This window comes from Glaciihabitans tibetensis, from assembly GCF_003003265.1.
In the GTDB taxonomy this organism is placed as follows: Bacteria; Actinomycetota; Actinomycetes; order Actinomycetales; family Microbacteriaceae; genus Glaciihabitans; species Glaciihabitans tibetensis.
The window spans coordinates 57,672-107,310 of sequence record NZ_PVTL01000010.1 but is presented as its reverse complement, the minus strand read 5'-3'; the positions used below and the strand labels follow the sequence as shown (position 1 = coordinate 107,310).

Sequence of the window (49,639 nt, the reverse complement as noted above, 5' to 3'; positions counted from 1 at the left end):
TCCGCCGCACGGGCCAGATCCGCCCTGACCCGGCCAAGCAACACCACCAACTCACCCGACGCCTGCAGCACTGACATTGCGGGCACCACCGGGGTTGGGGGAAGAGCCCACGATTCCACCCCCGGCTCCACCGTCACGCCGGGGACAGCCCAGTGCTCGACCGGGGCGGTGTGTTCGAATGTCGAGTCCATATATCAATCATCGTGCCGAACAGCATTCGAAGATAGGGCTTGACTATCGCCGCATTGTTCGAAACTATGTTCGAGTAAGGCAGGAAGAGCAGAGAGAGCAGCGAGAGCAGGGAATGACGCAAGCGAAGAAGATGAGCGCTAGGCATGGCGGAATGACACCGAGGGCGTCAAGCGCTGGGCGAGCTCAACTCACCCGCAGCTCACCACGCACCACCGAGTTACCCGAGTGGGCAGGGTCGCCGTCTGCGGACTCCACGGAAACGTCCACGAGCGGATATTGACCCAGGTCAATGCCGGTCGGGATCACGAACCGGCCGTCCGAGCCGTCAAGAAAACCGAGGCTGACCAGACCCGACGCGTCGGGGGTGAGGAGCCACACCTCGCGCAGCGAGCCATCGGCTGAACCGGACTCGGTCGCGTCCTCACCCAGGGTGACGACAACGTCGCGTCGGCCATCCGCGCGTTCCTCCACCTGTGCGCTGCCCGTGGCATCCCAGCCGGGGAGCGGGTCAAGCACAGCCCGAGCGACGACCGAAGCGCGCTCGGTGACGGTGGAAAGTTGCGCTCCCACCGCGAGCCCGCCGAATACTCCCGCGGCGACGGCGGCAACGAGAAGCGGCCACATCCGTCGCCGTCCGCCAGAGCGGGTCGGCACGGCGGTCGGCACGGCAGTCGGCACCGCGGTGGGCACAGCGGTCGGCACGGCAGTCGGCACCGCGGCGGGCACGGAATCGGGCACGGCGCTAAGCCCGCCTTCGGGAAGGTCGGCGAGCCCGGCGGCCGGAACCGCAGCCACAGGACGCGTTGCTGTCGAGTCCGTCACGACGGGAGGCGACTCGACCGAGTCCGTCACGACGGGAGGCGACTTGACCGAGTCCGCCGCCACGGGAGGCCACTCGACCGAGCCCGCCAACACCGGAGGCCTCGCGACCGATCCCGACAGCCCGAGTTCGTCGTGGATGCGGGTCCAGACTGCGGCCGGCGGGGCGGTCAGCGCCGCGTCATCCGCCGTCCTGCCCAGCGCAACGGTACGCGCCAACGCCTGTTCCTCGCGGGAGCATTCGCCGCAGACCTGGAGGTGGGCCTGCTGCCGGTTCGTCGCAGCCGCCGGGGTGAGAGCGATCAGGGCAAGATCTTCTGCGTCGATGTGGCTCATTGTTCCCCTCCGATCGTGGTATCTGACAGGCGCGATCTCAGGCGTCCGAGGCTTCGGCGAATGTGGCTTTTCACGGTTCCGAGGGGCAAGCCCAGGGTGTCCGCTATTTCGTGGTGTGTCAGGTCATCGTAGAACGCGAGGCGCATCACTTGCTGGGGCACCGCGGGTAGTCTCCGCAGTTCGTCGCCCAGCAGCATCCGATCCATCACCGCATCGGATTCTTCCGACGGCGTGGTCAGGGCGACGAGAGCGGTATCAGCGGCGACGGCCTCAGCGACCCGACGCCGCCGGGCCCGCGCCTCGTGGGCGTCGGCGAGAGTGTGCCGGCAAATGCCTACAATCCAGGCGGGCAGGCGGGCCCGCTCGGGATGGAACCCTTCGCGCCCGCGCCAGGCGGCAATGAAGACTTTCTGCGTCACGTCCTCGGCTTCGGTGGGATCCCCAAGCGAGCGCGCAGCCATCGTGTAGACCAGAGACGCCCACTGCGCGTAGGCCTCGGCGAGCGCCCGCTCGTCGCCACTGCGAAAGCGCTCGCCGAGCCGCGCGTGATCATCGTCGATTGCCATCACCTCAGAAGTCGTGCTCCGGATTGAGGCGGATGCCGGCGGCCACAGCTCTGGTTGCCGGCCGCTGTCTCCGGCCCTCGTTATGCTCAGCATAATAAAGACACGGCCTCATCCGACCGGGGTCGCCACGATGATGACGTTCGACAGATAATGGCGGGACGAGTAGTCGAACTCTCCCCCGCAGGTGACCAGTACGAGGCGGGCTGGACCGGTTCGATCGAAGACGCTCGCCCACGCGACATCCGACTTTCCCGTGGTCTCAATCGTCGAGACGGCGAACGTGCGCGCTGTGCCCGCGGCGTCAGTGACGACGATCTCTGTACCGGCCGTCGCGTCGGCGAGCGCAGCGAACGGACCCAGACCGTAGACAAGGGAGTCAACATGGGCGGCGATGACGGTGGCACCAGCCGTGCTGGCGGGTGCGGGACCGTGTTCGTACCACCCCGCGATGGCGGGGTCCGGCGGCAGCGCCATCGCCCCGGCGCCGTCGAGACCCACCGCAACCACGGGCACATCAACGCCCAAAGACCCGACACTCACCCGGGTCGGCGCGGGCACGGGAGGAGCGGGGCTCTGCATCGCGGCATCCACGACCGGCACCGTGGGCAGGGCCGGTGCGGGCGACGGGGCGTCCGTGGGCGACGGCCTGACCGACCGCGACTCCGCGGACGAGGGAGACGACCCGGCGGCGCTAGGAGGCGACCCGGACGGTCGGTCATCGATTGCCGGTGATTCTGTGGACGAGGGGGATGCCGCGAGCTCGGGTGTCGCGATGACCGCCCACCCGAGCGCGCCGCAGAAGACGGCAAGGAGAGCCACCACAAGAAGCCCGAATCTCCCCATGGTGACCCTCCTCGTCTTCATCGGCGGTTAGCGTTCCGTTGTGCCAACAGCACGCCGGGAGCGGCTCACCGTCATCACCGCGACCGCCGCAAGCAGCAGCACGGCGGAACCGGCCAGCCAGATCACGCTGGATCCGTCGTCTCCGGCGGAACCAACCGTGTTGCTGGCGACGAGTCCGGCGTCACCCGCGGGCACACCACCGGGCGCCGAGTGCAGTCCCGTGATGCTCTGCACACCGAGCGCGAGGGTCGACTCCGCGAGGCTGCCCCAGGCGTACACGATGGTGTTTGCGCCCTCCGCAACCTCGAGGTCGGCCGGGCCGATCACCGGTGCCGTGGTACCGGTCGCGGCGACCGCTGCGGAGATGGTGCCAGCGGGGAGCGTGAGCACCGACTCATTGGGATTCACCAGATTGGTGATCGCCGGTGATCCTCCCGCCAGGACATCCACCGCGGGCGCAGCAGCCACGTGGCGAACAGTCAGACGGCCTTCGCCGGCGGCAACCGTGCTGGTGTCGTTGGTGAACAGGGTTGCCGTGGGGCTGCCGGCCTCGTTGAGGTGCGCCACGGCGGTGTAGTTGACGCCAGCCTCGAGGGGCAGGTCGACCGGGCCGATTGCTGGTGCACTGGCATCTGCCGCGTCCGCCGCGGTGATAGCCACCGAATAGGTTCCGGGTGCCAGCTCGAGCGGTCCGGCGAGCGAGCCGGGAGCGAAGTTGTCGAGCGTGAGTGCGTTGTTCACGTACACGTCGACGGTGAGGCCGGGCACACCATGGAACACGGAGAGCTGGGCATCACCTTCCGCTGCCTGGGCGGGCGCTACGCCAGCGAGCGCAACCAGGACGCCGGCGCCGATGCCGACGGTTATCGTGCTGAGAGAACGGGTCTTTCGCATGAGTTCCTCCTATATGTGGATGGGTTACTCATTACTTCTGTGCGGAAGGGCGATGCGGATGCACCGTGCTCAAACTTTTTTGGCCAGAAAGTTTCAGCGGGCAAGAGTGCATTCGCGAGGAATTTACCGTCGCATACGCGGGGCCCGTGTGGGCTCGGGCGAACTCGGGCAGGCTCGCGCTCAAGCTCGGGCAGGCTCACTGCGGCGGCTGAGGCTGAGGCTGAGGCGCTGGCGGAGGCTGAGGCGCTGGCGGAGGCTGCCGCTTGGCGCGGCGACGTTGGCCCCAGGTCATGGCGCGCAGCGCCGCCGCCGCTTCGTGCTGCTCGGCGGCACGCGCTTCTGCGTGCGCCGCGCGGCGGTCGGTCCACCGCTGCACCTCGGCGTTGGCGTCGCGCAGCGCGGTGACCACCGGCGGCCCGCCCTGCAGCTGTCGGCGGGCGGCGATCACGCGGGTGTTGAAGTCCTCGAGCAGGTGGCGCACGGCGTGCTCGGTGTGGCAGGCGTCGATCCGATCGTCGAGCTCGGCGTCCTCCGTGCGCAGGGTCAGCGCGGGTGGGCCGAGGCCGGTGATGTTCTCGCGCTCGATCTTCCGGCGGATCCACCAGTCTGGGTCGTTGTGCTGCAGGTCGGCCAGGGGCTTGCCCGCCCCGGGAAGGTTGTCGAAGTCCCCGCGACGGATCGACTGCTGGATCGCGATCTCGACGAAGTGCGCGCGTTCCTCCATCATCGACTGCCCGGCATCCGTGGTCGGCTCGGGGTCGGGTTGCGGTCCTGGATCTGCGGGCTCCTCGGACCCGCGGTTCTGCGCGCCCGTGCGTTCGCCACGAGACATCCGCTCATCACGAGACATCCGCTCGTCACGAGAGATCCGCTCGATCTGATAGCGCGCGGCTCCAACTCGCCAGTCGCCGCGTTCCTGCTTGCCCGCCATGCGCTCCAGCTTAGATTTGTGAGCGCCTGGATGCACGGGCAGGGTCAGATGCGGAACTTCAGTCACTTTTCCGGCGGTGAGGAGGTATTCGTCGCGCCCGCGTGTGCCGCTATCGTCACGATGAGGGCAGGAACGAGAAGAACGAGTGCCGCCCAGGGCAAAGATGACGGGCCGATTCCGGCGAGGAGGAGTCCTCCCGTGATTGCACCGCCGGCGATGCCAATGTTCCAACACGTCACGACCAGAGACTGCGCTACGTCACCGGCGGCTCCAGCAGCCTCCGCGGACGCGGTCTGAAGAAGAGTTGCGGCTCCGCCGAATGCGAGGCCCCAGACGCCGACGCTGGCGAAAAGCAACCATGGGGCCTCGGCGAAAAGACCGAGAGCGAGAGCGGCGCTCGCGAACAGGGCGCAACTCGCGATTATCAGTGGTCGCAAGTGACGGTCGATGAGGGCGCCGGTGATCCAGATGCTCAGCAACGACACGGCACCAAAGACGAGCAGAACGATGTCGACACGATCAGCGAGGCCAAGCGGTGCGAGGTACGGGGCGATGTAGGTGTAGAGGATGTTGTGCGCGAGCACGAAAGCGAGTGTGACCACGAGCACGGCGGCCATGCCGGGGATCGCGAGGGTGCGACGAAGCGGTAGCCGGGCCGCTTTGGCCTGTCCGGGGAAGTTGGGAACGCTCGCGAGTACCCAACCGATCAAGATAAGCGCAAGCAGGGTCATGATGCCGAACGTGTATCGCCAGCCGATCACGTCCGAGAGGAAAGTACCTGCGGGCACACCGATCGAGAGCGCGACCGGGGTACCGGCCATCGCGATTGCCATTGCCTTTCCGCGCTGCTGAGGGGTGACCATGCGGCGGGCGTATCCCGCGAGCAGCGCCCACAGGAGCCCCGCGACCACACCCGCGAGAAATCGCGACGCCATCGTGAGGATGTAGTCGTGGGAGATGGCGGTGATCGTGTTTGCGACGGCGAATCCGGCGATCGCGATCACCAGGAGCCGTCGGCGAGGCCAGCCGATCGTCGCAGCGGTCAGAGGAACGGCGGCGAGGGCAGAACCGATCGCATACACCGTCACGGTCTGCCCGGCCGCAGCCTGCGTGACGCCGAGGTCGCCGCTCATGGCTGGCAAAATTCCCGCAGGGAGCGCCTCGGTCATGATCGTGACGAATCCCGCGGTGCCCAATGCCACGAGGCCTGCGAGAGGCAGACGATCTGGCCGGGACACGCGCCGCGAAGTGGGCTGTAGTTGAGTCATGACATCATCGTCAATGGTTGACGTTAGCGTTAAGGTCAAATCGAGGACACGAGGAGGGCGGGACGGATGAAGATCGGCGAACTTTCCAGCCTCACGGGCACATCGCCGAGGGCGCTGCGGTATTACGAGGACGAGCAACTGGTCATACCTCGGCGGATGCCGAACGGATACCGGGAGTATGACGACTATCTGGTCGATCGGGTCATCCAGATTCGTGGCCTCCTCGACACCGGTTTGCCGACGCGAATCATCAGGCAGATCCTGCCGTGCCTCGACAAGCCCCGGACGATTCATTTCGCCGACGCCACTCCCGAGATGCTCGCCACCCTGGAACACGAACGCGACCGCATGGACGAACGCATCGAGTTTCTCGCCCGCAACCGCGCCGCTATTACCGAGTATCTCGACGAGGTCAGAGCACTTGCCTGACGGGGCCGAACAAGCGATTGACGTGGTCAGTTGACCTTGACGTTAGCGTGAATGTTCTACGGTGCCGGGATGAGCAAAAACAGCATGCAGCACACCACTCGCGGCGACGGAGTACCGATCGTCATGATCCACGGCTACACGGTCGATCACCGTGTACTTCTGCCGCTCGAACCCGTCTTCGACAGCCACCCCGGCTACCGCCGGATCTATCTCGACCTTCCCGGGCACGGTAACAGCCCCCGACTACCCGGACCGACCTCGGCGCTCACGCTCACCGAGGCCGTCATCGACTTCATCGCGGACGTCGTGCACGATCAGCGCTTCGCCGTGATCGGCCAGTCGTTCGGCGGGCAAATCGCCCGAGCCGTCACCGCCCGATTCGGCACCCAGCTTCTCGGATCGGCCCTCCTCGTGCCCGTCGTGAGCTGGGGTGACGGCCGCACGCTGCCGCGCGAGACGATCCTGGAGCGAGACGACGTTTTCCTGGCCAGCCGGCAGCCGGACGAACGAGAGCTCTTCGCCCAGGTGGCGACCCGCCTCAACCGACCGGGATGGGAACGTTTCGAGGAGTACTTGCTACCAGGATGGCGCGCACACGATCGAATAGCTGCCGCCGAACTCGGGGCAGACTTCCTTCTCCCCCACTGGCCGGAGGCGGAAGCCGCGCCCCACCGGGGCCCACACTTGCTCGTCACGGGCCGCCAGGACGCAATCGTGGGATGGCAAGACCAACTCGCCCTGCTCCAGCACTACCCGCACATGTCCGCTGCAGTCATCGACGGGGCCGGCCATAATCCGCAGATCGAGACGCCAGAAATAGTCCATGACCTCGTCGGCCGATGGCTCGATGCCCTTTCACTCAAACACCTCTTCGAGTGAGACATCTACGTCTCGGACCACCACCGCTTTTCGAGCCGTCGAGTTGATGCTCCTGTCGCACCGTCTGGCTGAATCGCACCGGGAAGCGGCGCGCTTCCCCAAGGTAACCTCGTCACCCCGCCGCGTGCTGCCGACGTCGCAGGGGAGATTTAAGCATTCGTCGAGACGATAACGCTACAGCGAGGATTCAGCTCTGCGCGGTGCACAGCGATCGGGAGACCACTCTTCTGATCGTTTCACGTCGACGATCATGCTCAGTCTGTTCGTCGGACTTCGCGGCGGCATACGTCGTGCTCGCAGGTGACCAAGTCATAGAAATCGCAATGACCGTTGTCAGCACCTCGAACGGAGTGAACCACTCGTCAATGAATCCTCTTCTTTGAGCACTATCGATGTCGGAAAGCTTGGATGCATCTAGCTGGTAGGCGTCGGCTGTCAAGTGCCCAGTCGGGCGCCGTTCAAGTCGTGCCCACGTTGCGAGACGGACAAGCTCTGGTTGCTCGAGATACTCGTTATAGAGTCTCACCGCATACCCGGGCAGATCGGTCGCGTCTATCGGGACGGCGTTGACGATGCCATCAAGCGACGCAGTGAAAATGGTCTCGAAGAGGGCCTCCTTTCCGCCGAAGAATGTATACAGCTGGGCCTTGTTCGCGCGCGCGTTCGCCGCAATCCGATCTACCCGCGCGCCCGCGATGCCAAATTCCGCGAATTCGGCCTTCGCGGCGGCGAGTATGCGTTCACGGGTCGCGTCTCCAGACTTCATGACCCGAGGGTAACAAACTAGTTGGTTTGACTTTCCCGCGAAAGCACGTATCTTCGTAACTGCAAATCAAACTAACTAGTTTGTTCCCAGTTGACGCATGTTTCACCCCGTCACCTAGCCCCAGAAACTCGACCGACACCGACCTTTGTCTCTGGCGCTCCGAAGCGATCGCAGACCGGCGGCCTCTGGGTACCCGCCGGTTCCGACGCCACACTCAAAACGATCGACCCTCACCAACAAGAAACTCACCAAGAGAAAAGAGAATGACTCTATGCGAGAAACAACCGCATACGTCGCTGTCGCCTCCGACCGGCCCCTCACACGCCAGACGATCGAGAGACGCGACCTCCGGCCAAACGATGTCGCCATTGACGTGACCTTCTGCGGGGTATGCCACTCCGACCTTCACGAGATCCACCGCCCAGGCAACAAACCTCTCGTCGCCGGCCACGAATTCGTGGGCGTCGTTACCGCAATCGGCCCTGAGGTATCTCGGTTCCGGGCAGGAGACCCGGTCGCAGTCGGCAACATCATCGACTCGTGCGGCACATGCTCCATGTGCCTTGCCGGGCAGGAGAACTACTGCGAGGAGTTTCCGACGCTTACCTATGGCGGTACTGACCGTGTCGACGGCACCGTGACCCAAGGCGGTTTCGCGAACGAATACGTCGCCGACGAGAAATTCGTCTACCCGCTGCCGGACAAGCTCGACCCTGCTGGCGTCGCTCCTCTAATGTGTGCGGGAATCACCGTCTGGGAACCTCTGATGCGCTGGAACGCCGGACCCGGAAAGACCATTGGAGTGGTGGGGCTCGGCGGACTCGGGCACCTCGCCGTCAAATTCGCCCATGCCCTCGGTGCCCACGTCGTGCTGTTCACCACCTCCGAAGACAAGGCAGCGGGCGCGAAGAGTCTGGGTGCCGACGAGGTGGTCGTGTCGAAAGACCCCATCGCGATGAAAGCAACAGCCAACCGTTTCGACCTCATTATCGACACGGCATCCGTCCCCCACGACCTCACCCCGTACATTCGTGCTCTGGCGCTGGACGGGACGCTGTGCGCACTCGGCGCGCTCGGGTCTATGCAGTTTGATCCGATGGCACTTCTCATCGGTAGAAAAAGCCTCGCCTCGGCAGGCAGCGGTGGGACTACCGGAACGCAGGCCATGCTCGATTTCTGCAACGAACACGGCATCACCGCCGACGTCGAAGTCCTGCCCGCACGTGACATTAACGAAGCACTCGACCGGCTCGAACGCAACGATGTCCGGTTCCGCTTCGCTCTCGATATGAAGACAATCTAGAGAACCGGCTCTGCTTTGCTCTGCTCTGCTCTGTCTGGAGAACGAGCCGAGCACTCTCCCAAGCGACCGTCAGGAGGAATCAACACCGTCCACATCGATGCGCTGCAGGTGCAGCCCCTGCGGGCGTTTTGCCTGTCCGGAGTTGGAACGCGCGATGATGGGGCACGTGACTGTGAGACTAAAAGGGCGGCAGCGAGCTGCTCGCGCCGTGATCGACGACGTGAGGGCTTGGGCCACTGAGCGCGACGACATCCTGGCCGTACTACTTGTCGGTTCATACGCACGCCATGCCGAGCGCATGGGTAGCGACATCGATCTGACGATCCTGACAGACGACCCAGATCGGCTCGCCGACTATGGGTGGTTCGAAGTTCTGTGTCCGGGCGCTCGGCTGATTCGAGCAGTGAGCTGGGGGCCCGTTCAAGAGAGAAGGATGCGCTTGAGGTCCGGGCTCCACGTCGACCTGGGCATCGCACCAATCAGCTGGGCTGCTGTTCCCCTCGACGCGGGCACGCGGCGGGTCTTGAGCGACGGCCATCTCACTATTTATGACACCGGAGTGCTCGCATCGGCAGTTGCCGCGCTCTGAACCACCCACGGTGACCAATTTGCCGCTATTGCGGAGAACGTGCCAGATCTGCGGCAACCAAACGCAGCGTGTTCGGTATGGTCTGGGGCCCCACCACGGTCCCGACGATCGCGGGTCCGTAGCGGTCGTACTTCGCGTGATAGGCCGCGTCGATCGCAACATGAACGTCGCCGGCGGGTTCGGCGAAGGCGACATCCCGCTCGATCCCGTCCGCCTGAATACGCCCGGTGCCACTCGCGGTCGCCCGCACAAACCACGGGTTCGACGAGCCATACGCCGACCGCACGTAGAGCTCGTCGTCGACCCGGACGACCCAGATTATGACGTAGGGCCGGAGCGATCCGTCGAAGCGGTAGGACGAGATCTTCAGCTCCTCGGCGCCGCCGATTCGGGTGAGTTCGTTTTCGGTCCATGCGGTCATGTCGAGGGCTCCAGACTCGTGTGTACCAGGGTGTATGCACCAGCTACCTACGCGCATTCTGGCACACCCTGCGGGCGAGCGGACAGGTGCCACTGGCGGGTGCGGCGGCAGCCATCGCCACCGCGCCCGCCGGAACGACCCGGACCCTACTTCGCGATGAACGCCAGGATGTCCTGGCCGAGTTCGGCCCGGTAGTCGCCGTAGATGCCGTGCGGCGCTCCCGGGTAGACCTTCAGCGTGCCGTCCTTGACCAGCTCGGCAGTCTTCAACGATGCAGCGCCGATCGGCACGATCTGGTCGTCGTCACCGTGGGCGATGAAGATCGGAACGTCGAGCGCCTTGAGGTCCTCGGTGAAGTCGGTCTCCGAGAACGCCTTGACGCAGTCGTACGCCGCGGCGAGGTTCACCAGCATGCCCTGGCGCCAGAAGTCATCCTTCGCTCCCTGTGACACGGCGGAACCCTCACGGTTCGCCCCGAAGAACGCCTCGCTGAGGTCCTGGTAGAACTGCGAGGCATCCGCGAGCACGCCCGCGCGGATGCCGTCGAAGGCCTCGATCGGCAGGCCGTCAGGGTTGGCATCCGTCTTCACCATCAGCGGAGGAACGGCGCCGGCGGTGATGACCTTGACCACCCGGCCGACGCCGTGCTGCGCGGCATAACGCACGACCTCGCCACCCCCGGTGGAGTGTCCGACGACGACGAGATCGTGCAGGTCGAGTGCCTCGACGAGCTCGGCGACGTCCGCGGCGTAGGTGTCCATGTCGTTGCCCGTGTAGGTCTTCGACGAGCGGCCGTGACCACGGCGGTCGTGCGCGATCGCCCGGTACCCGGCATCCGCAAGCAGCTTCAGCTCCACCTGCCAGGCGTCTGAACTCAACGGCCAACCATGGCTCAGCAGCACGGGCTGGCCGGTGCCCTGCTCGGTGTAGTAAATCTCGGTTCCATCGGTGGTGGTGATGTACGGCATGTATCTTCCCTTTTCTCGAGTCGATTCAGACGGCGGATGTCGCGCCACAGTCGATCGCCGACGACGCGCGCGATCGCGGCATCACCAAGCACAGCCGAACCACTCAGCGTGCCGCAATGACGAAGGGGTGCCGAACGGGTGAACGTTCCCCATCTGTGCGGGACTCCGCACCCCGCGGGGTCAGCGGTGCACGAGGATTTCGAGGCCGATGACGGCAAGCCCGAGTACCGCCTCGGCCAGAAGGGCGACAGCGCGCTGCCACGCGGGCAGGCGTGCACGACGCACCGCAACGTAGCCGTTGACCGCGAGCGCGGCGACGAGGGCGAACGCGGAGGCCCGCAACGCAGCGTCGGTCGACCAGCCGCCAAGCGCGCTGATCAGTAGAAAGATCGCGGGAAGCGTGATGGCCCCGATGGCCCCGACGCTCACCCCAAGGATGTGCCGCATCTCGTCCCGCGACAGCAATCGCTCGTTGACCGTCATCCGTGCGAGCAACTCCGCGGTGAACACGGCGAGCAGGGTGGCGATGACCGCGACAACGAGAGTCGCAAGCGAACGGATCGCCGTCGGATGGCCATGGGACGCCAGCGCGAGCACCACCGCGAGCGCCGTGAACGTCACGTAGATGCGTTCCTTGAGTCGCTCCGCGACCTCGTGCTTTTCCAGCGGCTGGTGAACCATCGGGCCAGCATGCCAGCAGCCGCGGCAGAGCGGCAGCCTCTTGCGCCGCGGCACTGGCGTCGAGGCGCTGTCACCCGCCGATCCCGACGAGGAAGATTACGCGCCGCAGCGTGAGGACGGCACCGATCCGTCAGGCGTAGGTGCCGACCAGGATCCACTGACCACGCTGGTCGTCGTACATAACATCGAAGACCCGGGTCTGTCTGTCGTCGTCTGTACCCTGAAACCGCCATCCCAGCGGTGGCGAGGCCACCGGGTGCGTGATGCGCTCGTCGACAAAATCGGACAACCGTGTGGGCTGGTCACTTACCCGGTACCGGCGGCCATCCCAGACCAGGCGGCGCGGATGGCCGTCGTCGTCGAGCCAGAGCGCAATCGCTTCGCGTACGCGTGTCATGGTGCAACCTCCTCCTCGAACGTATATTCGAATGTGGTGATTGTAGGCACACTCTTGCGGACACGCCAAGAGGAAGTGGTCCGGAGGGGAGCAACGCGTGTGCTCCAGCCGGCTCAGAACAGCGAATAGACCGCGAAGAAAGTGACGGCAGCGAGCGCGGTGAGGACAAGAACGGAGACGGCATAACGGCGATGGGGGCGAACGCGCACGATCGCGAGCAGCAGAAATACGACGCCGAGAACAATCTCGACCCACCAATAGATGGGACTCGTCGAGTCAGCGACGGCGCCGAGAGCCCAGACACCTTCGCCAATCAGTACGCCGGAGAGGGGCGCAACCCCAAGAACTCGCGCTGCCCCGCGGCCGTGCAGGGTGAGAGCGGCCGATCCCCCGAGGATCGGTCCAGCGGCAACAGCCAGCAGCCAGAACACATCACTGAACGGCGGAGAGTATCCGAACCCGCGCCACGCGGTGACTAGGTCGTAACCCTCAAGCAGGGCCCAGAACGACAACAGTCCGAGTAACGACGCCAAGGGTGGACGTGCACCGCCGAGACGGACGAGCGCGAAGACGAGCATGGACCAACCACCGGACGAATTCGCGAACGAACTGAGGGACGCGGGCAGAGATGCTTGCAAAAAGCTTGTGAGACCTCCGAGGACAAGCCCGCCAACCAGCGCGATGCTGACGGCATGAAGCACAGACGTGCGAATGCGGGTGGGGGTGGGGGTGGCCGCAAGGGCGTAAGGCATCATGTTGAGACTTCACCACCGTTCACGCGTCACGCGCGTCGCCCGGGAGGATGACCAGGGTGTTCGTGAGGTGGACTTATGCCCCAGCCACCGCAGAGGAAGAACAAAGCGCCCGGCCAACGGGTGGCCGGGCGCTCAGGTTGTGGAGCAGTTGCGGGGAGTCGGAGTTACTTCACGGTCGCATCTTCATGGTGGCCGCTCTCGTCCGCGGAGGCGGCTGCGGTCGGCGCGGGTGCGCCGGCGCGCTGCGCTGCCTCCAGTGCTTCTGCTTCTTCGCCGCCCACTGCCTCGCCCCGGGCGACCAGGCCCGCGACATCCGACAAAGGAATCTGCTTGAGGAACAGCGAGAGAACGAACGCGATCCCGATGAACGGAACCAGGTACCAGAACACGGGTGCGAGCGCGTCGGCGTAGGCGGTCACCACGCCATCGCGCACCGCGTCGGGAAGCTGCGCGAGCGTCTGTGGGTCGAGGGTGGAGGTCGCGTTGTCCGCGTCGCCCGCGCTGGCTCCCGCACCCACGAACACGCTCGTGAGGTTTTCGGTGAGCCGATTGGTGAACATCGCACCGAACACCGCGACGCCGAGCGAGGCACCTACTTCACGGAAGTAGTTGTTCGTGCTGGTCGCGGTTCCCACCATCGACGGGTTCACCGAGTTCTGGGCGACCAGAACCACAACCTGCATGATGAAGCCGAGACCGGCGCCGAACACAAACAGGAAGACACAGATCAGCCAGATCGGGGTGTCCGCCGTGAGGGTGGTCATCGCGATCATCGCGGCGGCCGTGAGGAGCGTGCCAATCACGGGGAACATCTTGTAGCGCCCGGTGCGCGTGATCGCGATACCCGAGATGACCGAGGTTCCGATGAGGCCGACGATCATCGGCACCATCAGCAGCCCGGACGCCGCGGCCGAGGTACCCGACGACATCTGCAGGAACGTCGGCACGAACCCGATCGCCGAGAACATTCCGAGACCAAGCGTGAGCCCGATCAGGGTGGCGTTCACAAAGGTGCGATTTTTGAACAGGGAGAGCGGGATGATGGGGTCCTTAGCCCTCGCCTCCACCATTACAAACGCGATCGCAGCGACGAGCATGCCGGCGCCAAACATCCAGGTGGAGAGCGCACCCCAGCCGTGGTCGGCGCTTCCGCCGAAGTCGGTGAAGAAGATCAGGCAGGTGGTGAAGGCCGAGAGGAAGACCACACCGAGGATGTCGATCGGTTGCGTTGCCCGCTTGCTCGGCAGCTTCAGGGTGAACCAGGCGATGGCGAACGCGGCGATGCCGATCGGGATGTTGATGTAGAACGCCCACTGCCAGGTGAGGTGGTCGACGAAGAAGCCACCGAGGAGCGGGCCACCGACGGCGGACAGCCCGAAGACCGCGCCGAGGGGGCCGAGGTACTTGCCGCGCTCCGAGGCGGGCACGATGTCGGCGATGATCGCCTGCGAGAGGATCATGAGTCCACCACCGCCGAGTCCCTGCACGGCCCGGAAGAGGATGAGCTGGGTGAAGTCACCGGCGAACGCACAGCCGACGGAGGCGATCGTGAAGAGCGCGATCGCGACCAGGAACAGGCGACGGCGTCCGAGGACGTCACCGAACTTTCCGTACACGGGCATCACGATGGTTGTGGCAAGCAGGTAGGCGGTGGTGAGCCAGACCTGGTGCTCGACGCCGCCGAGCTGCCCGACGATCGTCGGCATCGCGGTGGACACGATCGTTTGGTCGAGGCTGGACAGGAGCATGCCGGCGATCAGCGCGCCGAAGATGATCCAGATCCTTCGTTGGGTGAGGAGGAGCGGGCCCTCGGTTGCGGTCGTCACTGGCGAGCCTTTCTGGGTGGGGAGGTATCGAGCACGGCGCGGATAGCGGCGAGCGAGTCGGAGAGCGCGAGGCCGAAGTCGTCGGGCGCGTCAGGGTCAAAAAGCCGCTCGCCCGCCGACCGCATGAGCGCGGAAATCACGGTCACGCAGGCTCGTACGCGCGGGTCGTCCGTCTGCACGGATTCGCGCTTCGCGATGAGGGCGGCGAGCGCGACGTCGCGTTCGCGCCCCATCCCGACAAAGCGGGCGAGCAGTCGGGGCTCGCGGCCGATCGCGCGGATGAGTTCGAGATGCGCCGCGGTGTCGAGTCCGGCAGAGTGCATATAGTCGGTCGCGAGCTCCACGATGTCGTCGATGACAACCGGCCATCCCCGCGACCCGCGCGCGAGGAAATGCTCGCCGAAGGCGTTCATCTCCTCGACTTCGTCCACGCCGAGCACGGCCTCTTCCTTGGACGGGAAGTAGTTGAAGAAGGTGCGGCGGGAGACCCCGACTTCGTCGCACACCTCTTCGATCGTGAAGCCGGCGAGTCCCCGGTCCGCGGTGAACCGACGGCTCAGAGCCGTGATCCGCGACGCGGTTTCGAGCCGACGCTGGACGGCTCTCGAGGTAGTTGCACTAATGGACACGAAGTGCAACCTTACACTTTTAGCGCCAAAGTGCAAACAGTCAGATTACGCTTCAGGCGAGCAGGTCGCCTCAGGCGAGCAGGTCGCCTCAGGCGAGCAGGTTGTAGTGGCGGAGGCGCGCGGTGCCCGCGGCCTCAACGTCGAGCACCGTGAGGCTGGGCGCACCCACCGGCTCCAGGCGGTCGGCGGTGAGCCCCACGAAGTTCGCCAGCACCGACCGGATGGTGCCGCCGTGGGTCACAATCAGCACCGGGCCCGGCTGAGTCGCCGCGGACAACACGGCGGCAGTCACCCGTTCTGTCACGGCAGCCGTCGCCTCCGCGCCCGGCGGAAGCAGCGTTCCTGCGCGCCACCGTACGTAGTCAGCGCCGATCTCGTCCGCGCGACGGCCCTCCCACTCCCCCAGCCCCGCCTCGGCCCACCGGTCGTCGACGATGACCTCGAGCCCCGTCAGCATCGCCGCCGTCGTGCGGGTGCGGGAGAGCGGGGAGACGATGAGGGTGAGCGGATGCCACGCGGCGATGATCGGAGCCAGCGCGACGGTGCTGACGCGTCCCGAATCCGACAGGTCGATGTCGGTGCGGCCCTGAAGTCGCTTCTCGCCGGTCCAGTCGGTCGGTCCATGCCGAACGAGAAGCAGGGTCGTCACGCGGTCACCCGCGTATCGTCCGCCCCGAAGAGCGCCGCGGGAGTCTCGGGCAGGATCAGCCGTGACGAGGTGCCCGCCGCAACCGGGGTTTCGGTGATGATCGACACCCGGTCGCCGTCGCTCAGGCCCGAGACAACGTAGCGCCCGGCAAGTGGAGTGCACTCGACAACATCGAATTGCAGGCATCCGCTCGGCCCGAGCCCCACGTCCTGGGGGCGGTACATCGCCTTCAACGGCCGCCCCTCACCGGACGCGACCGTCAGCTCCGCCCCCGAGCGTCGGAGCCAGCCGCCGCTCGCCTCGCCCGCGAGCAAAACCGCGGGCGGTGTGCCGAGGAACGACGCGACAAACGCGGTCGCGGGGTGCTCCAGCAGTTCGGCGGGCGGTCCAAACTGTTCCACCCGGCCGTCGCGCATCACGGCGATGTGGGTGGCCAGCGCGAGCGCTTCCACCTGGTCATGGGTGACGTAGACGCTCGTTCCGCCCGTGGCGCGGTGCACCTGCGCGAGCTCGGCGCGGGTGTCGACTCGCAGGCGAGCGTCGAGGTTGGACAGTGGCTCATCGAAGAGCAGCACCTGCGGGCGCGCGGCGATCGTGCGGGCGATGGCGACGCGTTGTTGCTGCCCGCCCGAAATTTCGGCCGGGTAGCGGTCGGCGAGCGCGGTGATGCCGAGCATCGCCAGCACCTCCGTCACCCGCGCCTGGCGGTCGGCCGCACTCCACCGGGCAACCCGAAGTGGCCAGTCGATGTTGGTGCGCACGCTCATGTGCGGCCACAGCGCGTAGCTCTGAAACACCATTCCGAGACCGCGTTTCTCCGCGGGCACAGACTCCCCGGTGTCGCCGTTGGCCACCACGCGGTCGCCGAAACGGATGCGGCCGCGCGTCGGTTCCTCGAGTCCGGCGAGCATCCGGAGCGTTGTGGTTTTGCCGCAGCCGGAGGGGCCGAGCAGCACCACGAAGGCGCCGGAGGGGAACTCGAGGCTTACTTCGTGCAGCGCGGTACTGCCGCCGAAGTCTTTGCCGAGTCGGTCGAGGGTGATGGCGGTCATGCGTTGCTCCAGGGCTGCCCGGCACCCTGGAGGCGTCGGGCGAGAAGGGTGGCCGCGACCGAAACGATCGCGATCACGAGGGTGATGGCATTGGCGGACTGTGTGAAGCCCTCCGACGCGTAGCGATAGGTCATCACCGACAGCAGCGGAGTAGCCGGGGTGACGAGCAGTACCACGAGCGACAGGTCGCGCACCATGGTGACGAAGACGAGGATGCCGCCGCTGACGATGCCGCGTGAGGCGAGCGGGAAGACGATGCGGCGCAGGCGCCGGGCGGTTCCCGCTCCGGCGATCACCGCGGCCTCTTCCAGATCCCCGGAGACCTGCCCGAGCGCCGAGCGCGAGGTCTGGAAGGCAAACGGCAGACTGGCGGCGATTCCGGCGATCACGAGGATCGCGAAGGTTCCGTAGAGCGAGGGAAGCGGACCGATCGGTGCCCCGAACTGGGCGATGAAGGCGGCGCCGAAGGCGATCCCCGGAATCAGGAACGGCACGTAGCTCAGCAGGCTGATCGATCCGCCGACCACGCGCGCCCGCTTCAACCGCCCCACGACGTATGCTCCCACCAGACCCACGAGCGTCGCCCCGAGCGCGACAGCGAACCCGAGCGCCACGGTCGAGACCAGCGCGTCGAGGGCGATGGGGTCGCGGAGAACCCCGCGCATGCCCTGCGCGATCGACGGGTCAGATTCGCCGATCCAATAGTGCAGCGTGAGCCCGGCCTCGAAGCTGTTGGTGCGGCGCAGAACGGTGCTCACCGCGAGGACGATGCCCGGCACGATCGTCGTCGCCGTCACGAGCGCGACGCTGAGAGCGAAGAGCACCCATTTCCAGGGCCCGGTGTTGGCCCGCCGCGGCCGCGAACTCTTACCCGTGATGGTCGCGAACGACTTGCCGGCGGTAAACCGATTGCCCACCCAGAGCACCAGGGCGGCGATGACGACCAGCAGGATCGAGAGCACGTAACCGCGTTCCGTGTCCCCCGTGGAGATCGACCCGTAGAGCCGCGTGCTCAGGGTCTGGAATCGCACGGGCAGGCCCAACAGCGCGGGCACGGCGAAGTTGCTCACTCCCTCGGCGAACGCGAGGAGAAACCCGGAGAGGATCGCCGGCGCCACCACGGGCAACGCGATGCGACCGGCGATGCGCATCCGGGAGGCGCCGGTGAGCTCCGCGGCGGCGAGGAGGTCGCCGCCCACGTTGGACAGCGCCGCGGCGACGACAACGAACGACAGCGAGTAGTAGTGGGCCACCAGCGTCAGTGTGATCGGAACCATTCCCCACGACAGGATGTCCGGTACGGCGATGCCGAGGCTCGCCAGCACCCCCGGGTTACCGCCGAGCCGCTCGTTGCGGAAGACGCTTTCCCAGGCCAGCGCGATGGCGAAGCTCGGGAGGGCGAACGGGATGGTCGCCAGCACACCGATCACGCGTCGCCCGGGGACGTCGCTCATCACCACCACCCAGGCGAGAAACGCACCGAGCAGGCTGGCGATCAGTCCGGTGGCGAGGCCCACCACCAGCGAGTTGCGCAGCGGCTCCCAGAACAGGTTGGCCGAGAGCGGGCTCGCCAGCACGTCTGTCCAGGAGCCGATGGCGTCGGGCCGGAGCGTTGCGGCGACGAGCCCTTGCAGGGGCAGCGCGACGAGCACCACGAGCACCGCCAGCACGGCCACGGCGAGCCAGGTAGTCGGGCGGCGGATACCCGCGGAAACTCGTCTCATTGCTCGGCCGGTCTACTGGATCGTCAACAGGAAGTCGGCCACGGCGTCACGACGCTCGGCGGATGCCTCGGCGTCGATGATCCAGGCGGCCAGTTCCTCGAGCGGCAGGGCGTCTTCCGGCGCGACAACATCGGTGCGGGTCGGGTAGTCGCCGGCCACGTAGAACGGTTCGAAGCCCGCGCCACCCGTCTCGGTATCGTCGCCCATCATGAAGTCGATGAGCAGTCGCGCCGCAGCGGGGTTCTCGGCGTTCGCGGTGAGACCGAGCATGGCCGGGAAGACGATCCCGGGCGACGGCGCGACGCCGGAGGCGACCTGCAGCGCCCAACCCTCATCTTCGTTGTCGCGGCGGTCGGAGTACGAGGTGAATCCCACGGGCGGGGCGGATTGCCCCAGAGCGCCAATCGCAGCGTTCACGGTGTCGGTGTCGTCGACGAGCACCGCGTCGTTCGCATACAGGTCGCTGACGAACTGCAGTCCGGCGTCCTCGACGCCATCGGCCAGTTCGATCGGCGTGCCGAAGTGCTCCTCGTAGGCGGCAGCCATGTCATCCGCGCGCAGGGACATTTCGGTGACCAGGTCAAGGTAGTCGCCGCGCACGTTCGGGTCGACGAGCACAACCTTGCCCGCCCACTCAGCCTCGGTGAGCTCCCACAGGTTGGAGACGGGCGAGCCGTCGGGGTACGCCTCCTCGTTGTACATGAGCACCTTCGTCGACAGGCGGTTGGCGACAAGCGGGGTCTGGTACTCGGCGGGGAGAACATCCTCCATGCGCGGCGGCAGGTACGCCTCCAGCACTCCGTCGGCGAGCAGCTCGGTCACCACGACCGGCGCATCGGACACATAGGCGACGTCGGCGGTGGCGCTGCCGGCGGCGTGCTCGCTGGCGAGGCGGGTGATCAGCTCGGTGGACGAGATGTCGGTGGCGACCACGTCGATGCCCGGGTACTCGGCTTCGAACGCTTCCTCGACGGTCGCGATCCGGCTGGTGAACGCATACACCGAGACCTCGCCCTCTTCGGTCGCAAGCTCAACCAGCTCATCGTGGCTGAGTGCGCTGTAATCCACGGCATCTTCCGCCTCTGCGGCGGGAGCGCACGCGGCGAGCCCAACGAGCAAGGGGAACGCTGCGGCGACCACAAGGGCGCTGCGCAGCCGGGTGGGCATGGGGCGTCTAAACATGGTGATTCTCCTTTTAGGGGGATGCAACGGGGTAATCAGGCGTCGAAGGTGTCAAGCACTGCGCCAAGACGGTCGAGCGACCGCACGGCGTGTTCTGGGGCGCCCTGCGCGATGGTCAGAACGAGGGCGTTACTGATGGCCATCGGCACCGTCAGTGAGAGAAAGGCGTCGGTGCCGCCGCGGGGTGCCGCGATGATCGCGGACGGGCTCGGCTGCAGGGAGAGAAGAGTGTCGGTGATGAGGACGCTGTGCACGCCTTCCGCGTTCGCCAGGTCGAGCACCGCCCCGAGCACGGAAGGCGCCCGGCGGAACGCAAACACCACGAGCAGGTCGTCGGGGCCGATCGAGGTGACGGCTTCGGCGATGTCGCGGCGCGAGCCCACGAGGGCGACCGGCCGCACCCCGAATCGTTGCAGGCGGCGCGTCAGCTGGTCGACGAGGACGGTCGCGTTTCCTTGCCCAAACAGGTAGACGGTGGATGCCGCGAGCACACGCCCGGCGAGATCATCGAGTTCGTCCTGCGAGACATGCTGGGGCAGGGCGCGCAGAGCCTCGACCTCGTCGTCGACAAACGAGCGCAGTACCTCGTCGAGTGGATGCTGGTCGAGTCGTCCCTTCAGGCGCTGCGACGGTCCGTTGCCGGCGAGGTAGTCCTGGCGGAGGGCGTCTCTCAGCTGCGGATACCCCGCGAAACCCAGCCGTTGGGCAAGCCGGGTGGCAGCAGACTGATGCAACCCGAGAGGCGCGGTCAGGTCGTTCGCGAACCAAAACGCCGCCTCGGCCGGGTGCGACCGCAGCACGCCAACGAGCTTGCGGTCGGTGGCGGTGAGCAGGTGGCCCCTGCTTTTCACGATCTCGGTGATGAACACCCTTGGACGCTAGATGCAAATGCACTTGCAAGAAGTGCAAGTGCTGCACGTTAACTTGGTGTTCATGGAACGTGCAGTGCGCCGTCACGAAATTGCCGCGCGAACCGTCGCTTCTCGTTACGAAATTGGAAACTGTACGGTACAGTACTTGAATGACGTCTGTTCCGACCACCGCGCGCGCCTCGCGCGTGCAGGCCGTGCTGGACGCGACATCCGCCGCCCTGATTGAGGGTGGTTACGCCTCGCTGACCGTGGATCGCATCGCCATGCAGGCCCACGCATCGAAGGCGACGATCTACAAGTCCTGGCCGACCAAGATCGACCTCGTCTGTGCCGTGGCGTCGAGCATCGAGCCCACGATGATTGCGGTGCCGGGGATCGAACTCGATCATGTCGCGGCGATCACCTCGATCGCGCAAGCCGTTCGGAGCATCACCACCGGGCAGACCGGCCGACTTCTTCTCGCCCTTCACGAGGCAAGCCGGGCGGAACAACGCATCAACGACGCCGTCGACGAGCACCTGGTGGTGCCGCACCAGGCGGCCATCGCCACTGCGCTCCGGTCTCTTCAGCTGCAGTCCCGCATCGCGGCGCACGTGGACCCCGTCATCGGCGGCCGCGTGATCGCATCTCTCATCGTCGATCGCGCGCTGGTGAGCGGAGAGCCGATCAGCGAAGACGAGCTCGACACCATCGTGACCCACTGGCTCGCCCCCGCGCTCGATCCCCGCGGCATCAACGGGCGCACGCTCGGCCCTCCCGCCGGACCCGGCTAGCGGCGAGCCGCCCCTCCCGTCCGCGGACTGCCCCGCCACACACCACCCCGCAAACGCTCCACCCCGCAACGCACTGTTCCCGCATGCGCACTATTCCCGCATGCGCACTGAGCCCGAAAACGCACCTCTTCGCGGGTTCCTCCCTCTGCGCCCTGATTCGCGCGACCCACCACTGAAACCGGAGACATCCCTTGTCTGAATCCCTGTCCGCGCGCCCGAAAACCGGTCGCACCTCGCTTCGCGGTAATCCCGCGCTCACCCTCGCCGCCGTGTGCTTTGGCCTCTTTATGGTCGGCCTCGACGGAACCGTCGTCTCCATCGCGAACCCCGCCATCGCACTGTCCCTCGGCACCAGCTTCACCGAGCTCCAGTGGATCACCAACGCCTACCTGCTCGGTCTCGCGGTGTTCCTCATTCTCGGCGGCAAGCTCGGCGACCGCTTCGGCCGCAAAAAGATGTACCTGATCGGTGTGGTTGCGTTTGCCGTCACATCCGTCGCCATTGGCCTGATCGGAACCACAGAGGGCGTGATCATCTTCCGCGCCCTCCAGGGACTCAGCGCGGCGCTGCTGATGCCGCAGACCCTCGCCCTGCTGCGAGCAACGTTCCCGCGGGAAAAGTTCGGAGTCGCGATCGGAATCTGGGGTGGCGCATCGTCCGTTGCCATCGCCGCCGGTCCCATTCTTGGCGGTCTGCTCGTCGGCACGCTCGGCTGGGAATCCGTGTTCTTCATCAACGCACCGATCGCCGTTGTGGGCGTCATCCTTGGTCTGATGGTGCTCAGGGAGAGCACCGCTCCCGGTAAGGCCCGCTTCGACTTCGTCGGAATCATCCTCCTCGCCCTCGGACTGTTCGGCGTTGTGCTCGCCGTCGTGCAGTCCGAGGCCTGGGGCTGGACCAGCCCACTGACGCTCGGTGTGCTCGCGCTGGGACTGGTGCTCATCGTCGCGTTCGTTCTTGTCGAGAACTGGGTCGACACTCCCCTGCTGCCCATGTCGTTGTTCCGCAATCCGACAGTGAGCATCGGCGCGCTGGCCGTGGCAGCCAACTTCTTTGCCCTGTTCGGCGTCACCTTCTTCCTCTCGCTGTTCCTGCTCAATCTGCGCGGTGAAGACGGTCTCGCCGCGGGTGTCATGCTGCTTCCGCTCAGCGCGGTCTCGATCATCGCGTCGCCGATCGGCGCCGCGCTCGTCAGCAAGTTCGGCATCCGATTCCCGATGGCACTGGGTCTCGCACTGGTCGGGCTCTCGCTGTTCGCCCTCACCTTCATTTCTCTTGACTCGCCCTACCTCGGCATGGCGGTGCCGTTTGTCGTGCTCGCGCTCGGCGTGGGCATGGTGATGACCGCGGGTGCTGAGGCGATCGTCGGGAGCGCCCCGGTGCACCTGGCCGGCGTTGCCGGAGGACTCCAGGCGACTGCGCTTCAGCTCGGCGGCGCACTCGGCACCGCGATTCTCGCGGCAGTTGTGTCGTCGAGCGTCTCCGCCCGTCTGGGTACCGTGACCTTCGATGGCTCGGAAGCGGTGGCACAGGGCATCGTTCCGGAGGGCCTTGACGCCGCTACCACCCTCCTTGCCCAGGACGCGTTCCTCGGCGGCCTGCACGCCGCGCTGGTCGTCGCGGGGGTTGTGGCGCTGGTTATTGCCGCCCTCGCCGCCGTATTTGTGCGGTCGCCCCGAGCACACGTTGACGTAGAAACCGTGCTCGTGGAGGCGGAGTCTGGCCTCGCCGGATCGGCGATGCCCATTCCCGCGCCCGAACCCGGCGCACTGACACGCGATAGCGTCAGGTAACACAGCAAAATTGTGGGTCGTCTCTGGGGCGTGGCTTACGCCCCAGGGACGACCGCGTTTGGAGCACCGCATGACCACCCCGCGCATCGCATTCCTCGACGTTGACGGCACCCTCATTGATTCCGGCGAGGTCATCGCGGACTCGACAATCGATGCGGTGCGTACTGCCCGCAAGAACGGGCATCTGGTCTACCTCAGCACCGGACGTGGTGCGAGTGAGATCTTTCCCGTGATCCGGGACATCGGCTTCGATGGCGCCATAACCGCCGGCGGCGGATTTGCCTCGATCGGTGATGAACTCGTCATTGAACGCACGATGCCCGCCGAGGCCGTGGCCCAGATGGTCGACTTTTACGAGCAATCGGGGTACGACTTCTACCTGCAGTCCTACGATGAGGTCTACCCCAGCGCGGGCGTGCGGGCGCACTTCGCGAAATACCTCGCAGACGATCTGGAGCGCCGGGGCGAGATCCGCCCCGACGTCGAATTGGTCACCACCGAAGACGAGCACCCCGCGCTGAAAGCATTCGCCGACGTGCGCCCGCTGAGCTTCGAGGGCATAGCCAAGTCGGTCTTCATCGCGGGCGATCTCCGCGCCTTCGACCGGGTCTTCGAGGCTCTCAGCGCGCGCTTTCACGTCATCACCGGCACGATCCCGCACATGGGTCGCGGGAGCGGAGAGGTGACGCTCGATGGGGTCAACAAGGGTTCCACAATTCTGCAACTTCTCGACCGACTTGGCCTGGACGCGGCATCCGCCCTGGGAATCGGCGACAGCAGCAACGACATCGAGATGCTGCAGGTGTGCGGAGTGGGCATCGCCATGGGCAACGCCACGGACGAGATCAAGGCGCACGCCAACGAGGTCACGACGTCCGTGCTCGACGACGGAGTCTGGAACGCGTTCCGCCGGCACGGCCTGGTCTGAGCCCAGACTTCGTCCTAGATTGCGGACTGGCCCCCGTCGGACGGCAGGATGACGCCATTGATGTTGGTGCCGTCCGCGCTCAAGAGGAAAGTGATGGACGCCGCGAGCTGGATGGCCTCGGCGACCGGCGGAAGGATGGCCATCGCGCCCTGGATGCGTTCCTTGCCGAGTTCCGAGTTGAACCGTGCCTGGATGTTGGTCGCCACCGGCCCGGGTGCAACCGCGTTTACCCGGATGCCGGACGGCGCGTACATAAACGACGCGCTGCGGGTCATTCCGACCACGGCGTGCTTGGACGCCGTGTAGGCGAATCCCGCAGAGGAGCCGCGGAGAGCAGCCTCCGAGGCGACGTTCACGATGGAACCCTGGCCGGCCGCGATCATAAACGGAAGGACCGCTCGCGTCAGGCGGAACATTCCGTCGACGTTCACCGCGAACACCCGCTCCCACACCTCGTCGGAGACCTCGTGCAGCGGAGTCATGTCGTCCATGATGCCGGCCACGTTGGCCAGGGCGTCAATGCGTCCGTCGGCGGCGGCGATGATCCCCGCGATGTCATCCTTGTTCGTGATGTCCCCCGCGACCGTGACGACCGAGTAGTCGCCGTGCGCCCCCGCGAATTCCCCGAGGCGTTCCGTCGAAATGTCGACGGCGATGACCTTTCCGCCCTCACGAGCAACCCGCGACGCGACCGCGCGACCAATGCCGGAGCCCGCACCCGTGACAATCACCGTCTGCCCCGCGAATCGGTCGGGAACGATGGATTCCTTCCAACCGAGTTCGGGGGTGCCATCGTCTTCGGGCATCACTCCGCCGTTTGCAGCAAGGACGAGCGCGTCGACCGCGGACTGCGGCAGCTTCCCCTGGCTCAGCTCGACCAGGCGCTGAAGCGCGAAGGTGCGGACCGGCCTCAGAGACTCCTCGTCCTGGCCCATCTGGGTAAGAAAGCCGCGCATGAGCGGGCCTCCCGACGGATCGTCGAGCCAGGTTCCGATAGATGACTTCGCGGTCAGGACGCTCACGGTGTTCTCCATTCGATGCGGTGGTGTTGCGGTGGGGTTCGTTGGTACCCAGCATGATGCCAATACTCGCAAGATGAACCATTCCCGTGTATGAGATTCGCCTACGCGAACTCGAGGTGTCGGTCGGCGCGCGCGATCGTGCCCAGCTCGTCACCCTGGTCTTTCGGGCGGGCCTCGCACCACAGCACAGCGCACCGCAGCACAGCTGACGATCCCCCAGCTGAGGTCGCGACGGCTGCGCGAATGAGCTGGTGCGCTCTGTTGCCAAGGAGGCCCTGATCCGCTCAACTGGGTGGTGACGAACTTTCTGTCGACACCGCAGAGTTTCGCCCGAAAGGAGACGCGCGATGACGGGTCGCATTCACATCGATCTCTTCACCACCCTCGACGGAGTGGCCCAGGCCCCCGGCGGGCCCGATGAAGACCCGGAGGGCGGCTTCGCGTTCGGAGGCTGGCAGGCGCCGCTGATCGATGCCGCGGTCGGAACGCAGGTCATCGAGGGCATCCGCGACATGGACGCGCTCCTGCTGGGTCGGCGCACCTACGACATCTTTGCGTCGTACTGGCCGCACCAGCTCGACGGGCCCGACAACGAAATCGCGCGCGTGTTCGACGCGATACCGAAGTACGTCGCGTCGCGAAGCGCGCTGAAGCTGGGGTGGCGGGACTCGCACCTGCTGGGCCCCGACCTCGGTGCGGAGCTTGCGGCCCTGCGAGAGCGCCACCGCAGCATCCACCTCATTGGCAGCGTCGAATTCGCCCGCTCGCTGGTCGCGGAGGGACTGTTCGACCAGCTGAACCTGTGGGTCTACCCCGTCGTGGTGGGGGCGGGCAAACGTCTGTTCCCCGACGCGGGACCGCCGACAACCCTTCGGCTGCTCGAACCCCCGGCGCCGTCGGAGAAGGGTGCCGTGCTGCTGCGCTACGGTCCGGCGGGCGGCGCGCCGGCGACGGGCGACATGACCACCGCCGAGTAAGCCGAACGCCCAGTCACCGAGCCGCAACGGACCATTAACTTAAGTTGACGGGCCGGCGGCGCACAAGCGTCTCTCCCCCTCGCGACGCGCGCCCCTCGACTAGAAAAGGACAACAGCATGGCGATCAGGAACGCACTGGCGGACATCCGAACGATGAATGCGCTCTTCACCGCAGCCGAGAACGCGGCCACCGAGCTGGGCGACGAGCAGCCGGGCGCGGAGCATCTGCTCCTCGCGGCGTTGGATCTCGACGACGCGTCGGCGCGGGCGGCATTTGACGCCGTAAACGTGACACCGGACGAGGTTCGCTCCGCCCTCGTCCAGGTGCATGCGGCAGCGCTCCGCGCCGTGGGCATCGAGGCGGCCACGGTCGACCAGCTTGGCTCACCCGGTTCATCGCGCCCCCTCACCGGCCCGTACCGGAGCACCGGTTCGGCGCAGGACCTGTTTCAGGGGGCGCGGCGCCTGTCTGCTTCGGACAAGCCTTCGCTGCTGAGGGCCGGCCACATCGTGATCGTCGCCGCGGAGGCCGAGTACGGCACGGTCGCGCGCCTCATTGACCTGCTCGAGATCGATCGGGCGCATCTGACGGAGGCGGCCCGCGCCGCGATCGCCTCGTAACCGCAAACGGCCGCCGAGTCATCCGGGTCAGTCGTTGATTGCGTGGATGCCGCGCCGCTTGAGCTCTGCCACGTGCGCAAGCATCGCCTCGAGAACCTCGGGCGGGTGACCCTGCCAGTCGCGAACCTCGTCCACCACGCGCAGCGTCTGCCGGGTTCGGTAGGACCTCGTGGGGTTTCCCGGGAACTTCTGGTCGGTCAGGTTGGGATCGTCCTCGATCGGGCCCGTCGGTTCCACCCGGTAGATCCTGCCGGGGCCCTCGCCCACGGCCAGTTCCGCTCCCCAGATCGCGGCATCCATGGTGGCCGTCAGGTAGATGAAGTTGGCCTTCTCACGCTCACCAAAGTTGGAGCGGTAGCCGGGCTGCAGCAGGTCGCCAGCTGACCTGTCGGCTTTGGTGCCGTGGTAGAACGGGCCGTTCGGTACGGAACCGTCCGGTGGATCAGTGGCCGAAGTATCCGCGGTGGTATTCATAAACCCAGCCAACCAGGGCAATCACACCGATGCCCACACCGATGAAGGCGATCCAGGCCCCGACTGCGACACCGAGAAAGAGGAGCGCGGCGCTGGCTGCGAGCACGATCGGCCACCAGCTCCACGGGCTGAAGAAGCCCTGCTCGGCCTCGCCGTCGTCGATGTTCGCGTCGGTCCGGTCTTCCGGAAGTTCCCCACCCTGGCTGCGGTGGGTGCGGGTCGCGTAGAAGGCGATAAACGCCGACGCCGCTGCGCAGAACGCGAGGCCGATGGTGCCGATCCATTCGACGACTCCACTCTGGCCGCCCGTCGGGTCGGTTGCGAGGCCCTGCTGGTTGTAGATGTACGTCCACACCGTGTACCCGACGGCAGCCACAAGAAAAAAAGCGGCCAGAAGCCAAAAAAGTTTGATGCTTGCGCGCATGACGCACCCCCTGGGAATTCGGCGGACTGACGACGGATCGTTCACGACGTAAACATCGACTCGCTCCGGCCCCCAAATCTAACAGGGAAATGCCCGTCTGAGATGCGGATGCCACGGCAGAAGCTGCGCGTCGACCGGCAGCCATGGCCGCCCCCTCCGAAAAATCGTCAACCCGTAAAAATGGCGAATTTCATTCATAGAGTGAGGACGCAACCGAAGTGCAGTTCAGCAGACCAGGACGCGTTTTTGAGCGCGAGCTCAAATCTGGTCACCGCACCATCCTGCGGCCTCCGCTCCATACTCAAACTATGTGGGCGGGGGCCGCAGTTTTATGGGGGTGCAAGTTGACTTTGTCGGAGTAGTGTCGTCGCTCGTGACCATGCCTGATGTGCCGAAAACGATCCCGGCAGAGATATCGCTGAGCAGCGCCTCTGATAACGTGCCGACGACAAAGCTGACCAGGTGGCTGCTGGCGAATCGTGTGGCCCCGGCGGGTCCAGGGTCGGGCGAGAACACCCAGACGCACTCCTGGTGGAAGGTGATGTCGCTCACCGGCGTGGACTACTTCTCCACCCTCTCCTACCTCCCTGCCATCGCCGTTCTCGCCGCCGGCGCCCTGTCCCCCGTGGCGACGCTGCTGATCGTTCTCCTCACCCTCTTCGGCATGCTTCCGATGTACCGGCGCGTGGCGAAGCAAAGCCCGCACGGCCAGGGATCGGTCGCGATGCTCGAGAAGCTCCTGCCGTTTTGGCGGGGCAAGCTCTTCGTTCTCGTTCTGTTGGGATTCGTTGCGACCTCGTGGATCATCACGATCACCCTCTCCAGCGCCGACGCCACGGTGCACCTGCTCGAGAACCCCCTCGTCCCCGAAAGTTTTCGATCCCACCAGGTGCTCGTCACCGTCATCCTGCTGCTGGTGCTCGGCGGCGTCTTTCTCCTCGGGTTCAATGAGGCGGTCAACGTCGCCATTCCCCTGGTGGTGTTGTTTCTCGGGCTGAACCTCGTGGTCATCGTCGTCGCGGTCGACAACATCGTGCTCGACCCGTCGACCTTCACAGACTGGACCGAGCGTCTCGCCGCCAGCAGCGGCGACTTCGGCGACCTGACCAGAACGGCAGTCTTTGCGTTCCCCCTGCTGGTTTTGGGGCTCTCCGGGTTTGAGACCGGCGTAAGCATGATGCCGCTCGTGAAGTCCGAGGGCTTCACCGAGTACCAGGTGCTGGCGTCCCGCGTGCGGAATACCCGCAAGTTGCTCACCACCGCGGCCGTCATCATGAGCGCGTACCTGCTCGCGACCAGCGTGGTCACCACCATTCTCATCCCCGAGGAGGAGTTCGCCCCGGGTGGCGAGGCCAATGGTCGCGCTCTTGCCTACCTCGCCCACCTCTATCTGGGTGAGGGGTTCGGCACCGTCTACGACATCAGCAGCGTGCTCATCCTCTGGTTCGCCGGCGCGTCCGCCATGGCTGGGTTGATCAACATTGTGCCGCGCTACTTGCCGTCGTACGGTATGGCGCCCGAGTGGAGCAAGGCGATTCGCCCGGTTGTCCTCGTCTACACCGGCATCAGCATCATCATCACGATCGCCTTCAACGCAGACGTGAACGCGCAGGCGGGCGCCTACGCCACGGGTATCCTCGCGATGATGGTCTCCGGGGCGGTCGCGGTCACCATCGCAGCATTCCGCATCCGCGACAGACGCGGTTCCATCGGTTTCACCATCCTCACGATCGTGTTGCTGTACGCACTCGTCGCCAACATCATTGAAAAGCCCGATGGGATAGCCATCTCGGGCGTCTTCATCGGCGGCATCATCGCCATTTCACTGATCTCGCGGGTCTATCGCGCCACCGAGCTGCGAGTCGAACGGGTCGAGTTCAACTCGACGGCGCAACGGCTCATCACTGCGGCGCTGGGCACGGACGGCCAATTGACTCTGATCGCGAACCGCCGAAAAACCGGCGACGTCGACGAGTACGCCGAAAAAGAGCTCGACCAGCGCGGCATGAATCTCGTCCCCACGAAGGCCCGGGTGCTTTTTCTTGAGGTGGATGTCGTGGACCCGTCGACGTTCAGCCGCACCCTCCGCGTCAAGGGAGTCGAGGTGGGCGGGTACAACGTCCTTCGCGTCGAAGGCTCCGTCGTGCCGAACAGCATCGCCGCCATCCTGCTCGCCCTGAGGGACGCGACGGGGGTGCGCCCGAACTGCTACTTCGAGTGGGCGGAGGGAAACCCGGTCGCCTACCTCTTCAAGTACCTCCTGTTCGGTCGCGGTGACACCGCGCCGCTCGTGAGGGAGATCCTCCGCGAAGCAGAGAAAGATCCCAAGCGCCGTCCGGGAATCCACGTCGGCTGACCGCCCGGTTGACCGCCCGGTGAGGTCGCCAGATGAGGTCGACAGGAAAAATACCCGCTCAGCTGGTAGTTTCCGGTGAGGATCCACCCCCCTCGCAACCCACGGAGAACATCATGGCGCTGATCGACAACGGCATCTACGTCGGCGGACGACGAACCGGCAACCCGCACACCCTGAGCGAGACCTACGAGTTGCTGCGCGAACGGGACGGCATGGCGTGGATCGGCCTGTATCGCCCAGACCGGGACGAACTCCGGTCGGTTGCGGACGAGTTCGCCCTCCACCCTCTCTCGGTTGAAGACGCCCTGAAGGGGCATCAGCGCGCCAAGCTCGAGCGCTTCGGAGACACCCTGTTCATCGTGTTGCGGCCCGCCTGGTACCTCGATGCGGAGGAGACCGTTGAGTTCGGCGAGGTGCATCTGTTCATCGGACCCGGATTTGTGGTGACCGTCAGGCACGCGGAAAACCCGGACCTTGCAAAGGTTCGCAAGCGGCTTGAGGACAATCCCGATCTGCTGGCGCTGGGGCCGGAGGCGGTGCTGTACACGATCCTCGACGAAGTGGTCGATGGCTACGGCCCCGTTGTCGCGGGGCTGGAGAACGACATCGACGAGATTCAGGACCAGCTGTTCGCCGGAGACCCGGCCGTCTCCCGACGGATCTACGAGCTGTTGCGCGAGGTGATCTCGTTCCAGCGCGCCACCCGGCCGCTCGAGGCGATGCTGGAATCGCTGCAGCGCGGAGCGGACAAGTACGGCGTCGACCTTGAGCTGCAGCGGTCTCTGCGCGACGTCCTCGACCACGTGCTGCGCGTCTCGGAGCGTGCCGACTCGTTCCGGATCCTGCTGGAGAACGCTCTCACCGTGCATTCCACCCTGGTCACGCAGCAACAGAATGACGAGATGCGGCGGCTGTCGGAGGCGAGTCTCGAGCAGAACGAGGAAACGCGCAAACTCTCTGAGACGGGTCTCGCGCAGAACGAGGAGATCAAAAAAATCTCCTCCTGGGCGGCGATCCTCTTCGCCCCCACCTTGATCGGCACGATCTACGGCATGAACTTCACCTACATGCCGGAGCTCGACTGGCCGCTCGGGTATCCCCTCGCGCTGGTCGCGATGGTCGTCGGCGGATTCGTCCTTTACCGAGTATTCAAAGCTCGACACTGGCTGTAGCAGCACAACACCAACTCGCCTCGGCCGCAGGCGGCCGCTGGACCAGACCCGCCGTGCGTTTGTATTCTTCGAGGATGACGAACTTCAGCAAAGGCGACCGTGTGAGCTGGGCGACATCCCAGGGGCGAACCCAGGGCGAGGTAGTGGAGAAAAAGACCAGCGACTTCGAGTTCGCTGGCCAGACCTTCCGCGCCTCGGAGGATGAGCCTGCGTTCATCGTGAAATCCGAGAAGACCGGTGCCGAGGCCGCGCACAAGGGAAGCGCCCTGCGCAAGCTGTCGCCCCGCACGGGCGACTAACCTCCTCGCCCAGAGGTCTTTAGTCGCCGCTCGTCCACCGCTCGTTCATCCCGCTGGGATTGACTGGGCGTACCCCATGGATTTCCGTCAGCTCGAAGTGTTCCGCGCGATCGCGGAAGAGCTCCATTTCGGGCGCGCTGCCCAGAAACTGTTCATGGCCCAGCCCTCCGTGACCCAGGCATTACAGAAGCTCGAAGCGGATGTCGGTGCCCGCCTCGTACACCGCACTTCGAGGAGCGTGCAGCTCACCCCGGCCGGCACCGTCTTTCTGTCGGAGATCGAGCGGGTGTTCGCCGCCGCAGATCGCGCCGTCACACTGGCGCGGCAGGCAGCTCACGGCCGGGTCGGCGCCCTGCGGATCGCCACAAACTACCCGGCCAGCCGGTTGTTGCTGCTGCCCCTGCTCGAAGACCTCCGCCGGCGCGATACCGGCATCACGACGATGTTGCGCGAGCTGGGATCGCCGGAGCAGCTGCGCGCGCTGCTCCGCGGAGACCTCGATCTCGGCCTCGTCTACGGGCCCGTCGACGAGCCGGGTCTCGGCAGCGCCTACCTGCTCAGCGTGCCCGTGGTCGCTATCGTGCGGGCCGGGCATCCACTCGCGGCAACCGAGGTGCTCTCGTTCAGCGACATCCCGCGATATCCCTATCTCACGGGTTTCGCGGCGGCGAGCTCGGTCATCGAAACCGCGATCGTCGCGGCGGCCGCAGAGCACGGTGTGCATCTCACCGCGGCCTCGGGCACCACCGACCTCGCCAGCTACCAGCTCGAACTGGAGACCACCGACAGCATCGGGTTCAGCTCCGAACAGCGCGGCGAGCAGAGCCGCGCCAACGGTATGCACCTGCTGCGGCTCGGGCCGGTCGAGCCACAGCTCGAGATCCACGTTGCGTGGAACCTGCAGCAGAGTGAACCCTCGGTGAACACCGTGATCGAGCGGCTCATCGAGCTTGCGGAGAGCAATCGCGTGCACGGATAGTGTCGCCTTTCAACGATTGTGCAGGGCAATCGGACTATCGCTTTCTGCTTCTTGATGCAATCTCAGTGGGGCACCGAACATGGTCTCTGAACGGCCGGGACTTTCGCGGCCAGAACGAAAGGGAGCCATGCTCCTCACCCCTCTCGGCGTGCTCGCCGGCATGCCCGCCTCCGGCCAGGGCAGCTCCGGCTACCTCGTGCACGCTGGCGACACAACGATCCTGCTCGACGCGGGCCCCGGCACAGCGCTCTCGGCCAGCCGCCACCTCGACGAGCGAGCACTCGACGCGGTCTTCATCAGCCACCAGCACAGCGACCACATCTACGATCTCCTGCCGCTCGGCAAGATGCTGCTCTCGAAGCGTCTCCGCCGCGACGAGCGCACGCTCGAACTCGAGATCGACGAGTCGGTCGCGGCCGTGCCGCTCTTTGTGCCTCGCGGCGCTCTTGCCGCGCTGCGCACGCTCGCCGCTCTGTTTCCCGTGACGACGCATCCCCTGCTCGACCGCGCCTTCGACCTCGCCTTCGACGTGCACGAGTACGAGCCGGGTGACACGCACACCGTCGGCGCTGCCTCGCTGCGCTTCGAACTGTTGGCGCACGTTTCGCCCAACTGCGGCGTGCGCGTCGAGGCCGGTACGGACAGCCTCGTCTACACCGGCGACACCGGCTTGACCGATGCGCTGCCCGCCCTGGCGGACGGTGCGGGAACCCTGCTCAGCGAGAGCACGCTGCGCGAGACCGATCGCAGCGGCCACGGCCACCTCACCGCCCAGGAGGCAGCCCAGGCAGCCCGCGCCGCCGGGGTAACCGACCTCGTGCTCACCCACTTCAGCAGCACCGACCCGATCGATCACGCCTGGCATCGCCGGAGCGCCGCAGAGATCTTCGCCGGCCCCATCCACATCGCCCAGCCCGGACTTCCCCTCTTCGTCTCCCCCACCCGAAAGGCATCAGCATGAGCACCACCCCGCGCTCCTTCCGCCGCATCACCACCGTTGCCACCACTTTTCTCGCGATCGGTTCCGTCATCGCCATGACCGGCTGCGCGACATCCGCCGATCCCGAATCCGCCGAGAACGTCACCATCACCTTCAGCTCGTACAACTACGGAACGGCGGGCGCCGCGGGCGACGGCACGCAGGCCCTCCTCGACCGTTTCGCGGAGCTTCACCCGGAGATCACCGTGGTTCCGGAGGCGGTGCCGGTGGCCGACGTGCTCACCAAGACCAAGACGGCCGTGGCCGCCGACATCGCGCCCGACGTGGTGCAGCTTGGCTACAGCAAGCTCGCCGAGGCGCTCGAGACGCTGCCGATCCAGTCGATCGAAGACGCCGCGGGAGACGAGTGGGCCGACCACGTCGAGGGCATCAACCCGGCTCTCGTGAAAACCGGCACGTCCGACGGCACCGTGAAGGCCCTGCCGTACACGGTGTCGATTCCGACGGTCTTCTACAACGCCGATCTCTTCCGTGCAGCCGGGCTCGACCCCGACGCGCCGCCCACAAGCATCGAGGAGGTCTCCGAGGCCGCCGCCGCCATCACCGCGACCGGTGCCTACGGCGCGTACTTCGGAATCGTCGACTCAGGCAAGTCGGACTACGTGACGCAGTCGGTCATCAACAGCTCCGGTGGGGCGATCGTGGATGCGGAAGGCGAGGTCACGCTCGACTCCCCCGAGGCGATCGCCGGCCTGCAGGCCGTGCAGGACCTCACCACCGAGGGCCTGCAGCCCGCGGTGAGCGTCGATGACGCGGTCGCCGCCTTCTCCTCCGGAACCCTCGGCATGCTCATCATGACCACCGCAGTCCTGGGCAGCATCAACACCGCGGCCGAGGGCAACTTCGAGCTGCGCACGGGCGCGTTCCCCAGCTTCAACGACGACGACGCCCGCCCCACCCATTCCGGCGCGAGCCTGGTGATCCTCAGTGACGACGAGGCGAAGCAGCACGCATCGTGGGAGCTCGTGAAGTTCCTCACCAGCAAGGAGGGCTACACGATGATCACCGAACAGATCGGTTACCTGCCGCTGCGTGCAGATCTCGCGACCGACCCGGAGTACCTCGCCGGCTACTTCGAAGAGAACCAGCTGCTGCTGCCCCCGCTCGAGCAGCTCGAGACACTCGCGCCGTACCTGTCCTTCCCCGGGCCGAAGGCCAACCAGGCCACGGTTCTGCTCCAGGACAACGCGGTCTCCCCGATCGTGCTGCGCGACGCAGACGTGAAGACCACCCTCACCGAGACGGCCGACCGTATCCGCGAGCTCGTCGGCTAACGGTGACCTCTCTTCTCACCCCCACTCCGACGCGGGGAGTCGCCACCAGCGGCTCCCCGCGTCGGGGCGCCCGCGCCTGGCCCTACCTCACGCCGGTGCTCGCCCTGCTGCTGGTCTGGGTGTACGGGCCGGCGCTGTTCACCGGCGTCCTTTCGTTCCTCGAGTGGAACCTCACGGGCGCACCCGGCGGCTTTGTCGGCCTCGACAACTACGCCAGGCTCTTCCGCGAGCCCGAATTCGGCCAGGCCGCCGGCCAGACCCTGCTGTACGCCGCCGCGCTGCTGCCCTTTTCGACTATCATCCCGATGTTTTTGGCCATCATGCTCTGGCAGAGACCGGGGCGGGCCAGCACCGTCTACCGCTCGCTGCTCTTCCTGCCCGTGATGGTGGCCCCCGTCGCGGTCGCCGTCTCCTGGCGTTTCATCCTCAATCCCCTGCAGGGCCTCGCCAACGAAACCATCGCGCTCGTCGGCCTGCCCCCGATGAACTGGCTGGGCGACCCGGCGAGCGCCCTCATCGTCATCGTGATCGTCACGTCCGCAAAGGTCACCGCATTCAACATGCTTCTCTATAGCGCAGCACTTTCCACCCTCGACCGGCGAACCCTGGAGGCCGCGCGGCTCGAACGCGCCAGCGCCTGGGAAACCACCCGGTTCGTGGTCATCCCCCAGCTCAACCGCACCACGGTTCTGCTCGGCCTGCTCAGCATCGTGCTCGCCGGCCAGTGGGTGTTCACCAATGTCTCCGTGCTCACGCAGGGCGGCCCCGACGGCGTCACCGACAACGTCTACTACCGCATCTACACGCTGGGATTCGAGTTCTTCGAAACCGGTATGGCGTCCGCCGCCGCAGCGATCGTGCTGCTCTTCTTCGGCATCGCCAGCCTCGGCTGGGTCTTCCTGAGGCGCTCGCGTGCCCGGGGCTGAGCGCGCGCTGCGGCGCCAAACCGCCGGCGTCGCCTGGCACCTCGTGCTCAGCGTCGTCACCCTCGCTATGATCGCGCCCGTGCTCTGGGGCATCCTCACGTCGTTCAAGCCCGCCAACGAGATCTATTCGCTGAGCCCGTTCTCGGCCCACCCCACGCTCGAGCACTACGCGCACGCGATCAGCGAATGGCCCGTGGCACAGCTCATCGGCAACACCTTTGTGATGGCGGCCGGGGTCGCCATCGGCCAGCTGCTCATCGCCGTGCTCGGTGCGTTCGCGCTGGCCTACTTCGCGCCGAGCGCGCGCGGACTGATCCTCACCCTTCTTACGATCTCGCTCGCCATCCCACCGCAGGCGCTGATCATTCCCCAGTTCTTGCTCACCGCGAAGCTCGGCTGGCTCAACTCCGACCTCGGGCTCATCGTGCCGCAGCTCGGCGCCTCCGCCCTCGCGGTGCTGCTGCTGCTGCAGCACGTCGATGCCCTGCCGCCCTCGCTACTGAACGCCGCCCGCCTCGACGGCGCTCGACCGCTCGAGGTGCTCTGGAGCATCGTTCTTCCGGCGCTGCGTCCGGCGATCGCCGCCGTGACGATCCTCGTGTTCATCACCACCTGGAACGACTACCTCTGGCCACTGCTCGTCGCCCCGCGCCAGATCGACACCACCGTGCAGATCGGCCTCCGCCAGTTCGAGACCGCGGAGGGCACCAACTTCGGCGGGCTGCTCGCGGCCGCCACCCTCACCAGCCTTCCCATCCTCGTCGTCTATCTCGTCGCCTCGCGGCGGATAACCGACGCCTTTCTTCAGTCGGGAATCAAATGACCACCAGCACTATCGCCGGAGACATCCAACTCGTCGGCCTCACCAAAAAATACGGCGCGAGCACCGCCCTCAACGCCCTCGACCTGCACATTCCCGCCGGATCGCTCACGGTCATCGTGGGTCCGTCGGGCTGCGGCAAGTCGACGCTGCTGCGGGTGCTCTCCGGGCTCGAGACCGCGACGGACGGCGAGCTGCTCATCGGCGGCCTTCCCGTTGCCGGCCAGGATGCGGGAGACCGCGATGTCGCGATGGTATTCCAGGACTACGCGCTCTACCCGCACATGACGGTGGCCGCCAACCTGTCGTTTGGGCTCCGGCTGCAGGCGCGGCACGACCGTCGCGGCGGCCCGTCCAAGGCGGAGATCGCCCAGCGGGTGGCCCAGGTCGGCGGCCTCCTCGGCCTCGACAAGCTGCTCCACCGGAGGCCCGCGGAGCTGAGCGGCGGCCAACGCCAGCGGGTCGCACTCGGCCGCGCCATCATCCGCCGGCCCGGCGTGCTCCTGCTCGACGAACCCCTGTCGGCCCTCGACTCCCAGCTGCGCGCGAGTGCCCGCGGCGAGATCCTGCGACTGCACCGCGAGATCGGTGCCACCCTCGTGCTCGTCACCCACGACCAGCACGAAGCGCTCTCAATGGCCACTCACCTCGTGGTCATGGACGCCGGCGCTGTCGCCCAGAGCGGCACCCCCGAGGAGCTGTTCCACGCTCCCGCGACCGAGTTCGTCGCCACCTTCGTGGGGTCGCCCGCGATGAACCTGCAGCCCGAGGGTGACGGACGTGTCGGCTGGCGGGCGAGCGATGCCCGAATTTCGATGGCGGATGCCGCGGGCGCGACCACCCCGGACGGCCTAGTCGTCGAAGGCACCACCGAAACCTGCGAATTCACGGGCGACGGCCAGCAGGTCACCGTCCGCACGGGCGAGCGCGTCGGCGAGCGCGGCGAGCGCGTGGACGACCGCAGTGGCGACCGCAGTGGCGACCGCACGTTCATCATCACTCAGCGCGAGGGCGAGCGCTGGCTTCGCGTCGGCGATCCCGTGCGCGCCGTCATCCCGCCCAGCCAACTCCACCACTTCGACCGGAACGGACTCCGCCGGAATGCCTGATACCACAGCTGTTCACCCCGGCTCAGCCGCGCCGCTCGACTCCGCTACACCGGTTGACTCAACCGCGCCCCTCGACTCCGCTAAACCGCTTGACGTTGTCTGGTGCGACTTCGGCGGCGTACTCACCCCGCATCTCGACGAGGCCATCGGTCACGTGGTCGAGGCCAGCGGGGTTCCGTGGCCCGTGCTGATGGCCGCCGCCGGCGAGGTCGCTCGCGAACTCGGAGTAACCGGACTCGGGCCGCTCGAACTCGGCCTGCTCAGCCAGCAGGAGTGGGGAGCCCGCGTCGCTCACGCTCTGCCGCCCGAGCAGAAGAGTCGCGTAGATCTGGGTCGCTGGGACGAGTACTGGTACCGCGACCGCCCCGTGAACGTCGAGCTGCTCGAGATGCTGGGCGAGCTCGCCGCGACCGGCGTGCGCATCGGCATGCTGACCAACAGCGTGGCCGAGTGGGAGCCGCACCGCGGTCGAATGCTCGCCGGCGTCACGGTCTTCGATGCGTACGTGCGGTCGCACGAGATCGGCATCGCCAAGCCCGATCCGCGAATCTACGCGCACGCCGATACCGTGCTCGCGCCATCCGGCGGACGGGTGGTGCTGATCGATGACCTCACAGCGAACTGCGAGGCGGCCGAGGCGAACGGGTGGTCCAGCGTCCACCATGTGTCGACCGTGGACACGGTAGCGCGGCTGCGGGCGTTCGCGGCACGCTAACTGCTTGCCGCTTGCCGCTTGCCGGGCGTCACGACAAGCGGCGCGCGACGACAAGCGGCGCGCGATGACAGGCCACGGGCTATGACAGGCCACGCGCTATGACAAGCCGGGGCGCAGCCTCAGACCGCGGCGGGGAGCAGTTCGGCGAGAAGCTTCTCGATGCGCGCCTTGATGTCGTCGCGGATCGGGCGCACCTCGTCGATGCTCTTGCCCTTCGGGTCGACGAGTTCCCAGTCCTCGTAGCGCTTGCCGGGGAAGATCGGGCAGACGTCGCCGCAGCCCATGGTGATCACGACATCGGAGTCACGAACTTGCTCGGTGGTCATCAGCTGCGGGATCCCCTGGCTGATGTCGATGCCCTCTTCGGCCATTGCGGCGATGGCCATCGGGTTGATCTGGTCGCCGGGCTCGGACCCGCCGGAGCGCACCTCGACGGCACCGCCGGACAGTTCACGCATGTACCCCGCGGCCATCTGCGAGCGGCCCGCGTTGTGGATGCAGACGAAAAGAACGGTGGGCTTGTCATTCATGGTGTTCCTCACGATTGGTTACCAAAAGCATAGACCGTGATCTATAGATTGGCCAGCGAGGTCGAAGGGCGTTTACGCAGCGTTCACGTCCAGCGTCGCGAGAAGCGCACGCACCCGCGCCTCGATGTCGTCGCGGATCGCCCGAACCTGAGCCATGGGCAGCCCTACGGGGTCTTCGAGGTCCCAGTCGAGGTAGACGCGACCAGGGTAGACGGGGCACGCATCGCCGCAACCCATGGTGACCACGACATCGGCCGCGCGAACGACATCGTCGGTGAGCGGCTTCGGGTACTCGCCGCCGATGGGCACGCCGATCTCATCGAGCGCGGTGACAATAACCGAACGAACGGCGTTCGCGGGCGCAGATCCTGCGGTACGCACGTGAACGCGGTCGCCGGCGAGGTGGCGAAGGATGCCGGCCGCCATTTGTGAGCGGCCAGCGTTCTGTACGCAGACGAACAGAACTTCCGGCACGCGGTTGCCGGTTGGCAAGGCGCTCGTAGCGAGGGCGGAAAGCCGGTCTGCTGCGAAGCGGGATGTCAGCGACGGAAGATAGCGGGAGACCTGCGCCCGGTCAGTGAGCAGGGCGTGACTCTCGCGCACATACCGGTCGACGGTCTCGACGGCGAAAATACCGGCGAACCGGGCGGCGAGGTCGGCTGAGATCCGGTCGAGCACGTCAGCGCCCGAGGTGGCGGGCGGGGCGGCCTGCAGCACGTCCGTGACCCGGTCGAGTTGCTCGGGGGCGATCGAATACCAGACGTTACGCCCCACGGGCTGACGTTCGAGTAAACCTTGGTCGAAGAGCGCCTTGATGTGGTGACTCACTGTGGGTTGGCGGAGCGCGAGTTTGACCGCGAGGTGACCGACGAGCATCCTGCCGTCGTCGCTGCCCAGAATGAGCGACATGATGCGAGCCCGCGTGGGGTCCGCCAGCAGCCGCAATTCGGTCGCCGATCCTGCAATTCCCATAGATACGAGTCTATGCGTATGCTGGGCCGGTGACCATCGCCCCGCCCGCACGCATTCGCCGGACCGCCGCAGAGTTCCTTGGGTCTGCCGCCCTCACCACGATCGTCGTCGGTTCCGGCATCGCCGCAACCAACCTCACAGACGATGTCGGACTTCAATTGATCATCAACGCGATCACCACGGCGTTCGGGCTGTTTGTCCTCATCACCGTGCTCGGCCCCCTGAGCGGCGCTCACTTCAATCCGCTGGTGTCGGCTGCCGACTACGCGTTCGGATTCCGCGGCCTACGGGACATTGCTCCGTACGTTCTCGCGCAGGTGACCGGGTGCATCGCGGGCAGCGTGCTCGCCAACGTGATGTTCGAGCTGCCGCCCGTCTCCTGGAGCACCACCGACCGCGCAACGCCCGCCCACCTGCTCGCGGAGCTCGTCGCGACCGCCGGCCTCATCTTCATCATCTTCATCCTTGCCAGAACCGGCCGCGCCCAGTTCGCCGCTGCGGTCGTTGCGACCTACATCGGCGCCGCCTACTTCTTCACGAGCTCGACCAGCTTCGCGAACCCCGCGATCACCGTCGGCCGCATGTTCTCCGACAGCTTCGCAGGTATCGCCCCGGGCTCCGCGCTGCCCTACATCGGCGCGCAGGCCATCGGCGCCGCCCTCGGCTTCGTTGCCGTCAACATCCTCGTCCCGTCGCGCCGGACATCGGCCGGTCAGTCGACGATTCTCGCCGGCTGACGCACGTCGGTCGGCTCCTCGACGGGCCAGGGCTCGTGGCGGTCGGCCAGGTACACGCACGCGGCACCGACGACGGCGAGGCCGGCGAACGCGGCCGCCGCCACGGCATACGAACCGAATCCGGTCGCCACGGCGACGCCGGCGACAGGCGCAAATGCGGTGAGCGCCGTGATCGGTGCGGCGAAGGCACCGTTGAGCACACCCAGGCGCTCGGTTCCCCACCGGCTCGGCACCGCAGTGGCCTGCACCAGGGTGAGCGCGCCCCGCGCAGCGCCGGCGAGTGTCGACACGACAGCGATCATCCAGACCGGGCCGGGCACGACCGCGAACAGCCCCACGGTGGCGGCGATGAACAGCCCGACAACGAGGGGCCGGTAGCGCGCGGAGACGGATCTCGTGAGGATCGTCAGCCCGATCCGGCCGACCACCTGCCCGACGCCGACGAGCGCGAAGGCGAGCGCGGCGACAGCAACGGAGTAGCCGCGCTCGGTCACGAGAGGCAGCAGGTTCAGGGTCACCGCGTACGAGCTGAAGGCGATCGCCGTGATTCCGCCGACGAGAAGCACGAAGCGTCGTGAGGTGATCACCCGACTGTGGGCGGTGCGATCCGCCGTCGCTGGCGTGCGGGCCAGACTGTGCCGCGCGCCGGGCAGCATCAGGTGCAGCGGGATCGTGACCGCGGCGAGGAGGCCGGCCAGCACGAGGTAGGTTGCCCGCCAGTCGAGCACGGCAAGCAGGGCGAGGGTGATGGGCACGAAAATGGTCGACGCGAGCCCGCCCGCGAGGGTGAGGATCAGCATCGGCTTGTCCCGGGCGGCGCCGTAGTGGCGGGTGATGACGGTGAACGCGGGCTGGTAGAGCACCGCAGCCTGGGCGACACCGATTACCAGCCACGCAGCGAGGAACGCGGGCACGGTGGTCGCGGCGGCGACCAGAACGAGCCCGACTACCGCGAGCGCCGATCCCGCCGTCATCACGTAGCGAGGCCCCCAGCGGTCCAGAAATCGGCCGACAAGAATGCCCGCCGCGGCGGAGAGAATGAGTCCCGCCGAGAAGCAACCGGTGACCGCCAAACCCGACCAGCCCGTGTCAGTCGTGATCTCCTCGACGGAAGCGGGCAGGGAGTAGTACAGGATCCCCCAGCTCGCGACCTCCGTGACACACAACAGCACCACGACTCGGTCGAGCCCTGCCCACCACCTCATTGCCCGGGTCGAACGGTCACAGGTTCGCGGGCGCGCGACCGATGTGGAGCAGAGGTCGCTCGGGCGGCGCGCAACAGGTGCTCCCGGCATCCGACCCACCCACATCAACCGTGGGCACGCCCAGAGCATCATCCGCTTCGGCCAGATCAAACAGGCCCGCTCCCCCGCACACACCCGTGTCGGGAAGGACCAGCTCGACCCGGGCCGCGGCCTCGTGGTCTCCCGCGAGCGCGGCGGCGACGGAACGTACCTGCTCGTACCCCGTCATGGCGAGGAAGGTGGGCGCCCGTCCGTACGACTTCGCACCCACGAGGTAGAAGTCGCGCTCCGGCTGGGCGAGGTCGCGCGCACCGGTCGCGACGACGGAGCCGCAGGAGTGGATGTTGGGATCGACCTCAGCCGCGATCCGCACCGGTGCCTGCAGGGTCGCGTCGAGTTCGAGCCGCAGCTCAGACAGGAAGGAGAGATCGGGCCGGAATCCGGTGAGAACCGCAACGTGATCCGCCGCGGGCAGCGTGCGCCCGTCCTCGCTGGTGAGCACCACGCGGTCGCCGTCGCGAGCGATCTGCTCGATGCGGAAGCCCGTCACGACCTGAATGAGTCCAGCCTCGACCAGCTGCTTCGCGGTGATCCCGAGCTGGCCGCGGGATGGCAGCGCGTCCGCCGTGCCGCCACCGAACGTGTTGCCGATCGCGCCCCGGCGGAGCACCCAGGTGACCGTCGTCGACGGGTCGCGGCGAGCGATCCTTCCGAGCGCGATCACGGCGGTGACCGCGGAGTGCCCCGAGCCGACGACGACACTGTGCGTGCCCGCGTATGCGCCCGATTCGCGGTAGTCGGGGATGCGATAGTCGAGCAGCTCCGCTGTCGTCTTTTCTCCCACCGCCGGAAGACCATCGGCCCCGGCCGGGTTCGGGGTCGACCAGGTACCCGATGCGTCGATGACCGCCCGGGCGTCGATCCGGTACTCGGCCCCGTCGCCCGTCTCGATGTGGATCGTGAAGGGCTGCTCTGCGCGCCCGGCGTCGACCAGCCGATCGCGGCCGCGGCGCGAGACGCCGACCACGCGGGAGCCGTAGCGGATGCGGTCGCCGAGTGCCGCGGCGAGCGGTGCGAGGTAACCATCGATCCACTCTGCCCCGGTCGGGTACCCGGATTCCGGAGCCACCCACCCGGTCGGCGCGAGAAGCCGGGCCGCCGCAGCGTCAACCAGCTCGCCCCACTCGGAGAAGAGTCGTATGTGTTTCCATTCGGAGACCGCGGCGGCCGCGACATCCCCCACCTCAAAAAGAAGCACTGGCTGATCGCGCTCGAGAAGGTGCGCCGCGGCCGCGAGACCCTGGGGGCCCGCACCGATCACGACGACGGGAAGCTCGTTTTGCACCGTTGGGCTCCTGACAGATCGACAAGGTTCGATGTATCGAGGTTGGTCGATACATCGACAAATGTCAATACGGCATGGGAGGATCGATCCATGACGATCGCAGCTCCTACCCCGACAACGGACGCCACCTGCTGCACTCCGGTCATGGGCGGCGCCCTCTCAGCGGATGAAGCCGAGCGAATCGCCCGAACGTTTAAGGCGCTGGGCGATGCCACCCGCATTCGCCTCCTGTCGCTGATCGCGGCGAGCGCGGGCGGGGAGGCCTGCATCTGCGACCTCACCGAGCCCGTCGGGCTGTCACAGCCGACCGTGTCGCACCACATGAAGCAGCTCGTCGACGCAGGTCTCGCCGAACGCGAACAGCGCGGACGCTGGGCCTACTTTCGTGTCGTCGACGGCGCCCTCGATCGTGCGGCTCAGGCGCTGCGCCCGTAGAAACCGAAAATCCTAGCCCCGGCCGGCCCGGTAAGCGCGATAAACGCAGAAAGCGGCAGCACCAACAGACGCAACGGCGAGCACAATGCTCTGCGGAAGGCCGAGGGCCGGCTCATACACGCACAACCCGCCGCCGGTCGCGTAATCAGCGCACCGCGACGTCCAGCTGGAGAGAACGGCGACGGCGACGAGAATCAGGACCACAGCCCCTGCGATCCATAACGCGCGGTGAGATTTCACGGCCATCTCTGCAGTGTAAGTGGACACACGCTGATCTGGCGGCCCCTCGGTCAGGCGGCCAGGTGGAATGTGCTCGCAAAGCGGTCGAGCAGGTCGCCACGACCGCGCAGCACCGTCACCACACCGGTCGTGATCGCGCGAGCCGGGGCGAGTTCGCCCAGGATGAGGAGGCGGATGTCGGGACCCGCAGCGAACGCGAGGTCCACCGGTCCGTCGCCGCGCGAGACGTGCAGGGTGGGGCCGTTCACCGTGATCAGCAGCTCCGCGACCCCAAAGTGCGCCGCGTAGGCGGTTGCCGGCAGCGTCGCCGCTACCTGCGGGCGAAAAGCGGTGCGGAGGTCCATCGTCATCGAGTCGGGAGTGATGATCTGCTCCTGTCGCGGGTCGCCCAGCGCCTTGAAGCCCCAGGCGCCGAGCGCGAGCACGACGGGCTCGAGATCGCGCCCGTACGGCGTCAGCTCGTAGACGATCACGCGCGAGCGCGGCGCACGCCGGATGACTCCCGCCGCCTGCAACTCTTTGAGTCGCGCCGCCAGGATGTTGCTCGGGATCCGAGGCAGTCCCTCGGCGAGCTCCCCATAGCGGCGCGGCCCAACCAGGAGGTCACGAACGATAAGCAGCGCCCAGCGCTCCCCCACAAGCTCCATGGCACGGGTAACACCGGAGTACTGCCCGTAGTCGCGACCGGCCATCGACCCTAGGCCTGCTGCTTCATAAAAGCCTCGGGACCCTGCGCTGCAGCAACCGGGTCCATGTAGCCGAACTCGATGATGTTGCCGTCGGGGTCGGTGAGCTGACGCTGGTACATAAAGCCATAGTCGGATGCGGGCTGCGCCTCCGCGCCTCCCGCGGAGACTCCCCCGGCGACGCTGGCATCCACGGCCTCCCGGCTGTCCAGGAAGATTGCCGTCGACACCGACGGGTTTACGGCGGGGTCGCCGAGCGGAAGCTCGGTGAACGTCTGGAAGTACTCGCGCACCAGCAGCATAAACGCGCTGTGATCTTCCTCGACGACGACACAGGCCGCGTTGTGATCAGTGAATAGCGGGTTGATGGTGAATCCGATCGCCGTGTAGAACGCCTTCGCGCGATCCAGGTCGGTCACCGGCAGATTGACGAACATCGAAGTCATCGTGGTCTCCCTCTCGTGGGTTCAGTGTGTTGTTTGGGTCCGATATGTGGACCCTCACCACACTTGCAAAAAGCAAGTGTCGCGTCAAGGCCTTGCCGCTGTGATGAAACAGTTCGACGATAAGATTCGGTTTATTGCTGTAGCTGGGCGATTGCAGTCGGCGCTTACGCCGAGCGCGTTACAGAGGGAGTGTTGTGACGAGGATCGACAAGTCTGCGGGCAGCTCTGTCGTCAGGTCCAGCCCGAGCATGACCGACGTGGCGGCGCTCGCGGGCGTGGCTCTGGGCACCGTGTCGAACGCCCTAAACCACCCGCAGAAGGTCGCTCCCTCGACACTTCTTCGCGTGCAATCCGCAATTTCGGAATTGGGCTTCGTCCGCAACAACCAGGCTCGATCCCTCGCGACCGGCCAGAGCAACACCATGGGGCTGATCGTCACCGATATCGGCAACTCCTTCTTCGTGGACATCGCCAGGGGAGCGGAATCAGGTGTCGCCGAATCGGGCATGACGCTGTTGCTGGCCAACAGCGACAATAGCTTTGCCAAGCAGGAGACCTACCTCGACCTGTTCGAACAGGCGAGGTTCGCGGGCATCATGCTCGCACCGTTCGAAGCGTCGCCGGAGACCGTTCACCGGCTCCGTTCCCACGGGCGACCCCTGTTGCTCCTCAACGTTGCGGTGCCCATTGCGGAGGGCTGCTCGATCGTGGTCGACAATGAGCACGGCGGCTACCTCGCCGCGCGCCATCTCATCGACACCGGCCGACGGCGCCTCGCATTCGTCGGCGGCCCCGACCGTCTCGAGCCTCTGCTGGAGCGCCGCCTCGGCGTTGAACGCGCGGTCGAAGAAGCTCGTGGCTCCGTGTCGTTGGAAGAGATCATCGTCGAGGCCGTCAATTCGCCACAGGGTCGCGCAGTCGGGGACGACATCTGGGCGCGCGGTGCCGACGACCGGCCCGATGGCGTGGTCGCGGCATCCGACTTGCTCGCCCTGGGCATGGTGCAGTCCCTCTCCGGACGAATGAACATCCCCCGCGACATCGCCATCGTGGGGTACGACAACAACAGCGCCGTGCGCGAGAGCGTTATCCCGATCTCGACGATCGCCCAGCCGGGCAGGGAGATGGGCCTGCACGGCGCCCGCCTCCTCTCGGACGAGGTTAGGTCCCGTTCATCGCGCGACCATAGCCACGAACAGCTGGTTCTGAAACCCACGCTGATCGTGCGCGGCAGCTCGGTCGTCGCGCGGCCCTGACCTTCGTCGCTTGGCCCGGGGGCTGAGCGCAGCGGGCCGAGCGACGCAGGGCCAAACGCCGCGCGGCCGAGCGCCGCGGGGCCGAACGATGCGGGCCGAGCGCGTCAGGCGGTTTCGAGGAGTGCACGCTCCTCGGGATTGTGGAGATTCACGCGTTGCACCGCTGCCGGATCGTCCTCGGCTGGTCGGTAGCTGCAGACGAACTCGTGGGACCCCGCTGCGATGTCTATCGGGTCAGAGCCATCGGGAAGCTCCACCCTGGCAGTCACGCCACTCGGAATCTCGGCCCTGACGACCAGTTTCGTTCCTTCGCGGGTCCACCCCGTTCGAACGAGTCCATAGGGACTCACGAGCTCCGAGCTGGCGGCGCGGAGCCCTCCCCCGGGAACGGGCGCGACGAGCACCTCTCGGTAGCCCGGCGCGGCGGGTGCAAGCCCACCGATGATCCGGTGCAGATAATCGGCCACCGCACCCAACGAGTAGTGGTTGAAGGAGGTCATCTCGCCCGGGTTGATGCTCCCGTCGGGCAGCATGCTGTCCCACCGTTCCCAAATGGTCGTCGCGCCCATCGTGATCGGGTATAGCCACGACGGCGTCTGGGTCTGGAGAAGCAGGTGATACGCCACGTCGTGGGCACCAACGCGCGCGAGCGCATCGCAGATTATCGGTGTGCCAACGAATCCCGTACGGATGCGATAGCCGCTGTCGATAACGAGTTCCGACAGCCGTGCGCCGGCGCGCTGCACCTGGTCCTCGTTCGCGAGCAACTCGAACATGATCGCGACCGAAAGCGCCGTTTCGGTGTCACTCACGACCCGACCGCTCGGAGTCACGAACTCGTACCGAAAGCTCGATGCGGCCCTGTCGGCCACGGCGCTGTACTTCGCCGCATCCCCGGTGTTGCCCAGCAGTTCCGCGGTCTGTGCGAGAAGTCTCGCCGAGCGGGCGTGGTAGGCCGAAGCGACAAGATACCGGTCGGTGCGGGAGTCATCCGGTTTCTCCGGCGGCGCCGTGGGGTCCAACCAGTCGCCAAGCTGGAAGCCGGAGTTCCACAAGCCGCTGTGTCCGGTGAGCGCATCGACCTGATCAACCCACGCGGTCATACTTTCGTACTGGTCACGCAATACCCCGATGTCCCCGGTGCGCTGATAGAGGGTCCACGGAAGCATGACCGCAACGTCGCCCCACGCGGCAGCGGGATCCTGGGGGAAGCCGCACTCGATCCAGGGGACGAAGTTGGGCACCGACCCGAGCGCTTTCTGCTCGGCCGCCACGTCTCGCATCCAGCTGACGAGGGTTCCCGTCGAACGGAACAGGTACGCCGCTGTTGGACCGAACACCTGAATGTCCCCGGTCCACCCCAGTCGTTCGTCTCGCTGCGGGCAGTCGGTCGGCAGGTCGAGGAAGTTGTCTCGCATGCTCCAGACGACGTTTTCGTGCAGCTTGTTGAGAAGCGGGTCTGAGCTCGTGAAGGTGCCCGTGCGCTCCATATCCGAGTGCATCACAAGGGCTACCGCCTGTTCGGGCAGAAATTCTCCTGGCCAGTTCTCCAGTTCGGCGTAGCGAAAGCCGTGGAAGGTGAAGTGGGGTGTCCAGGTGAACGGGTGGTCACCTCCAGCCAGGGTCAGCCGGTCGATGGATGCCGCTCCGCGGAGTGGACGCGTTGCCAACTCGTCATTCTCCAGCACCTCTGCGTGGTGCAGCCCGATCGTGTGGCCACGGGGTCCCGTCACCGTGACCCGCAGTTTTCCGGTGATGTTCTGTCCGAAGTCAAGGCGAATGCGTCCGTTGGGTCGCACCTCAACCCCGACCGGGGCGATCGATTCGATGATCCGCACGGGAGGCCCGGTCGGTGCCACAATTTCAGCGGTGAAGTCGGCAAACGGCAGAACGGAAGCGGGCGTCCACTCCTCGACCAGGTCGTCGAGGGAGGCGTCGTGCTCCTCTCCCTCGTACAAGCCGGTGCTGATTATGGCGCTGGGCGCACATTCCCAGGCGCTGGAGACCGGCAGCACGTGCACGGTGCCGTCAGACATCGTCGCCTCGATTTGAGCGAGGAGCGCGACATCCGTTCCGTAGTTATCCCACAGCCCGCCGTTGAAGCCGAGCCGCCCCCGGTACCAGCCATCGGCGATGAGGGCGCTGATCGTGTTCTGCCCGGGCACGACGAGGCCCGTGATGTCGTAGGTCTGGTAGCGCAGGCGATGAAGGTAACTCGTCCAGCCGGGCGCCAGGATGTCGGAGCTGACCGCCGAGGCATTGAGGTGGAGCTCGTAAACGCCGTGAGCGGTGGCGTAGATGCGAACCCGTGCCACGTCGCCCGCGGGCAGATCGAATCGCGAGCGGAGCCGGTACGCCGGTCGTGGCCCCTCTGCCGAGTGACTGACCGAGGGGGAAACGAAGTCCGTGTTCCAGTCGGAGCGGTGGAGAAGTCCAGCTTCGACGACGATGGGTTCGGACCACTCCGAGGGCTCACTCTCGCCCGCGACCCAGACGCGTACGCGAACCTGCCGGCGCTCCCGCGAGCGCAGCGGGACCGCCTGCCACGGCACCAGTACCGACTCGCTGGAATCCACGGGATCGGCGTCTGCACGAAGGCCCGAGATCTCGTCGGATACCGAAATCTGGTACCTCGTCTGTGCCGCGCCCTGCGTATCGGCGAGGCTCCACGACAGGCGTGGTTCTGCTTCTCCGATGCCCAGGGCATCGCGATGGTGCTCGACCCGAAGGTCGTGAATCGTGGTCACGTCAGCCTTTCACGGAGCCGGCGGTGAGACCGCGCATAACTCGTTGGTTCAAGAAGAGGTACAGCACGAGGATCCCCACCACGTTGATGCAGATCGCGGCGAACATCGGGCCGTATTGCACCTGGCCAAACTGCCCCGTGAAGTTGAGCAAACCCACCTGGATCGTCTGGAAGTCGCCGACGCTGGTGAAGGTCAGCGAAATGAGCAGGTCGTTCCAGATGAAGAAAAACTGCACAAGAGCAACCGTGAACACGGCGTTGCGCACCATGGGAAATGCGATCGACAGGAAGGAGCGATAGATGCTCGCGCCGTCGATCGCGGCCGCTTCGAAGATCTCCTTCGGTACCGCCCGAAAGTAGGTGGCCATC

Annotated in this window: 54 protein-coding genes (1 of these 54 running past the window's edge); 22 read left to right on the top strand and 32 right to left on the bottom strand. The window is 66.2% G+C overall.

Annotated features, from left to right (window positions below; all coding sequences use genetic code 11):
• The 7 genes from B0I08_RS16245 to B0I08_RS16215 all read right to left on the bottom strand — a co-directional run.
• The coding region (locus B0I08_RS16245) for a hypothetical protein (protein ID WP_146134359.1) at positions 1 to 191 on the bottom strand (191 nt) is incomplete at its 3' end.
• Between the two features lie 184 nt (positions 192 to 375).
• Positions 376 to 1,347, bottom strand: a complete 972-nt coding sequence (locus B0I08_RS16240; RefSeq protein WP_106214742.1) for an anti-sigma factor domain-containing protein — start codon at positions 1,345 to 1,347, stop codon at positions 376 to 378.
• Positions 1,344 to 1,913 (bottom strand): RNA polymerase sigma factor, encoded by a 570-nt coding sequence (locus tag B0I08_RS16235; protein WP_219905696.1) that lies wholly within the window; start codon positions 1,911 to 1,913, stop codon positions 1,344 to 1,346. The genes B0I08_RS16240 and B0I08_RS16235 overlap by 4 nt, the downstream gene beginning before the upstream one ends.
• A 108-nt stretch (positions 1,914 to 2,021) precedes the next feature.
• Entirely contained in the window at positions 2,022 to 2,756 is a 735-nt protein-coding gene (locus B0I08_RS16230) for a class F sortase (RefSeq protein ID WP_181243449.1), read from the bottom strand.
• Between the two features lie 27 nt (positions 2,757 to 2,783).
• Complete coding sequence (locus B0I08_RS16225; RefSeq protein ID WP_106214736.1) at positions 2,784 to 3,650, bottom strand: DUF4397 domain-containing protein; 867 nt, start codon at positions 3,648 to 3,650, stop codon at positions 2,784 to 2,786.
• Between the two features lie 196 nt (positions 3,651 to 3,846).
• The gene (locus tag B0I08_RS16220) at positions 3,847 to 4,581 is read right to left on the bottom strand and encodes a DnaJ family domain-containing protein (RefSeq protein WP_245884857.1); all 735 of its coding nucleotides are present in this window, start codon (positions 4,579 to 4,581) and stop codon (positions 3,847 to 3,849) included.
• A 62-nt stretch (positions 4,582 to 4,643) separates the two neighbouring features.
• Positions 4,644 to 5,849, bottom strand: coding sequence for an MFS transporter (locus B0I08_RS16215; protein WP_106214734.1), 1,206 nt, complete (start codon positions 5,847 to 5,849; stop codon positions 4,644 to 4,646).
• Between the two features lie 66 nt (positions 5,850 to 5,915).
• Between B0I08_RS16215 and B0I08_RS16210 the strand changes: the two genes are divergently transcribed.
• Both B0I08_RS16210 and B0I08_RS16205 read left to right on the top strand, forming a co-directional pair.
• Entirely contained in the window at positions 5,916 to 6,278 is a 363-nt protein-coding gene (locus B0I08_RS16210) for a MerR family transcriptional regulator (RefSeq protein WP_106214732.1), read from the top strand.
• Positions 6,279 to 6,347: 69 nt separating this feature from the next.
• Positions 6,348 to 7,157: an alpha/beta fold hydrolase gene (locus B0I08_RS16205; protein ID WP_181243448.1), complete on the top strand. Its 810-nt coding sequence runs from the start codon at positions 6,348 to 6,350 to the stop codon at positions 7,155 to 7,157.
• Positions 7,158 to 7,344: 187 nt separating this feature from the next.
• Here the strand turns inward: B0I08_RS16205 and B0I08_RS16200 are convergent, their stop codons facing one another.
• Entirely contained in the window at positions 7,345 to 7,923 is a 579-nt protein-coding gene (locus B0I08_RS16200) for a TetR/AcrR family transcriptional regulator (RefSeq protein WP_106214728.1), read from the bottom strand.
• A 271-nt stretch (positions 7,924 to 8,194) separates the two neighbouring features.
• Between B0I08_RS16200 and B0I08_RS16195 the strand changes: the two genes are divergently transcribed.
• Together B0I08_RS16195 and B0I08_RS16190 are read left to right on the top strand one after the other, a co-directional pair.
• On the top strand, positions 8,195 to 9,226 hold the full coding sequence (locus tag B0I08_RS16195; RefSeq protein ID WP_106214726.1) for an NAD(P)-dependent alcohol dehydrogenase: 1,032 nt from the start codon (positions 8,195 to 8,197) through the stop codon (positions 9,224 to 9,226).
• Positions 9,227 to 9,434: 208 nt separating this feature from the next.
• Entirely contained in the window at positions 9,435 to 9,815 is a 381-nt protein-coding gene (locus B0I08_RS16190; RefSeq protein ID WP_219905695.1) for a nucleotidyltransferase domain-containing protein, read from the top strand.
• 25 nt (positions 9,816 to 9,840) lie between these two features.
• Here the strand turns inward: B0I08_RS16190 and B0I08_RS16185 are convergent, their stop codons facing one another.
• The 12 genes from B0I08_RS16185 to B0I08_RS16130 all read right to left on the bottom strand — a co-directional run bounded on the left by B0I08_RS16185 (position 9,841) and on the right by B0I08_RS16130 (position 20,968).
• On the bottom strand, positions 9,841 to 10,236 hold the full coding sequence (locus B0I08_RS16185) for a DUF2255 family protein (RefSeq protein WP_106214724.1): 396 nt from the start codon (positions 10,234 to 10,236) through the stop codon (positions 9,841 to 9,843).
• 146 nt (positions 10,237 to 10,382) lie between these two features.
• On the bottom strand, positions 10,383 to 11,204 hold the full coding sequence (locus tag B0I08_RS16180; protein WP_106214722.1) for an alpha/beta fold hydrolase: 822 nt from the start codon (positions 11,202 to 11,204) through the stop codon (positions 10,383 to 10,385).
• Between the two features lie 180 nt (positions 11,205 to 11,384).
• A complete protein-coding gene (locus B0I08_RS16175) occupies positions 11,385 to 11,885 on the bottom strand; it encodes a hypothetical protein (protein WP_106214720.1) in 501 nt (166 codons plus the stop codon).
• A 130-nt stretch (positions 11,886 to 12,015) separates the two neighbouring features.
• Positions 12,016 to 12,282 carry a hypothetical protein gene (locus B0I08_RS16170; protein WP_106214718.1) on the bottom strand — a complete coding sequence of 89 codons (267 nt, stop codon included), beginning with the start codon at positions 12,280 to 12,282 and terminating at the stop codon, positions 12,016 to 12,018.
• A gap of 113 nt (positions 12,283 to 12,395) precedes the next feature.
• On the bottom strand, positions 12,396 to 13,037 hold the full coding sequence (locus B0I08_RS16165) for a DUF6518 family protein (protein ID WP_106214716.1): 642 nt from the start codon (positions 13,035 to 13,037) through the stop codon (positions 12,396 to 12,398).
• Positions 13,038 to 13,201: 164 nt separating this feature from the next.
• Positions 13,202 to 14,863, bottom strand: coding sequence for an MDR family MFS transporter (locus tag B0I08_RS16160; RefSeq protein WP_106214714.1), 1,662 nt, complete (start codon positions 14,861 to 14,863; stop codon positions 13,202 to 13,204).
• Positions 14,860 to 15,492, bottom strand: a complete 633-nt coding sequence (locus B0I08_RS16155; protein WP_245884856.1) for a TetR/AcrR family transcriptional regulator — start codon at positions 15,490 to 15,492, stop codon at positions 14,860 to 14,862. Before B0I08_RS16155 ends, B0I08_RS16160 begins: the two co-directional genes overlap by 4 nt.
• An 88-nt stretch (positions 15,493 to 15,580) precedes the next feature.
• Entirely contained in the window at positions 15,581 to 16,141 is a 561-nt protein-coding gene (locus tag B0I08_RS16150) for a histidine phosphatase family protein (RefSeq protein WP_106214710.1), read from the bottom strand.
• The gene (locus B0I08_RS16145) at positions 16,138 to 17,193 is read right to left on the bottom strand and encodes an ABC transporter ATP-binding protein (protein ID WP_106214709.1); all 1,056 of its coding nucleotides are present in this window, start codon (positions 17,191 to 17,193) and stop codon (positions 16,138 to 16,140) included. Before B0I08_RS16145 ends, B0I08_RS16150 begins: the two co-directional genes overlap by 4 nt.
• Complete coding sequence (locus B0I08_RS16140) at positions 17,190 to 18,917, bottom strand: ABC transporter permease (protein WP_106214707.1); 1,728 nt, start codon at positions 18,915 to 18,917, stop codon at positions 17,190 to 17,192. The genes B0I08_RS16145 and B0I08_RS16140 overlap by 4 nt, the downstream gene beginning before the upstream one ends.
• A 12-nt stretch (positions 18,918 to 18,929) precedes the next feature.
• Positions 18,930 to 20,099, bottom strand: a complete 1,170-nt coding sequence (locus B0I08_RS16135) for an ABC transporter substrate-binding protein (RefSeq protein WP_245884855.1) — start codon at positions 20,097 to 20,099, stop codon at positions 18,930 to 18,932.
• A 35-nt stretch (positions 20,100 to 20,134) separates the two neighbouring features.
• Positions 20,135 to 20,968, bottom strand: a complete 834-nt coding sequence (locus tag B0I08_RS16130) for a MurR/RpiR family transcriptional regulator (RefSeq protein ID WP_106214703.1) — start codon at positions 20,966 to 20,968, stop codon at positions 20,135 to 20,137.
• 152 nt (positions 20,969 to 21,120) lie between these two features.
• On the opposite strand from B0I08_RS16130, the gene B0I08_RS16125 reads away from it, so the two are divergent.
• The 3 genes from B0I08_RS16125 to B0I08_RS16115 all read left to right on the top strand — a co-directional run bounded on the left by B0I08_RS16125 (position 21,121) and on the right by B0I08_RS16115 (position 24,465).
• Positions 21,121 to 21,744, top strand: a complete 624-nt coding sequence (locus B0I08_RS16125) for a TetR/AcrR family transcriptional regulator (protein WP_106214701.1) — start codon at positions 21,121 to 21,123, stop codon at positions 21,742 to 21,744.
• A gap of 191 nt (positions 21,745 to 21,935) precedes the next feature.
• The gene (locus B0I08_RS16120; protein WP_219905694.1) at positions 21,936 to 23,537 is read left to right on the top strand and encodes an MFS transporter; all 1,602 of its coding nucleotides are present in this window, start codon (positions 21,936 to 21,938) and stop codon (positions 23,535 to 23,537) included.
• A 70-nt stretch (positions 23,538 to 23,607) separates the two neighbouring features.
• The gene (locus B0I08_RS16115) at positions 23,608 to 24,465 is read left to right on the top strand and encodes an HAD family hydrolase (RefSeq protein ID WP_106214699.1); all 858 of its coding nucleotides are present in this window, start codon (positions 23,608 to 23,610) and stop codon (positions 24,463 to 24,465) included.
• Positions 24,466 to 24,479: 14 nt separating this feature from the next.
• On the opposite strand, the gene B0I08_RS16110 is transcribed toward B0I08_RS16115, so the two are convergent.
• Positions 24,480 to 25,487 carry an SDR family NAD(P)-dependent oxidoreductase gene (locus B0I08_RS16110; protein WP_425433011.1) on the bottom strand — a complete coding sequence of 336 codons (1,008 nt, stop codon included), beginning with the start codon at positions 25,485 to 25,487 and terminating at the stop codon, positions 24,480 to 24,482.
• 347 nt (positions 25,488 to 25,834) lie between these two features.
• Here B0I08_RS16110 and B0I08_RS16105 point away from each other — a divergent pair, with 347 nt between their 5' ends.
• Positions 25,835 to 26,464, top strand: a complete 630-nt coding sequence (locus tag B0I08_RS16105; RefSeq protein ID WP_106214695.1) for a dihydrofolate reductase family protein — start codon at positions 25,835 to 25,837, stop codon at positions 26,462 to 26,464.
• Positions 26,465 to 26,581: 117 nt separating this feature from the next.
• Positions 26,582 to 27,085 (top strand): Clp protease N-terminal domain-containing protein, encoded by a 504-nt coding sequence (locus tag B0I08_RS16100; protein ID WP_106214693.1) that lies wholly within the window; start codon positions 26,582 to 26,584, stop codon positions 27,083 to 27,085.
• A 27-nt stretch (positions 27,086 to 27,112) separates the two neighbouring features.
• Here B0I08_RS16100 and arr read toward each other — a convergent pair whose 3' ends face one another.
• Together arr and ctaF are read right to left on the bottom strand one after the other, a co-directional pair.
• Positions 27,113 to 27,559, bottom strand: a complete 447-nt coding sequence (gene arr / locus B0I08_RS16095) for an NAD(+)--rifampin ADP-ribosyltransferase (RefSeq protein WP_106214691.1) — start codon at positions 27,557 to 27,559, stop codon at positions 27,113 to 27,115.
• Positions 27,528 to 27,983 carry an aa3-type cytochrome oxidase subunit IV gene (gene ctaF, locus B0I08_RS16090; RefSeq protein WP_106214689.1) on the bottom strand — a complete coding sequence of 152 codons (456 nt, stop codon included), beginning with the start codon at positions 27,981 to 27,983 and terminating at the stop codon, positions 27,528 to 27,530. The genes arr and ctaF overlap by 32 nt, the downstream gene beginning before the upstream one ends.
• A 379-nt stretch (positions 27,984 to 28,362) precedes the next feature.
• On the opposite strand from ctaF, the gene B0I08_RS16085 reads away from it, so the two are divergent.
• From B0I08_RS16085 to B0I08_RS16040, 10 genes are all read left to right on the top strand, one after another.
• On the top strand, positions 28,363 to 30,339 hold the full coding sequence (locus B0I08_RS16085; protein WP_106214764.1) for an APC family permease: 1,977 nt from the start codon (positions 28,363 to 28,365) through the stop codon (positions 30,337 to 30,339).
• A 113-nt stretch (positions 30,340 to 30,452) separates the two neighbouring features.
• On the top strand, positions 30,453 to 31,511 hold the full coding sequence (locus tag B0I08_RS16080; RefSeq protein WP_106214687.1) for a magnesium and cobalt transport protein CorA: 1,059 nt from the start codon (positions 30,453 to 30,455) through the stop codon (positions 31,509 to 31,511).
• Positions 31,512 to 31,585: 74 nt separating this feature from the next.
• Entirely contained in the window at positions 31,586 to 31,810 is a 225-nt protein-coding gene (locus B0I08_RS16075; RefSeq protein WP_106214685.1) for a hypervirulence associated TUDOR domain-containing protein, read from the top strand.
• A 76-nt stretch (positions 31,811 to 31,886) separates the two neighbouring features.
• Positions 31,887 to 32,789, top strand: a complete 903-nt coding sequence (locus B0I08_RS16070; RefSeq protein ID WP_106214684.1) for a LysR family transcriptional regulator — start codon at positions 31,887 to 31,889, stop codon at positions 32,787 to 32,789.
• Positions 32,790 to 32,916: 127 nt separating this feature from the next.
• Positions 32,917 to 33,750, top strand: coding sequence for an MBL fold metallo-hydrolase (locus tag B0I08_RS16065; protein WP_106214682.1), 834 nt, complete (start codon positions 32,917 to 32,919; stop codon positions 33,748 to 33,750).
• On the top strand, positions 33,747 to 35,063 hold the full coding sequence (locus B0I08_RS16060) for an ABC transporter substrate-binding protein (RefSeq protein WP_219905693.1): 1,317 nt from the start codon (positions 33,747 to 33,749) through the stop codon (positions 35,061 to 35,063). The genes B0I08_RS16065 and B0I08_RS16060 overlap by 4 nt, the downstream gene beginning before the upstream one ends.
• Positions 35,064 to 35,065: 2 nt before the next feature.
• Entirely contained in the window at positions 35,066 to 35,989 is a 924-nt protein-coding gene (locus B0I08_RS16055) for a carbohydrate ABC transporter permease (RefSeq protein ID WP_106214680.1), read from the top strand.
• Positions 35,976 to 36,812, top strand: a complete 837-nt coding sequence (locus B0I08_RS16050) for a carbohydrate ABC transporter permease (RefSeq protein ID WP_219905692.1) — start codon at positions 35,976 to 35,978, stop codon at positions 36,810 to 36,812. The genes B0I08_RS16055 and B0I08_RS16050 overlap by 14 nt, the downstream gene beginning before the upstream one ends.
• A complete protein-coding gene (locus tag B0I08_RS16045; RefSeq protein ID WP_106214678.1) occupies positions 36,809 to 37,918 on the top strand; it encodes an ABC transporter ATP-binding protein in 1,110 nt (369 codons plus the stop codon). Before B0I08_RS16050 ends, B0I08_RS16045 begins: the two co-directional genes overlap by 4 nt.
• The gene (locus B0I08_RS16040; protein WP_106214676.1) at positions 37,911 to 38,633 is read left to right on the top strand and encodes an HAD-IA family hydrolase; all 723 of its coding nucleotides are present in this window, start codon (positions 37,911 to 37,913) and stop codon (positions 38,631 to 38,633) included. The genes B0I08_RS16045 and B0I08_RS16040 overlap by 8 nt, the downstream gene beginning before the upstream one ends.
• 119 nt (positions 38,634 to 38,752) lie before the next feature.
• Here B0I08_RS16040 and B0I08_RS16035 read toward each other — a convergent pair whose 3' ends face one another.
• Complete coding sequence (locus tag B0I08_RS16035) at positions 38,753 to 39,163, bottom strand: arsenate reductase ArsC (protein WP_106214674.1); 411 nt, start codon at positions 39,161 to 39,163, stop codon at positions 38,753 to 38,755.
• A gap of 72 nt (positions 39,164 to 39,235) precedes the next feature.
• Positions 39,236 to 40,135, bottom strand: a complete 900-nt coding sequence (locus B0I08_RS16030) for a metalloregulator ArsR/SmtB family transcription factor (RefSeq protein ID WP_106214672.1) — start codon at positions 40,133 to 40,135, stop codon at positions 39,236 to 39,238.
• Between the two features lie 29 nt (positions 40,136 to 40,164).
• Between B0I08_RS16030 and B0I08_RS16025 the strand changes: the two genes are divergently transcribed.
• A complete protein-coding gene (locus B0I08_RS16025; RefSeq protein WP_106214670.1) occupies positions 40,165 to 40,872 on the top strand; it encodes an aquaporin in 708 nt (235 codons plus the stop codon).
• On the opposite strand, the gene B0I08_RS16020 is transcribed toward B0I08_RS16025, so the two are convergent.
• Positions 40,848 to 42,077 carry an MFS transporter gene (locus tag B0I08_RS16020; RefSeq protein WP_181243447.1) on the bottom strand — a complete coding sequence of 410 codons (1,230 nt, stop codon included), beginning with the start codon at positions 42,075 to 42,077 and terminating at the stop codon, positions 40,848 to 40,850. The genes B0I08_RS16025 and B0I08_RS16020 overlap by 25 nt on opposite strands.
• A gap of 16 nt (positions 42,078 to 42,093) precedes the next feature.
• Entirely contained in the window at positions 42,094 to 43,461 is a 1,368-nt protein-coding gene (locus B0I08_RS16015; RefSeq protein WP_106214665.1) for an NAD(P)-binding domain-containing protein, read from the bottom strand.
• 90 nt (positions 43,462 to 43,551) lie between these two features.
• On the opposite strand from B0I08_RS16015, the gene B0I08_RS16010 reads away from it, so the two are divergent.
• The gene (locus B0I08_RS16010; protein ID WP_106214663.1) at positions 43,552 to 43,896 is read left to right on the top strand and encodes an ArsR/SmtB family transcription factor; all 345 of its coding nucleotides are present in this window, start codon (positions 43,552 to 43,554) and stop codon (positions 43,894 to 43,896) included.
• Between the two features lie 12 nt (positions 43,897 to 43,908).
• Here the strand turns inward: B0I08_RS16010 and B0I08_RS16005 are convergent, their stop codons facing one another.
• Genes B0I08_RS16005 through B0I08_RS15995 form a run of 3 tightly spaced genes read right to left on the bottom strand, consistent with a single transcriptional unit; the run spans position 43,909 to position 45,268 of the window.
• A complete protein-coding gene (locus B0I08_RS16005) occupies positions 43,909 to 44,142 on the bottom strand; it encodes a hypothetical protein (protein ID WP_146134455.1) in 234 nt (77 codons plus the stop codon).
• A gap of 44 nt (positions 44,143 to 44,186) precedes the next feature.
• Complete coding sequence (locus B0I08_RS16000) at positions 44,187 to 44,828, bottom strand: winged helix-turn-helix transcriptional regulator (protein WP_106214659.1); 642 nt, start codon at positions 44,826 to 44,828, stop codon at positions 44,187 to 44,189.
• A gap of 5 nt (positions 44,829 to 44,833) precedes the next feature.
• Positions 44,834 to 45,268 carry a VOC family protein gene (locus B0I08_RS15995; RefSeq protein WP_106214657.1) on the bottom strand — a complete coding sequence of 145 codons (435 nt, stop codon included), beginning with the start codon at positions 45,266 to 45,268 and terminating at the stop codon, positions 44,834 to 44,836.
• Positions 45,269 to 45,462: 194 nt separating this feature from the next.
• On the opposite strand from B0I08_RS15995, the gene B0I08_RS15990 reads away from it, so the two are divergent.
• Positions 45,463 to 46,524, top strand: coding sequence for a LacI family DNA-binding transcriptional regulator (locus B0I08_RS15990; RefSeq protein WP_106214655.1), 1,062 nt, complete (start codon positions 45,463 to 45,465; stop codon positions 46,522 to 46,524).
• Positions 46,525 to 46,628: 104 nt separating this feature from the next.
• On the opposite strand, the gene B0I08_RS15985 is transcribed toward B0I08_RS15990, so the two are convergent.
• Together B0I08_RS15985 and B0I08_RS15980 are read right to left on the bottom strand one after the other, a co-directional pair.
• Entirely contained in the window at positions 46,629 to 49,271 is a 2,643-nt protein-coding gene (locus tag B0I08_RS15985) for an alpha-L-rhamnosidase (protein WP_106214653.1), read from the bottom strand.
• Position 49,272: 1 nt separating this feature from the next.
• Positions 49,273 to 49,639 carry the 3' portion of a carbohydrate ABC transporter permease gene (locus tag B0I08_RS15980; RefSeq protein WP_106214651.1) on the bottom strand. The gene runs 536 nt beyond the window's last position, so only the last 367 of its 903 coding nucleotides appear in the window; its start codon lies beyond the right edge, outside the window — the gene reads right to left on this strand; it ends in the stop codon at positions 49,273 to 49,275.

Excerpts from the sequence above, each read along its gene's own strand:
- B0I08_RS16240 (WP_106214742.1), bottom strand. The coding sequence starts at position 1,347 with ATGAGCCACATCGACGCAGAAGATCTTGCCCTGATCGCTCTCACCCCG.
- B0I08_RS16235 (WP_219905696.1), bottom strand. The coding sequence starts at position 1,913 with ATGGCAATCGACGATGATCACGCGCGGCTCGGCGAGCGCTTTCGCAGT.
- B0I08_RS16230 (WP_181243449.1), bottom strand. The coding sequence starts at position 2,756 with ATGGGGAGATTCGGGCTTCTTGTGGTGGCTCTCCTTGCCGTCTTCTGC.
- B0I08_RS16225 (WP_106214736.1), bottom strand. The coding sequence starts at position 3,650 with ATGCGAAAGACCCGTTCTCTCAGCACGATAACCGTCGGCATCGGCGCC.
- B0I08_RS16220 (WP_245884857.1), bottom strand. The coding sequence starts at position 4,581 with ATGGCGGGCAAGCAGGAACGCGGCGACTGGCGAGTTGGAGCCGCGCGC.
- B0I08_RS16215 (WP_106214734.1), bottom strand. The coding sequence starts at position 5,849 with ATGACTCAACTACAGCCCACTTCGCGGCGCGTGTCCCGGCCAGATCGT.
- B0I08_RS16210 (WP_106214732.1), top strand. The coding sequence starts at position 5,916 with ATGAAGATCGGCGAACTTTCCAGCCTCACGGGCACATCGCCGAGGGCG.
- B0I08_RS16205 (WP_181243448.1), top strand. The coding sequence starts at position 6,348 with ATGAGCAAAAACAGCATGCAGCACACCACTCGCGGCGACGGAGTACCG.
- B0I08_RS16200 (WP_106214728.1), bottom strand. The coding sequence starts at position 7,923 with ATGAAGTCTGGAGACGCGACCCGTGAACGCATACTCGCCGCCGCGAAG.
- B0I08_RS16195 (WP_106214726.1), top strand. The coding sequence starts at position 8,195 with ATGCGAGAAACAACCGCATACGTCGCTGTCGCCTCCGACCGGCCCCTC.
- B0I08_RS16185 (WP_106214724.1), bottom strand. The coding sequence starts at position 10,236 with ATGACCGCATGGACCGAAAACGAACTCACCCGAATCGGCGGCGCCGAG.
- B0I08_RS16180 (WP_106214722.1), bottom strand. The coding sequence starts at position 11,204 with ATGCCGTACATCACCACCACCGATGGAACCGAGATTTACTACACCGAG.
- B0I08_RS16175 (WP_106214720.1), bottom strand. The coding sequence starts at position 11,885 with ATGGTTCACCAGCCGCTGGAAAAGCACGAGGTCGCGGAGCGACTCAAG.
- B0I08_RS16170 (WP_106214718.1), bottom strand. The coding sequence starts at position 12,282 with ATGACACGCGTACGCGAAGCGATTGCGCTCTGGCTCGACGACGACGGC.
- B0I08_RS16165 (WP_106214716.1), bottom strand. The coding sequence starts at position 13,037 with ATGATGCCTTACGCCCTTGCGGCCACCCCCACCCCCACCCGCATTCGC.
- B0I08_RS16145 (WP_106214709.1), bottom strand. The coding sequence starts at position 17,193 with ATGACCGCCATCACCCTCGACCGACTCGGCAAAGACTTCGGCGGCAGT.
- B0I08_RS16140 (WP_106214707.1), bottom strand. The coding sequence starts at position 18,917 with ATGAGACGAGTTTCCGCGGGTATCCGCCGCCCGACTACCTGGCTCGCC.
- B0I08_RS16135 (WP_245884855.1), bottom strand. The coding sequence starts at position 20,099 with ATGTTTAGACGCCCCATGCCCACCCGGCTGCGCAGCGCCCTTGTGGTC.
- B0I08_RS16125 (WP_106214701.1), top strand. The coding sequence starts at position 21,121 with ATGACGTCTGTTCCGACCACCGCGCGCGCCTCGCGCGTGCAGGCCGTG.
- B0I08_RS16115 (WP_106214699.1), top strand. The coding sequence starts at position 23,608 with ATGACCACCCCGCGCATCGCATTCCTCGACGTTGACGGCACCCTCATT.
- B0I08_RS16105 (WP_106214695.1), top strand. The coding sequence starts at position 25,835 with ATGACGGGTCGCATTCACATCGATCTCTTCACCACCCTCGACGGAGTG.
- B0I08_RS16100 (WP_106214693.1), top strand. The coding sequence starts at position 26,582 with ATGGCGATCAGGAACGCACTGGCGGACATCCGAACGATGAATGCGCTC.
- arr (WP_106214691.1), bottom strand. The coding sequence starts at position 27,559 with ATGAATACCACCGCGGATACTTCGGCCACTGATCCACCGGACGGTTCC.
- ctaF (WP_106214689.1), bottom strand. The coding sequence starts at position 27,983 with ATGCGCGCAAGCATCAAACTTTTTTGGCTTCTGGCCGCTTTTTTTCTT.
- B0I08_RS16085 (WP_106214764.1), top strand. The coding sequence starts at position 28,363 with ATGCCTGATGTGCCGAAAACGATCCCGGCAGAGATATCGCTGAGCAGC.
- B0I08_RS16080 (WP_106214687.1), top strand. The coding sequence starts at position 30,453 with ATGGCGCTGATCGACAACGGCATCTACGTCGGCGGACGACGAACCGGC.
- B0I08_RS16075 (WP_106214685.1), top strand. The coding sequence starts at position 31,586 with ATGACGAACTTCAGCAAAGGCGACCGTGTGAGCTGGGCGACATCCCAG.
- B0I08_RS16070 (WP_106214684.1), top strand. The coding sequence starts at position 31,887 with ATGGATTTCCGTCAGCTCGAAGTGTTCCGCGCGATCGCGGAAGAGCTC.
- B0I08_RS16065 (WP_106214682.1), top strand. The coding sequence starts at position 32,917 with ATGCTCCTCACCCCTCTCGGCGTGCTCGCCGGCATGCCCGCCTCCGGC.
- B0I08_RS16060 (WP_219905693.1), top strand. The coding sequence starts at position 33,747 with ATGAGCACCACCCCGCGCTCCTTCCGCCGCATCACCACCGTTGCCACC.
- B0I08_RS16045 (WP_106214678.1), top strand. The coding sequence starts at position 36,809 with ATGACCACCAGCACTATCGCCGGAGACATCCAACTCGTCGGCCTCACC.
- B0I08_RS16040 (WP_106214676.1), top strand. The coding sequence starts at position 37,911 with ATGCCTGATACCACAGCTGTTCACCCCGGCTCAGCCGCGCCGCTCGAC.
- B0I08_RS16035 (WP_106214674.1), bottom strand. The coding sequence starts at position 39,163 with ATGAATGACAAGCCCACCGTTCTTTTCGTCTGCATCCACAACGCGGGC.
- B0I08_RS16030 (WP_106214672.1), bottom strand. The coding sequence starts at position 40,135 with ATGGGAATTGCAGGATCGGCGACCGAATTGCGGCTGCTGGCGGACCCC.
- B0I08_RS16020 (WP_181243447.1), bottom strand. The coding sequence starts at position 42,077 with ATGAGGTGGTGGGCAGGGCTCGACCGAGTCGTGGTGCTGTTGTGTGTC.
- B0I08_RS16010 (WP_106214663.1), top strand. The coding sequence starts at position 43,552 with ATGACGATCGCAGCTCCTACCCCGACAACGGACGCCACCTGCTGCACT.
- B0I08_RS16005 (WP_146134455.1), bottom strand. The coding sequence starts at position 44,142 with ATGGCCGTGAAATCTCACCGCGCGTTATGGATCGCAGGGGCTGTGGTC.
- B0I08_RS16000 (WP_106214659.1), bottom strand. The coding sequence starts at position 44,828 with ATGGCCGGTCGCGACTACGGGCAGTACTCCGGTGTTACCCGTGCCATG.
- B0I08_RS15995 (WP_106214657.1), bottom strand. The coding sequence starts at position 45,268 with ATGACTTCGATGTTCGTCAATCTGCCGGTGACCGACCTGGATCGCGCG.